This window comes from Calidithermus roseus (assembly GCF_003574095.1).
Taxonomy (GTDB): Bacteria; Deinococcota; Deinococci; order Deinococcales; family Thermaceae; genus Calidithermus; species Calidithermus roseus.
Genome location: NZ_QWLA01000007.1, coordinates 1 through 55,619, shown reverse-complemented (window position 1 = coordinate 55,619; position 55,619 = coordinate 1). Strand labels below are relative to the sequence as shown.

The following is a 55,619-nucleotide window of genomic DNA, read 5'->3' as shown; positions in this document are numbered from 1 at the left end:
CAAACCCCGTCCTGGACGAAAAAAACCCCACGAGCGTCAGTGCGTCAGTGCAATTCGGGGATAAGCGTTTGCAACCCACTCGAGACCCTGACCTCTCGGGTTGCCCCACCCACTGGCACCAGGTGCCCGAGTTACCCCCCAAGGGGTCACGGGTGCGAATGACCGACCCGAGCGGTTACGGCTGCCTCTACCGGTTCAAAGCGTGTGGCAGGTGGTGGCTGGTGAAATTCCTTCCACCCTTTGATGGCATGGTCTCACTCACCGACTCCCGGGGACGGGTGCGTGTGTTGTCTTCCCTCGAGGAAGCCGGGGCCTTGATCGCGCTACTCCCCAAAAGCACTGACGCACTGACGGTGACGGCAGAAAACCCGCCCCTGACGGCACAAACAAGCGTCAGCGTGCGCACTGACACCGCACTGACGCTCGAGGAAGAGGGGGGCGTGCTGGTCATATGAGCCGCCTGAGCACCAGCCAAGCTGCTGTGCTGCTACACCAGATCGAGCAGCCCGCTGAGGAGCCCATGCCCCGCTACCACGACCAGAAGCCCCCTCAGGCCGGTGGATGGCCCAGGGGCCACAGGTGGGGTGGTTGGACGGTGAAGATGTGCTGCTCAACCCCGAGGCCGCCTATGCTGCCCTCAACCGGCTGGCCTCCGAGGCCGGGGAACCCCTCCCAACCCTCATCCACACCAGCCGCTCTCTCATCTGTAATCCGATGACAGATGAAAGTTCCTTACGCAGCTCAGACACAAGGTTGTGTGAGACTCCCACCCGCCGGGCAATCTCCCGGTCGCTCCACCGGCCCCACTCGGGGTCTTCCAGCAGCCGCCGAACCCGGTAGCGCTTGTCGGCGTTGGTGAGGCGCAGGCCGTGGTCACGGTTGAACTGCAAGGCGTACAGCCACGCCTCGGCCTTGCTGGGCATTTTGACGATGGTGCAGTCCACCTCGAGCCGCCCCAGGCGTTTGTATGCCTCGTAGCGGTGGAAGCCGTCCACCAACCAGAACCGGCCCTCCGCCTCAGCAACAACTGCTGCCCTCAACCGGCTGGCCTCGAGATTTGAGGTGGGGCGATGAACCGTTGGCGAACCCTCATCCACCATGCCCCCCAACTTGTGGAGAAACTGCAACGGGTGAACCCCCCCAAACTTCGCCTTGTGGTAGATGGTCGGGTGGTCTACTGGGCCTTGCAGGTTCCCAAAGAAGACGACCTGGCCGCCCACGCGAGATGGCCGGGGATGAGCAGCCCCAGCCTCGAAGGGTGGTTGGTAGAGATGCTGACCCGGTTCGAGCACGGCTGGCCCCAGGCAGAGGAGGTGCAGCTTCTGGCCTTCTGGCCCCCAGACCGGCTCGAGCCCTTCGCTCGAGTGGCTCCCAAAAAGGCAGAGGCTGGCCGCTGAACCGTTACCCCCCATCTTCCTACCGCCCTGCACACCCTGCTCGAGGCTGATGGGTTGCAGGGCGTGGGGGAAACGACGAATAACGACGCATTTCGGCGCATAACGACGATAACTTGCAACTTTGGCGTTTTGCCGCCTGGCCCCTGCTCGACGAGGCTCATATCCTCGAGGTGACGCTGTACCGGGGAGCGGTCTGGCGGATAATGGTGGAATTTATGGCTTATTGCTTGACGTGTCAAGCAATAAGCCATACAATGCGGTAATGTAAGGGGGTGAGAGAGATAGAAAAGCAACTGCTAAGCGAGATTAGGCGGGTCATGGCAGAGAAGGGCATCAAGCAAGCCGATTACGCAAGGGCTGTGGGTATAAGCCGCCAAAGCGTAAACGACTACTTCAAAGGTAGGCGGGGACTGCTGACCGATACCGGGAAGGACTTGCTCGAGTACCTGGGGGTTGAGATTCGCCTTGTCCCTCGAAAGGAGCTCACTGATGGCAAGTAGAGAGAGGCCCTTAGAAAAGCGTCCCCACGGTTCGGGCACAAAGCCGGTGAAGCGGGGCAATCGGTGGTACATGCAAGTAACCCTGGGCCGCCGCCTGGATGGAAAACTAGACCGCCGGTGGGCAAGCGGGGCAACCCCGGAAGAGGCCCAGCAGAAAGCCAGAGAGCTCCAGGTTGCCGCCGCTCAAGGGATGCTCCCGACCTATGAACGCTTGACGGTGGGCGATTGGTTGCAGACCTGGCTACAGGCCAAAGCAACCAAAGCGGCTCCGACCTACACCCTCAAGCTCGAGGCCCATATCAAGCACATTAGGGAAAGCCTGGGGCGTGTGGAGCTTCGCAAGCTCAGGCCCGCGCATGTACACACCCTGGGTCAAAAGCTCGAGGCTAAGAGCCTTGCCCCCAGTTACCGCCGTGAGGTGCTCTGCACCCTCGAGGCCGCGCTTGAACGCGCTGTGGCCATGGAGCTAATCCCCCGCAACGTAGCCCGCCCGGTCAAGCTGGAATCCACCCCCCAGGTACGCAAGGTCAAAGCCTGGGACGCTCAGACGGTGAGCCGCTTCCTGGAGGTATCTAAACCCTACCGGCTTTACCCCCTCTTTTACCTGGGCTTTGCTACCGGGTTACGCCGGGAAGAGCTTTTGGGTTTGCGCTGGCAGGATGTGGACTTGCCTAATCGCACTCTACGGGTTGAGCAAACCCTGACCCCGGTCAAGGGTAGTGTGCACATTGGCCCGCCCAAGAGCCGGGCTAGTCGCCGGGTAGTGAGCTTTGGGCTGGATGTGGTGGCCGTACTCGAGGACTGGAGGGTCCGCCAAAGGGAAGAGGCCCGTATTCTGGGCGATCACTGGCAGGATACCGGCTTGGTGTTTACCTCGAGCACGGGGCAGCCTCTGCACCCCCGCAATGTGAACCGAGACATGGCCGCCATTATCAAGCGACATGAGCTACCTCCTTTGTCTCCCCACGGCATGAGGCATACGCACGCAACCCTGCTGGCCCAGAAAACCAAGCAGATTGAGCTTGTGTCCCGTCGGCTGGGTCATGCCCGCCCCAGCATCACCCTTGACCTTTACCGCCATGTGGCCGCCTGGGAACTGGAAGAGGTAGCCCTGCCCCTGAGCGAGTTACTGAGCCCTGCCCCCCGTACCCTGAACTGACGTATTGCATACAGATTGCACACAAAAACCCCTTTATGCACTCTTTGCATAAAGGGGTTTTCTCGTCCTGTACGTGGTGGGCGCGACTGGACTCGAACCAGCGACCCCTACCGTGTCAAGGTAGTGCTCTAGCCATCTGAGCTACGCGCCCATACACCCTAAACAGTTTACCCCAAGAAGTAAGGAGGGTTCGGCCTCGATCTCGGGGTTCCGCTCAAACCAGGGGCCCCGAACCTGGGTGGGGTTGGAGTCCCTCTTTTGGAGGCGCCGGCCGGATTCGAACCGGCGAATCGAGGTTTTGCAGACCTCTGCCTTACCACTTGGCTACGGCGCCTTGTCCTCCACAAGCTTGCCCCTGATCCATAAGGGGCTCAGGGACTAGCATCCGATACCCTAGCACAGGGATTACGGGGTGTCAACGAAAAGACTCCGGGTTGGAGCCGGGGGAACTCGAGCCGCCATCAAAAGCCGCCAGACTCCACCTTTTTCATGGAAAAGCCGTCGTATACTGCAACCGTGCGTGAACTTTTCGTCAAGACCCCAAGGGGGTATCGCTGGCCCTTTTCCAAGGGGTTGCTGACGGAGACCCTGATGAATGCCGGCATGGGGATGGAAGCCGCGATGTCGGTGTCTCACACCATCGAGGAGCGGCTGAAAGCCCGTAAGAAGGCGGAGATCTCCGCGGCAGCACTCAAACGCCTGGTGGTCAGCGAGGTCGAGCGGGCCTTTGGGGCTGAGCTGGCGACGAAGCTGCGCAAGCAAACCCACACCTTCGAGGACATCTTGGTCAAGGAGGGTTATCGGCGGCGGCCTTTCTCCAAGGGGGTGCTGGCGCGCAGCCTCGAGGACGCCGGTTTTGCGCTCAAAGAGGCCTATGCGCTGGCCAAGGCCCTGGAAACCGACATGCGCCAGGAAGGGCTCACCGAGATCACCGCGGAGGAATTGGAGCGCCGGGTGGTGCGCGAGGTGGAGCGCCGCTATGGCCGCTTGGCCCGCAAGCGCTACGTGGGGCGGCACAACCTGGCGGGCGAACTCTTCGTGGAAGAGGCTGAAGGGGAGCCCAGGGTGCCCTTTTCCAAGGGGGTGGTGGCTCAGTCCATGATGGAAGCGGGCCTGGCTCCCGACGCGGCTTACCGCCTGGCCCGCATCCTGGAGGGGCGCTTGCGCGAGGAAGGGAACGGGGTGGTAAGCCGCTCGAGGCTGCGCGAGATGGTGATGATGCTGCTCACCGACGAGGCCGGTGAGGACATCGCGCTGCGTTACCAGACCCTGCGTGCGATCAAGCGCACGGTCCGGCCCATTCATCTGCTCATTGGCGGGGTTACCGGAACGGGAAAGAGCCTGCTGGCTTCGGCCCTGAGCTACCGTCTGGGCATCACCCGCCTGATCTCTACCGACACCATTCGTGAGATTTTGCGGGCCACGGTGCCCGCCGACTTGGTGCCCACCCTGCACACCAGCAGCTTCGACGCCTGGAGTGCCCTGGCCCTGCCCAAACAGGCCCAGCCCGACGACTCGCTGATCCTGCAGGGCTTCCGCGACCAGGTGGCGCGGGTGGCGGTGGGGCTGCGGGCCATCCAGGAACGCGGGGCCCAGGAGCGCACCTCACTGGTGGTGGAGGGCGTTCACGTGGTTCCGGGCTACCTTTCGCACCCCTGGCAGAGCGAAGTGATTCAAATCCCGCTGATGCTGGTCGTGAGTGACGAGAACATTCACCGCGACCGCTTCATCCTGCGTGAGAAGGAGACCCAGGGCAAACGCCCGCGCACCGACTACCTGCGGCATTTTCACGAGATTCGCATGATCCAGAACCACCTCATCGAACTGGCTAGCAGCGCCCGCATCCCGGTGATTCCCGGTGAAGACCTGGATCAGGCCATCGAGAAGTGCCTCGAGGTCATCGTCCATCGCATGCAAGAAGCCTACCACCAGGCCATGCCGGAGATCCGCTGAAAGTGAGGGTGACTTGAAGACGACGCTTGGCTGGCTGGCCCTGTGGCTGTTGCTGACGGTGGGTCTAGCCCAGCCAGACGCCTACTCGCTGCGCTTCAAGCAGGCCTGGCGGCTGATTCACGAGCGCTACTGGGACAGCAGCTATCACGGCGTGGACTGGAACGCGGTAGGGGAGAAATACCGCGCACGGCTAGGCCAAATTGCCAGCTGGGACGAGCTGTACGCGCTCATCTCCGCTATGTACGACGAGATCGGCGATCAGCACACCGGCTTCCTGAGCCCTGAAGAGGCGCGGCGCTACCTGGCGGGAGCCCAGTGCTATCCGCTGCCCTTTGAGGCAGAAGGGGGCTCGAGTCCGCCCGCCTCCAGGTCGCCTTCGCCCGCCCCAGGCCCTGCCCAGCCTGAAAAACCCAGGCCCAGGCCGAAGGAACCGGCACCGGCCTTTCCTCCCTCCACGGTGGAGTACAAGGACCGCGTCGTGATTTTCCGGCTGAGCAACCTGGTGGATGGCGACGGTCCACGGATGTTGCGACAGGCCATCGAGCGGCACGACGCCCAGGCCATAGGCTACGTGCTCGACCTGCGGGGCAACCCCGGTGGCCTGGCGATCCGGATGGCCGAGGTCGCGGGCTATTTCATGCGCGGGGTGCCCTGGCGGTTGGTGACCAGAGGTTTCGGGGTTTCACCCCTACCTACCACCCCCCTCTTCGGCCAGCCCCTCACCCGCAAACCGCTGGTGGTCCTGATCGACGGAGAGGTCAACTCGGCAGCCGAGGGGTTGGCCGGAGCGCTCAAGAACGCCAGGCGGGCCTACCTCATCGGCACCCGCACCGCGGGAAATACCGAAATCCTCCTGCCGTACTGCTTCCCCGATGGCGCGGTGGCCCTGGTGGCCTCGGGGGTGTTGGCTCCCTTCAGTGGTCCGACCTGGGAAGGCCGGGGCGTGGAGCCCGATTGGGTGGTCGAGAAGGACCCGCTGGCGGCGGCCATGGAATACCTCAAGCGCCTGCGCTGATTGCCAATGGCCGAAGGCTGCCGTAGGCTCTGTTCGGCATGGTCGCGGTCGAGGATTTCTTCGTGGCATTGGCGCTGGCGGGGCTCGGGTTCGCCGCGGTGCGCTTCGCACGGCTCAATTGGGGCGTAGCCGGGGTCTGGCTCAACCTGCTGTGGTTCATCTACCAGACCTCCTTTGGCTCGGGCTGGGTGGGCTACCACCACGGGCTGGGGGTGGCTTTCGTGCTTGCGGTGGGTTGGGGGCAATACGGACTGGCCTGGGCGCTGGTACCCTGGCCCCTGCTGATCTATTTGCGCCTCGAGCTTGGCACCTACTGGCCCTACCTGCCCAACATGGCCGAGGGGATGCTGCTGGGAGGGGCAGCCTACTTGCTCACCGGCTGGGCGAAAAGGTCGCCGTAGAGGTCGCGGCGGCGCTCGGAGAGCACGGGAAACTGCTGGCGCAGCCGCGTGGGCAGGGCAGGGTCGAGTTCGACCACCAGCACCCCTTCGCTCTCGAGCCGCCCCAACACCTCGCCCAGCGGTCCCACGGCCAGGCTGGCGGCCCCGAAGGGGGGTTCGGCGTGGTTGACCGCCAGCAGGTAGGCCTGGTTCTCGGCAGCCCTGGCCCGCGTCAGCAACTCCCAGGCCGCGGCCCGCTCGGCGGGCCAGGCCGAGGGCACCAGGAACAGGTCCACGCCCTGCACGGCATAGCCCCGGTACAGCTCGGGGAAGCGCAGGTCGAAGCAGATGCTCAGCCCGGCAGTGAAGCCGCTGAGCTCGAGCGCTACCGGCTTCTCGCCGGGAACCATGGTGTGCGGCTCGTTGAAGGCGGGGATGAGGTGCAGCTTGGTGTAGACCGCTCGCTCTCCCTCGGGAGCGAGCACCCGCAGGCGGTTGGCGTGGCGTTCGCCCGCCTGCTCGAGCACCCCGCAGGCTATGGTCATCCCGCTGCGGCGGGCGAAGTCCTGGAGCTGGGCCAGCACCCAGGGGGTCCTGGGGGCATCGGTGTAGCGGTAGCCGGAGGGGAACAGCTCGGGCAGCAGGGCCAGATCGGCCCTCTGGGCATGGGCCTGCTCGAGCCAGCCCAGGGCGGCCTCGAGGGTCGCTTCCGGAGTCTCGCGGGTGGCCAGATGGACGAGTGCGCTTCTCAAGGCGTGCTCCTTTGCCTCAGGTATAGCAGATAGGGCAAGGCCAAACCCAGCGCCAGACCACCCATGTACCCCAGGAAGTGCCCGACGAAGAGCTGGGTGAGCGCCAGCAGCCCGCCCACCCAGGCATACAAGGGCAGCACGAAGGGCCGTTGCCCCTGCGGGTACTGTAGGATGGCTGCCCCCAGCATCACTCCCAGCCCCAGCCCTACCAGCAGGGGGCTCGAGCGCAGGAAGTAGCCCACCGCGAAAGCCGCCACGCCGAGCAGCGAGAGGGTTTGGGCGAAGCGGTGGGGTGACATGGGGCCTGCCTCAGGACTTGATGAACAGCTTGACCACCAGCTGCGAGAGGATCAGGCCTACCCCGCCCCAGGCGATCTGGGGCTCGCTCCCGGCGAAGCCCATCAGGGTGCAGAACACCCCTGCGGCCAGAAACCACAGCGCGTACTTGGGGTTGACCGTGAGACCCAGACCCAGCGCCACCAAAAAGCCCGAGGTGGCAGGGGAGAGGCTGCTGCCTACCAGCACCACGCCGATCAGCAGGGCCAACGTGATAACGAGGCCGACGATATAGGCTCCGGGAAAGGGTTCCTTGCTGGCTTTTTCCTTCGACTCCATGCCCTGTAGTCTACGCGATCCGGGTGAAGGGGGTGTGGGGGATGGGTGGCTCGTAGGAACCCCTTCCCGTCGGCATCAAGGTCGAGGGCCAAGGCGTCTTGCGTTTGGCTTTTTGCGTACGACGTAGGACGTACGACGTACGACCCACGCCCGGCGCCCGGCTATCGGCGTTCAGCATTCCGCATCTCAACCCAGCAGCACCTGCCTGAGCGCTTGCAGCGAGGGTTCGATGGTGATCACCTGGGTTTCCCGCTTCCACAGCGCCTCGAGCACCCCCTCTTTCGGCGCAGCGATGCCCAGGGCGCTGGATACGGCTTCGGGGAACTTGGCGGGGTGGGCGCAGGCCAGCGTGATGAGCGGAGTGCGGTCGCCGGTCTCGGCGCGGTAGCGGGCCTGGGCTTCCAGGCCCACCGAGGTGTGGGGGCAGGCCAGGTAGCCGTAGGCCTGGTGGGTCTGGCGCATACGCTCGAGGGTGGCTTCGTCCGAGACGGTGGTGCCCCAGAACCATGCCCGCATGCGCTCGGGACCGAGCAGGTGCAGCAGGCGCTCGAAGTTGCTGGGCGAGCCCACGTCCATGGCGTTGGAGACGGTGGCGATGGTGGGGTGGAACTCGTAGGCCTCTACCTTGCCCGCCAGGAAGTCGGGGAAGAAGTGGTTGGCGTTGTGGGCGGCGAGGAAGCGGTGCACGGGCTGGCCCATCAGCGCCGCCAGCACCCCGCCGGTGAGGTTGCCCAGGTTGCCGCTGGGAACGCAGAAGTTCACCCGCTTTGGCTCGAGGCCGTGCTGCGCGAGCTGCCGCACGGCCCAGAGGTAGTACAGCGCCTGCGGCAGCAGCCGCCCGATGTTGATGGAGTTGGCGCTGCTGAGGGGGAGGTGGGCCAGTTCGCCGTCAACGAAGGCTTCCTTGACCATGCGCTGGCAGTCGTCGAAGCTGCCTTTGACCGCCAGCGCCCGCACGCCGGGCCGCCGCACGATGAGCTGGCGCTCCTGCACATCGCTGACCTTGCCCAGCGGGTAGAGCAGCACCACCTCGATGTTGTCCTGGCCGGCGAAGCCGTCGGCTACCGCGCTGCCGGTGTCGCCGGAGGTGGCGACCAGGATGATGCGCCGCTCCCCGCGCTCACGCAGGAAGTGCTGCATCAGGCGGGCCATGGTGCGGGCCGCGAAGTCCTTGAAGGAGAGGGTGGGGCCGTGGAAGAGCTCGAGCACGAACAGGTCGTCGCTGAGGCGCACCAGGGGGCAGGGGAAGTCGAGGGCGTCGTGCAGGATGGCCTCGAGCGTGCTCAGGGGGATCTCGGGCTCGAGCCAGCGGCGCAGGACGCCGGCGGCGAGTTCGGGGAGGGAGCGGGCGTTCAGCCAGTTGGCGGGGTCAACGGTGGGGACTGTGTCGGGCACGTAGAGCCCGCCGTCGGGCGCCAGGCCCTTGAGCAGGGCGTCCTCGAAGCGCACAGGGGTCTTGTGGGGGTCGCGGGTGCTGTAGTAGTGGATCATCTTCAGGCTTCTTCCAGCGCCTCGACCCGAATATCGGGCAGGGGCAGGGCATTGGGGATAGGCAGGTGGCCGGGTTGTCCCGAGACCAGGCGGTAGAGATCGCCCAGCACGGCGCTGGCGGTGACGTGGCCGCCCGCTCCGGCTCCCGAGAACACCAGCTCGCCCACCTCCTGGGTGCGGCAGACCATCGCGTTGCGCACGCTGCCCATCAGGGCCAGAGGGTGGCTGGCGGGCAGGCGCACCGGACGCACCTTGCCCACCCACCGCCCGCCTTCGGGGAAGAGGCTTGCGACCAGCCGGATCACCTGGCCGTTGGCGCGGGCTTCGTCGAGCAATTCCGGGGTGAGGTGCTCGATGCCACGGGTGTTGGCCCGGACCTCCTCCCAGGCGAAGTCGGGGTCCACGGTGAGCCTCGAGAGCACCGTGAGCTTGTGGGCCGCGTCGAAACCACCCACGTCGAGCGTGGGGTCGGCCTCGGCGTAGCCCTTGTCCTGGGCTTCTTTGAGGGCCTGAGCGTAGGGGATGCCCGCCTCGAGGCGGCCTAGGATGTAATTGCAGGTGCCGTTGAGGATGCCGTGCAGCTCGAGCAGGCGGTTGCCCCACAGGCTCTGCAGCGCGCCAATCACCGGGGTCCCGGCCATCACGCTGGCCTCGTAGTACAAGAGGCCAGCCTCGGCATAGCCCCTCAGTTCGCCCCAGCGCTCGGCCAGCAGGGCCTTGTTGGCGGTGATCACCGGGGTGTCGGCCTCGAGGGCTCTCAGCACCAGCTCTCCCGCCAGCTTGGTGCCCCCCATTACCTCGATCAGCACGTCGGCCTCGGCTATGGCAGCGGGGTCGGTGGTCAGCAGGTGAGGGGGGATGCCGGGGCGGGGTTTGCCGGCGTCGCGCACCAGCACCGAAACCAGCTCAGGCCGGTAGCCGAAGGCCTCCAGGCGCCCCCGGTGAGCCCCCAACAACTCGACCAGGCAACCGCCCACGGTTCCGGCACCCAAGAGGGCTATGCGTACCGTCTCCACGGGGGGATTATATCGGTGTGGATGCCCAGGGTGCTCTGGAGAGCTACGCGCGCGAGCAGGGCCTGCTCACCGCCTGGGCCGCACTCGAGCTGCCCGAGGGCGTGCGGCGGCGTTACCGGGACTGGATTGAGCAGGGGGCCCACGCCGGGATGGGCTATCTGGGGCAGCGGCTGGAGGAGCGGCTCGAGCCCTCCCGCCGCTTCACCTGGGCGCGCAGCGTCCTGGTGCTGGCTGCCGCGCACGCCTATCCCGACCCTGGCCTCCCCGAGGGCGGCTTGCGGCTGGGGCGGGTGGCCCGCTACGCCTGGGTGCGCGATTACCACGGCCTCCTCCGCCCCCACCTGGCTGCGCTGGAAAGCCTGGCCCGGCAGGCGGGCGTCCGGGCCAAGGGCTATGTCGATCACGGGCCGCTGTCCGAGCGCAGCTACGCGGCCTTGGGTGGGCTGGGTTGGATCGGCAAGAACGGCATGTGGATGCGGATGGGGGAGGGTAGCTACCTCACCTTGGCCGTGCTGCTCACCGAGCTCGAGGCCCCGCCCGCGCCACCTCACCCCAACCGCTGCGGTCGCTGCACCCGTTGCCATAGCGCTTGCCCCACCCAGGCCCTGCCCGGTGACGGCACCCTGGACGCCCGGCGCTGCGTCAGCTACTGGACCATCGAGCACCGGGGGCTGATCCCGCAAGCGCTGTGGGCCGGCATCGGCGATTGGCTGCTGGGCTGCGACATCTGCCAGGAGGTGTGTCCCTGGAACCGCAAGGCCACGGCCTTCTGGCGGGGTTTTACCCCCGAGCCCGAGCTGGCCCACCCCGACCTCTGGGCTTTCCTGGTGCTCTCGAGCCGGGCTTTCGCCCGGCGCTTCGAGGGCACGGTTTACACGCGCCCAGGCCGCAGCGCGCTGGCCCGCAACGCGCTCATCGTGCTCTGCAACACAGGGGATGAGGCCCACCTGCCCTATATCCGCCGCGCACTGCAAGACGTCAACCCGGTGGTCCGGGCCACGGCAGCGGCGGCGATGGTGCGCTTGGGAAGGGCCGCTGAGGCCGAATCCGCCTTGCGCGACCCCGATCCAGCGGTAACTCGCTACGTGCGGGAAGCGCTGGAAAGGGCGCCGGCGGCTGGCGGCTGATAGCTGAACGCTGACAGCCAACCGCCCCCTCACCCCGGATAACGTCCCAGCCGGATCACCTCGGCCACGATAGGGGGCAGTTCCCAGGCGGTGAGGTCGAAGATGACCTGGCCGAAGTCGTAGGGCACCTTGAGGAAGCGGATGTTGAGCCGGCCCTCGAGGTCTTCCTCCAGGATCAGCACGTCGGCGCCCGGTTCACCGCCCAGGGTCAGGCCCACCGAGCCTGGATCGATCACCAGGCCGTCGCCCACGCGACGGTAGAAGGGGATGTGCCGCCCGGCAAACACGCCCCAGCGGGTGCGCAGCTTGCTGAACATCTCCAGGATGTCGCGCACGTTGGCCTCGGTGTCGAGCTTGGCCTCCGGGTCGTCGGGGAGGCCGTGCAGCGCGGTGAGACGACCGCCTTTGAGCTCGATGCGCTGGCGGGGGCGCAGGCCGCGCAGAAATTGCAGCTCCCGCTTGCTGAGCTGTTCGCTGGTCCAGGCCAGGATCGAGTCGGCGACGCCCTCGCGCTGCATGCCCATCATGGCGAAGGCCACCTTGAGGTCGGCAGAACCGGGGACGCAGGGGATGCCTTCTTTGTCGAGACGGCGCAACACCTGGCGGGGATGGGGTCCGTAACCCACCAGGTCCCCCACCGCCCACACTTGATCCACGCTTTCGTGGCGGGCCGCCTGCAAAGCGGCCTCGAGCGCGGGCAGGTTGGCGTGTATCTCTGCGAGGATGGCCAGGCGCATCGCCGTACATTCTTTCATGAATCGCTTTTGACGGCACGGTTATTCACGACACCGCCCGGGCCGAGGGTGCCACGCAACTCATGTGGAGCGCTCGGTATACTTCAAGCCGTGCGCTTCGTCGCTGCTGGCCTGGCCCTAGCTCTCACCCTTCCCCCTTTTCCTCTGGGTTTTTTAGCTCCTGTGCCCCTGGCTTTTTTCCTCTTCCAGGGAGGCTTCAGGGTGGGCTTTCTGGCGGGGCTGGGCTTCTGGGCTTTGCACCTGATCTGGCTGCCGCAGAGTTTTACCCTCAATTTCGGACCCTGGGGTGCGGTGCCCTTCATCCCCTTGATCCTGGCCAAGGCTGCGCTGTGGGGGCTTGTGTTTGGCCTCACCGTGCAGCGGCCCCTGGCCAGGGTGGGCGGCTGGCTGCTGCTGGACTACTGGACCACCCTGACCGAGGTCAAGTTCCCCTGGGGCTTCCTGGGCTACAGCATGATCGACGCGCCAGGACGGGTACTGGCCGCGCTGGGCGGGGTGTTCCTGCTCACCCTGATCGTGCTGCTGATGGCCTGGGCCATCGCCCGCAGGCAGTACTGGGCCCTGGCGGCCTGGGCTTTTTTCTGGGTCATGCCCCTGCCTGCTCAGCAGCCCGACCACCAGGCCCTGTTGGTGCAGGGTAACGTAGACCCGCTGCGCAAGCGGATGGGCCTGCCCGACGACGAGCTATACCTGCGCCTGACCCAGCAGGGCCTGGCCGAATACCCCGAGGCCCGGCTGGTGGTGTGGCCGGAAACGGCGGTCTATCAGTTCCCCCAAGAACTCGAGGCCGTCCTGGGCTCGCGCGAGCTGGTGGCCGGCTTCAACGATGGACCGGCCAACGAGATGCGCCTGTGGCGCGAAGGGGAAGTGGTCGCCACCCACCTCAAGACCCGCCTCACCCCCTTCGGTGAAGTCTACCCCTGGCGCAGGGCCCTGGATGGGGTCTACAACTTTTTCGCAGAGGCTTTCTTTGGGCCGGGCAGCCGCTTTGGAGATCGGGAGGTGGGGCAGCGCCCGGTGGCGCTCGAGCGCTATGGAGCCTACATCTGCTACGAGTCGGTGTTTCCTGCCGTGACCCGCGACTTGGTGGGCCAAGGCGCTCGGGTGCTGGTGCTGGGCACCAACGACGCCTGGTTCGGTCCTAGCTTCGGGGCCGAACAGCACTTTCAGATGGGCCGGATGCGGGCGGTGGAGACCGGGCGCTGGCTGCTCAGGGTGGGCAACGACGGGGTGACGGCCTCGGTTGACCCCTGGGGGCGGGTAGTCAACCGCCTGCAGCAGCATGTCGAAGGGGTTTTGCTCGCCCCTTACGCGCTGCGTGAGGGCCAGACCCTCTACGTTCGTCTGGGGGACTGGGTTATCGCGCTGGCGGCGGCGCTGCTGGCTGTTGGCTTGCGCATGCGGCCAGGAATGCGTATCATTTGAAGTCGCTGGGCCTGTGGGCCGAGCCAAATACGCCGGGATGGCGGAATCGGTAGACGCACTCGACTCAAAATCGAGCGGTTAACAGCCATGGGGGTTCGAGTCCCCCTCCCGGCACCACAATGAGCGCCGCTCAAACCGAAGCCCCTGGGCTTGATGGAGGAAGCTAGTGGAAATCTTGCATACCCTGTTCGTCATCGGCTACGTTCTGATAGCCGCCCTTTTGGTCTATCTGGTGCTCAACCAGGAGCCCAAAACCACCGGGGCAGGCGACCTGCTGGGCGGAAGCGGCGACCTGTTTAGCGCCAGGGGGGTTACCGGAGGGCTCTACCGGCTGACCGTGGTCTTGGGGGCAGTCTTTGTCCTGGGCGCGCTGATCCTGGGCATTTGGAGAATCTGATCGGGTGTAAATGCTTTGTGACTGGGGTGCCCACGGGCACCCCTTTTCTCCACCGAAAGGTGGATAAAACCCTCATTCTGCCAACTGAACCTGTGGCTGCATAGCCTTGACATACGGCAGTCAGGCCGATAGCGTTGAACCAAGTCCAATCCCTCGCGCCTCACTCAAGTTATGGTGCTTGGGTTTTTTGGATTGCTGTTTCGGAGGCTCAGATGAAAAGAATCCTGGTGCTAAGCATGCTGGCTCTGGCAGGGTTGGCCCTGGCCCAGCCCAAGGTGTTCAAGGGGGTGGAAGCGGGCAGGGCGGGGGGCAACTACCGCGTCACCGCCATCTCCGATCCCCGCACCTTCAACCCCTTCGTGGCGCGGGAAACCTCGTCCACGGACGTCATAGGGCTCTTCCTGCCCTACCTGACCGGCTACGATCCCTACGGTCTCAAACCCGAGGGTCACCTGGCCCAGTCCTGGGAAGTGCGCAACAACGGCCTGACCGTGATCTTCAAGCTGCGCCAGGGGGCCAAGTGGTCCGATGGGCAGCCCATCGACGCCGACGACGTGATCTTCAGCGCCACTGCCCACGCCGACCCCAAAGTCAACTCTAACGCGCGCAGCAGCTTCATCCTGGATGGCCAGCCCATCAAGTGGAGCAAGGTGGATCAGTACACCGTGCGGGCCGACTTCCCCAAGCCCTACGCCCCGGCCTTGATCCAAAGCTGGTACATCGCTCCTGAGCACATCTTCGGTGAGGCGTACAAAGCAGGCAAGATCCCTGAGTTGTGGACCCTCGAAACCCCTGTCAACCGCATCATCTCGGGCGGTCCCTTCATGCTCGAGTCCTATTCCAAGGGCGAGCGCGTGGTGCTCAGGCGCAACCCTAGCTACTGGGGCGTGGACGACAAGAACAACCCGGTGGCCTACCTCGAGCGCTACACCTTCACCACCGTCTCCGACCTCAACGCCGCGCTGGCTAAGTTCTTGGCGGGTGAGTCCGACCTGTACGCTGCCGCCAACGCCGATCAGGTAGCCCAGATCCTCGAGCGCATCCGCTCGGGCGGCCTCAAGGGCGAGATCTTCCCCAACGCCGACGTGACCACGGGCACCAACTTCATCGTCTTCAACTGGAACCACAAGGATTCCGACAAGGCCAAGCTCTTCCGCCAGGTGAAGTTCCGCCGGGCCATGGCCCACTTGATGGACAAGAAGTCCATGATCGAAGTAGCCCTGGGCGGCCTGGGCCAGCCCCAGTGGAGCCCCATCTCCATTCCTGTAAAGCAGTTCTTCACCGACGACGTAGCCAAGTACGATTACAGCCCGCAGAAAGCCGCTGCGCTGCTGGCCGAGTTGGGCTTCCGCAAGAAGAACGCCCAGGGCTTCTTGGTGGATGCCACGGGCAAGGTGCTGGAGTTCAACCTCGTCACCAACCAGGGCAACAACATTCGCGAGAAGATTGCCCAGATCTTCGCCGAAGACGCCCGGAAAATCGGCATCAGGGTCAACTATCGTCCCATTGACTTCAACGAACTCGTGCGCCAGCTCACCCAGCCCGCTGCCGACGGCACCCGCGACTTCGACGCCATCCTCATCGGCCTGACCGGTGGCATCGAGCCCGCCTTCAGCCGCAACGTCTGGCAGCTCAACGGCAGCCTGCACGCCTGGAACCTGGGCGTAGGCGGCCAGGCCCCCAAGCAGGTCGAGTCCTTTGAAGTGCTCATCGATAAGCTGATGACCCAGGGGGCCACCACTCTCGACCCGGCCAAGCGCCGTGAGATCTACGTGCAGTTCCAGAAGGTGGTGGCGGAGAATGTGCCGCTGATCTACACGGTGGCTCCGGCTTACAACCCGGCCCGCAACGCCCGCATCGGCGGCCTGTTCCCCAAGGGACAGATCAACTCCATCGTGGGCCAGTTCCCCTACATCGAGACGGTGTTCGCCAAGGAGTAACCCTCCTTTGGCGCGGGGGGCGGCACGTGCCGCCCCCCAAACCCTAGAGCCATGTGGAACTACATAGCCCGCCGTCTTTTGCAACTCATCCCTACCTTCGTAGGGGCTACGATCCTGGCTTTCGTGATCATTCAGATCGCCCCAGGGGACGCGATTACCCGTTTTGAACTCGACCCCACGGTGGACCGTGAGCAGATCGAGCGGCTGCGGCAGCAGTTCGGCCTCGACCAGCCCATTCCCGCACAGTACGCCAAGTGGCTCAGCGGGGTGTTCTTCCACGGATACCTGGGGCTCTCGCTGGACTACCGCTCGGACGTGTGGAGCGTCATCCGGCAGCCCATCCTCAACTCGATGGTGTTGGTTGGGCTCTCCACGCTGCTGATCTACCTCGTGGCCATCCCCATCGGGGTCTACTCCGCCGTGCGCAAGTACTCCCTGGGAGACCGCGCCCTGACCTTCCTGGCCTTCTTCGGCCTGGCCATCCCCAACTTTTTCTTCGCGCTCATCATGCTCTACTTCGCCATCTGGGTCAACGACCACGCGGGGATGAGGCTTCTGCCCGTCGGGGGCATGACCGATCAGTTCTTGGGCGGAGTGCCCCGGCAGGAGGCCCCCTGGATCGCCCGCACGCTTGACGTGCTGTGGCACTCGATCCTGCCGGTCATCGTGGTGGCTACCTCGGGCATGGCCGGCCTGGTGCGCATCATGAGGGGGCAGATGCTCGAGGTGCTCTCGCAGGACTACGTGCGCACTGCGCGGGCCAAGGGAGTGGCCGAGAGCATGGTGGTCTACAAGCACGCCCTGCGCAACGCGGTGATCCCCCTGGTGGCCGGGATCGGGGGGCTGCTGCCTGGGCTCATCGGTGGGGCGGGACTGGTGGAGGTGGTGATGGCCTGGCCCGGCATCACGCCCGCCTTCTTGCAAGCGGTCTCGGCCATCGACATCTACGTGATCATGGGGCTCATCACCATCAGCACCTTTCTGCTCATCGTCGGCAACCTGCTCTCCGATTTGCTCTTGGCCTGGGTGGACCCCAGGATTCGCTATAACTAGGGGCGGCCATGACGCGCAAGATCGAAGCTAGATCGCAAGGAGCGCTTCAGAGCCGCAGCTTCTTCCAGGAGGCCTGGATCCGCTTTCGCCGCCATCCCTTAGCCCGCTTGGGCGGCGGGGTACTGCTGGTGCTGTACCTGGGCGCGCTGTTCGCCGACTTCCTGGCGCCCTACCCGGAGACCAAGAGTTTTCGCGACCTCACGTTTTCCCCGCCTACGCCGGTTCACTGGCGCGATGAGAACGGGCGATTGACCCGCCCTTACGTCTGCGCCGTCGAGCGTAAGCGCAACCTCGAGACCTTCAAGCTCGAGTTCACCCAAAACTGCGCCCAGAAGTACACCATCTACTTCTTTGTCCAGGGGGAGCCTTACAGGTTCTTAGGTTTCATCCCCGCCAACTTGCGCCTGATGGGCGGGGAGTGGTTGCAAAATGAGCAGGCTCACCTGTTCTTGTGGGGCACCGATGACTTTGGTCGCGACCTGTGGGGGCGCATCTGGTACGGAGCGCGGGTGAGCCTTACTATAGGCATCTTCGCCACTGCGCTGGCCCTGTTGATCGGGGTGTTCATGGGCAGCCTCTCGGGCTTTTTCGCCGGGAAACCCCTGACGCTGAGCATCGGGCTATTCAATCCCGCCTACCGGGAGTTCGTCTCCAGGAACCCCTTGCCCAGTCTGTTCAAGACCCTGCTGTGGCTGGCTTTGTGGGGAGGGCTGGCCTGGCTGGTGTGGGTCATGCTCAGCGGCTTCTGGGCCACGACCCGCGGCTTTGAGGCCGTCGTCTTCGGGGTGTTGGGGGTCGGCATTCTCCTGGCCATCGCCTACGCCGTTCTGTTCCCGCTGATCAAGATCGACCTCGACACCATCATCATGCGCACGACCGAGATCCTGGCGGCCATCCCCGACTTGTTCTTGCTCATCACCCTCTCGGTGCTCATCCCCCAGGGCATCCCCCCGGCCATGCGTTTTTACCTGGTGGTCTGTATCCTCTCCTTCGTCAACTGGGGTGGCCTGGCGCGGGTCATGCGCGGGCAGATCCTCCAGCTTCGGGAAATGGAGTATGCTCAGGCCGCTCAGGCCATGGGGGCCTCGGATAGTCGGGTGATTACCCGGCATATCCTGCCCGGAACCTTCACTTTCTTGATCGTCAGCGTGACCCTGGCTATCCCCGGCTTCATCCTGGCCGAGTCGGGCCTGTCGTTCATTGGGCTGGGCATTCAGGAGCCGGCCTCCTCCTGGGGCCTGTTGCTCTCCAAAGCTCAGGCTCAAGGCATCACCGCCTTCGTGGACCGCCCCTGGCTGCTGATTCCTGGCCTGTTCATCTTCATCGCCATCCTCTCCTTCAACTTCATGGGCGATGGTTTACGAGATGCGCTCGATCCCAGGGCCAAACGCTAGCACCTTGACGATTACCCCTCTGCCTTGCGGTGGAGGGGTAATCGGATGTCTGGTGGATGCTACGACTGGAAAAAGCCTTGTTTATGGCCTCCAGGCTTTATTTTTGCTCCACCATGGCGTATAACCTATGCAGAGTTTTGCGGTAGAATGCCGCTGTTATACTCAAGGAGTTCGGATGGACGAAAAAAGGCTGCTCGAGGTCAAGGACCTGAAGGTCCACTTCTTCACCGATGACGGCGTGGTCAAAGCCGTAGATGGCGTTTCCTTCCACATCGACAAGGGCGAGACCCTGGCCGTGGTGGGCGAGTCGGGTTCGGGCAAGAGCGTGACCAGCCTGGCCATCATGCGCCTGATTCCCAACCCGCCTGGGCGCATCGTGGGTGGGGAGATGCTGTTTCGGGGAAAGGACGGGCAGGTCAAGGACCTGGTTAAACAGGACGAGGCCTCCATGCGCAAGATCCGTGGCAACGACATCGCCATGATCTTTCAGGAGCCTATGACCTCTTTGAACCCCGTATATACCGTAGGCGACCAGATCGCTGAAGCCATCATGCTGCACCAGGGTAAGAGCAGGAAGGAAGCCCTCGAGCTCTCTGCCGAGATGCTCGACCTGGTGGGCATCCCCGAGCCCAGGAAGCGCCTGTCTAACTACCCCCATCAGATGTCGGGCGGGATGCGCCAGCGGGTCATGATCGCCATGGCCCTCTCCTGCAACCCCTCGCTCCTCATCGCCGACGAGCCCACCACCGCGCTCGACGTGACCATCCAGGCGCAGATCCTCGAGTTGATGTACAAGCTGCAGGAAGAGATCGGCATGAGCATCCTGTTCATCACCCACAACCTGGGCGTGGTGGCCGAGATGGCCGACCGGGTGGTGGTGATGTACGCGGGGCGGGCGGTGGAAGAAGCCGATGTGACGGCTACTTTCAAGCGCTCCAAGCACCCTTACACCATGGGCCTGCTCAACTCAGTCCCCCGCTTGGACTTGGCCGCCGAGCACCGCCAGCGCCTGGAAGCCATCCCCGGTAACGTGCCCAACCCCCTGCACCTGCCTGCGGGCTGCGCCTTTCATCCCCGCTGCAAGTACTTCCAGGAGGGCCGTTGCAACACCGATATCCCGGAGTTGCAGGACACCGGCGGCGGGCATATGGTGCGCTGCGTGCGCTGGGCCGAGATTCAGTCTGAACTGGAGGTGAAGGCATGAGCATGCCGACCCCCACTGCCGTCGCCACCAGCCTGGTAGAGGTGCAAAACCTAAAGAAGTGGTTCCCCATCCGCGGCGGCATCCTGAGCCGGGTGGTGGCCAACGTCAAGGCCGTCAACGACGTGAGCTTTGATGTGAAGCGGGGGGAGGTGCTGGGTCTGGTAGGTGAGTCGGGCTCGGGCAAGACCACCGTGGGTCGCACCGTCCTGCGCCTGATTGAACCCACCTCTGGCACGATCAGGTTCGACGGCCACGACATCACCCACCTGCCCAAACCCCAACTGCGGGCCTATCGCCGGAAGATGCAGATCATCTTCCAGGACCCCTTCGCCTCCTTGAACCCCCGCATGACGGTGGGGGACATCATCGCTGAACCGCTGGTGATCCACAACCTCGAGGGCTCCGCCCAGGCCCGCACCGAGCGGGTGGCCGAACTCTTGCAGATGGTAGGCCTCAACCCCGACCACATCCGCCGCTATCCCCACGAGTTCTCCGGGGGGCAGCGCCAGCGCATCGGCATCGCCCGCGCTCTGGCAGTGCGCCCCGAGTTCATCGTGGCCGACGAGCCGGTCTCGGCGCTGGACGTGTCGATCCAGGCTCAGGTGGTCAACCTCCTGCAAGACCTCAAGGAGCAACTGGGCCTGACCATACTCTTCATCGCCCACGACCTGGCGGTGGTGGAGTACATCTCCGACCGCATCGCGGTGATGTATCTGGGCAAGGTGATGGAGCTGGCCTCCTCCAAAGACCTCTACCGCTCACCCAAGCACCCCTACACCGAGGCCCTGCTCTCGGCCATCCCCGTGCCCGACCCCACCGTCAAGCGCGAGCGCATTGTGCTGCAGGGCGATATCCCCAGCCCCATCAATCCTCCATCAGGCTGCGTGTTCCGCACCCGCTGCCGCTACGCCATCAAGGAGTGCGCCGAGGTGGTGCCCGAGCTGCGCGAGGTGGCCCCTGGCCACTTCAAGGCCTGCATTCGCGACGACATCCTGTAAAAGTCGATGGTCTACACAAGACACTGTAGGGGCGGGCTCGAGCCCGCCCCCGCGTTTTTGGGCTGAAGCTCGGAAGTGTTCTCATCGGGCCTTACTGCCGGGGTGTTTTACTTAGCTCATGCAAAAGCAACTATTGGCCGCGCTAACGCTGGCCCTGGGGATCTCCGTCGCGCAGGAAGCCACCATCTACCGCACCTTCGCCGAGGTGCGCCAGCCGGTGACGCTGCCGGCGGGTAGCTGGACCTGGGAACCTTCGCAGGTCGTGTTGCGCAGCCTGATCGCGGGAACCCTCGAGCTCGGCGGCGTGGAGGAGCTTTCCCGCCTGGTGCAGGTGCTGCCTCAGACCAGCCCGCTCTCGGCCTACAGGGGCGCAAAGGTGCAGTTTTACTGGGAGGGTCAGTGGCGCGAGGCCACCGTGGTAGACCCCGACCGTCCGATCTTCGAATACGAGGGTCGCTACCTCACCACCCTGCCTGGCCTCATCGCCTACCCCGATCCCGCCGGGTTGCGGCCTACGCCGGCGGCCCGCGTCACCTTCAGCTACCGGGGTAGCGGCCCGGCCTCTCTGAGCTACCTCAGCCGAGGGCTCACCTGGAAGCTTTACTACACCCTCGAGGGAGCCAACCTCACCGGCTGGGCTGCCCTGGAGAACAACCTGGGGCAGGTGCTGGAGTTCAAACGGGTCGAACTCGTCGCCGGCAGCGTGCCGGTGCTCGAGGGCGGCTTCGACCAGCCGGTCCCCCCCGCCCAGGCGCTCGAGTCCCGCGCAGCAGCGCTGGAGAAGGCCGGGGCGGAGTTCGTGGGCGAAGCCGGGGGCACTTACCGCTACCGGCTGCCTGGCGCACTCACCCTTCAGCCCGGCCAGACCGAACTGCCCTTCCTTCAGGCCGGGGTGCAGCCTACCTACACTTGGCGCTGGCAGTCGGGCTTTACCAGCGCGCCTGAGATCCGCTTCGAGCGTGGCTACCGCTTCGCGGCCCCTGAGAACCTCGCAGGCGGGTTGGTCAGCGTTCGCGACCAGGATGTGTTCGTGGGGCAAGCCTTTCTGCCCGAGACCGCCAAGGGTGGCTTGGTAGCCCTCTGGCTGGGCCCCGATCCCGAGGGCAGGGCCGAGCGCAGAATCGAGGTGCTGGCCCAGAACCGCTTCCGGGTGAGCACCACCGTCAAGAACTCCAAGCAATACGGCCTCGAGGTGGAGTTGAGCGAGTCCTTCCCCCAGCCCTTTACCCTCGAGATCAGCGGCGCTGAACGTACCCCCGAGGGCTACCGGGTCAGGTTCACCCTGGCCCCAGGGGCCAGCCGGGTGCTGACCTATACGGTCACCTTGCCGCGATGAGGCGGAAGCAATAAGGGGCGCAGGGTGACGGGAGGCTCGTGGCGTCTGGTCCACCCCTCCCCAGCCCTCCCCGCCAGCAGGGAGGGGGCCTTATCCCCACTCGCGTCTTGCGTTTCGCGTCGACGTACGACCTTTGCCTTAGATTGATACCGTGCAACCCGACATCCTCTACCAACTGCGCTTCATCTCCAACCTCGGTGAGGGCCCGCAGGGCAGGCCGCTGTTCGTGCTCACCGACATCGAGCGCTCCGAAGGCGACAAGGAACCGCCCAGATATCGCCCCCGCTTGGCGCTGTGGGACGGCGGCCTGAGGATCCTGACCCAGGGGGAAGCCCGCAACCCGCAGTGGAAGGGCGAGTATTACTACTTCACCCGCAAGGTGGACAAGGCCAATCAACTCTTCCGGCTTCCCGTGAACGGGGGAGAGGCTGAGCAGATCACCTGGCTCAAGGCGGGCGTAAACAGCTACAAGCTGAGCCCGGACGGCTCGAGGATCGCCCTGCTGAGCCCAGGCGACCGTGAGCCACCCAAGGCCGACCAGCCCAGGAGTTTCGAGTCCTGGCCCTTCAAATTCGAGCAGCGGGGGCTTTTGGAGGACACCCCGGCGGCTTTGTGGCTGTGGGAGCAGGGCAGCCTGCGGCAACTGCATCAGCCGCCGCTGGAGATCACCGAGCTGGCCTGGAGTCCCGATGGTCAAAGGCTCTACTTCGTGTCCTCGAGCAGCCTTCCCGAGCGCCTGGAAGGCAAGCAGCGGGTCTACACCCTCGACCTGCAAGGGCGGGTGCAGGAGTGGTTTGGTGGGGAGGGGCCGATCAGCGGTCTCGAGCCCACTCCCGACGGCGGGGGCCTGGTCTACCTTACCCACGCCTATGAGCGTGGCCTCGCCACCGATGCCCGCCTGACCTACCGGCCCCTGGAAGGCGAGCCCAGGACGCTGGCCCAGGGCAATTTCACCAACAGCATCAACTCCGATTGCCGCTATGGCACCTATGCCCAAACCCCCAGGTTTGGCCCCGACGGCCTGATCTATCTCGTGGAGACCAAGGAGGGCCACGCCCGGCTGCGCAGAGTGTCGCTCGAAGGGGAGGTCAGCAAGGTTCATGGCGTCGGGGAAAGCGTGCTGGCCTTTGCCTTCTGCGGGCGCGAGCTGTACACCCTCACCGAGACCGCCACCCTCCCTCCGCGCCTGAGCCGTCCTGGCGAGGTGCTGTTCGACCCCAACGCCGAAGTGCCGCTCTCCTTGGGCCATCCCGAGCCGGTGGTTTACCGTGCCCCCGAGGGTCACTCGGTGCCCGGCTGGGTGCTCCTGCCCCAGGGCCAAGGCCCCCACCCCCTGATCCTCTACATTCACGGTGGCCCCCACACCGCCTTTGGCAGCGCGGTGATGTTGGCCCACCACCTCTTCCGCGAGGCGGGGTTTGCCGTGGCCTACTGCAACCCCAGGGGCTCGAGCAGCTATGGCGAGGCCTTCGCCGACCTCGGCTTCCAATGGGGGGAGATCGACCAGGCCGACCTGCTGGGCTTCCTGGATACGGTGCTGGAGCGCTTTCCCCAGCTCGACCGCACTCGAGTGGGGGTGGCGGGCGGCAGCTATGGCGGCTACATGACCAACTGGCTCACCGCCCGTGCGCCCGAGCGCTTCAAGGCCGCCGTCACCGACCGCGGCATCTGCAACTGGACCAGCTTCTTCGGCGCTTCCGACATCGGGCCGCGCTTCGTGCAGCTACAGCTTGGCGCCAGCGTGTGGGAGCGGCCCGAGCTGCTGTGGGCCAAGAGCCCCCTGAGCCTGGTGCACAACGTGAAAGCCCCCACCCTGGTGGTGCACTCCGAGCAGGACCACCGCTGCCCCATCGACCAGGGCGAGACCTGGTACACCGCCCTTTTGCACCGGGGCATTCCTACTCGCTTCTTCCGCTGCCCCGAAGAGGGCCACGAGCTTTCCCGCTCAGGCCGTCCCGACCGCCGGGTCGCGCGCCTCGAGGCCTACTTGGATTGGTGGAAGCGCTACTTGTGAGCGCTGCGCTGGTCGTAAGCGAAACACCGAAAGCCGATGATCGCGAGCCACCAGCCCTCCGCCCCGACCCTCGACCTCGCTACTCTTCCTCTTCGGGCTCGAGGTTCTTGAGCAGGTCCTCGAGGCTGGCCTTGCCCTCTTCCAGGTCCTGGGCGATTTTCTGGATTGCCAGGCGCACCACTTCCGACTTGGAGACCAGGCGTTCAGGGTTGGAGAGTTCATAGGCAGCCTTGGTCAGCAGCGCGTCTTGCTCGTCGCTGATGACCACCTGGAGCCTTTTTTTCTCTTTCTTCGCCATCGTGCTCCTGCCTGTACCCACTCAGCGCTCCGAGCCTCGCACCCACGACCTTACCGCATGGTGATGAAGTTGCTCTGAGGGCTTTCGTGGGTACTTAGCTCATCACGCGGCAGTGTAGCACAGTGCAGTAATGCTTGACAACGCGAAAAATACTCCATACACTCATGTTGAGCATCATGTGTAAGATGCTGCTAAATACGTAAAGCTCTAGGAATAGGGTGATCTATAGATATGGAACAGGCCATGTGGGTGCGGGGCGGAACACCGCTGAGCGGCGAGCTTCGGGTTTATCCGGCCAAGAACTCGGCGCTCAAGCTCATGGCGGCCAGCCTCCTGAGCGCCGATCCGATAACGCTGTTGGAAGTCCCGCGCTTGCGGGATGTCGATGTCATGCTCGAGCTTTTGTCCCACCTGGGTACCCGCTATGCCTGGGAGGGTCGGACCCTGCACCTCCACACCCCCGAGATCACCAACACCGTGGCTCCTTATGAACTCGTCAGCAAGATGCGGGCCAGCTTCAACCTGCTGGGAGCGCTGGTGGCCCGCGCTGGCGAGGGCACTGTTCCCCTGCCCGGTGGCTGCACTTTTGGGCCGCGCCCGGTAGACCAGCACCTCAAGGCCCTGCGGGCCCTTGGGGCCGAGGTCACCGAGGATTCCGGCTACTTTACCGCCCGCCGGGTGCGCCCCCTGTCGGGCCGGGTGGTCTTCGACATGCCCACCCTCGGCGGAACCGAGCAGGCCCTGTTGGCGACGGCCCTCGGCGGTGAGGCCACCCTGATCCTGACTGCCCAGGAACCCGAAATCGAGGACCTCTGCCGCTTCCTGGCCGCCATGGGGGCGGAGGTTCGGGGCATCGGCAGCAGCATCCTCCACATCAAGGGGGCGAAGCGGCTCAATGGGGTGAGCTACCGGATCATCCCCGATCGCGTCGAGGCGGCCACCTTCTTGCTGGCTGCGGCTGCCACCCGTGGCCGCATCACCCTCACCGACGTGGAGCCCCTGCACCTCGACGCCCTACTGGACAAACTGACCCAGGCCGGGCACCGCCTCGAGGTCGGCCCCGACTGGATTCACCTCGAGGCCACCCCCGATCCCAAGCCCTTCAACATCGAAGCCCGCGAGTACCCCGGCTTCGTCACCGACATGCAGCCGTTGGCGGTGGGCTACCTGGCCGCGGCGCAGGGTAACGCGCTGGTCTCCGACCGTGTCTACCCCGACCGCTTTACCAACGTCCCCGAACTGCTGCGCATGGGTGGCGACCTGACCCTCAAGGACCGGGTGCTTTCGATCAACGGCAAGAAGCTGCACGGAGCCACGGTCAAGGCCACCGACATCCGCGCCGGGGCCGGCCTGGTGATCGCGGCGCTGGCCGCCGAGGGCGAGAGCCGTATCGAGGGGGTGCAGTACCTCGAGCGCGGCTACGAGCAGCTCCCCGAGCGCCTGCGCAGCCTGGGGGCCCACGTGGGCCTGGTCACCGACGAGCCCGTGCTGGCGGTCGCAGCCGATTGAATCAGCCGATTTGAAGCGAGAAAGAGCGCCTGGAAACCCAGGCGCTCTTCAATGGTCAATCAAAGCTACTTGGATTTAGCGGCAGCGGGTTTGAGGTCGCCCAGGCTGCGCTTGATCAACCATTGCTGAGCCAGGGTGATCAGCATCGAGAGGATCCAGTAGATCGAGACGCCCGAGGGGAAGCTGAAGATGATGAACACGAACACCAGGTTCATGATCATGCCCTGGCGCAGCGCGTCGGGGTTCCCGGCAGCCGAGAGGTAAGTCGAGGCGATGGTGGTGAGCACGTAGAGGATCGGCAGGATGTAAAAAGGGTCGGGCAGAGCCAGATCGGGGATCCAGAGCACACCCTGGCCGAATTCGTAGTTGGCGATGACCTTCCACAGCACGAATAGGATGGGAAGTTGGAGGAATAGGGGGAAGCACCCGGCGAAGGGGTTGATCTTGTGCTCCTGGTACAGCTTCATGGTCGCTTCGGTGCGCTTCTCCGGGTTGTCCTTGAACTTCTTGTTGATCTCTTGAATCAGCGGCTGGATCTTGTTCATTTCGGCCATGCTCTTGTACTGCTGGTGCATCAGCGGCCACAGGAGCAAGCGCACTAGGAGGGTCAGCAGCACGATGGCAAAGAACCAGCTCCCCGTCCAGCGGTGGCCCTGCTCCATCACCCACAGCAAAGCCAGCGAGAGCTGACCCCAGATGTCAGGACGGAACAGGCCGGGCAGCTCGAGGTATTTCTCCACGTGCAGCCGCACCATCTCGTTGGCGCCGCCGTAAGCCCGGAAGGAGGTGGGCTGACCGGGAGGGATGGTGACCTCGAGGGTGGCCGAGTCGCCGCTGGGCGAGCGGGCCAGCTTGGCCTGGTCGAAGCCCTGGACGGGCTGAACGACCATGGCGTAGCCCTTGGTGGGGGAGTGCTGCCAGGCCACGTAAACCGGCTTGCCGCTGCCGGTTTCGCTGGGCTGGGTGTTGCCGGGGGTGAGCCACTTGGTGAGTGGGCGGTCGCTGCCCCCAATCCCGCTCCAGCTCAGCACCCTGGGGCTGCCCGACTCCACGCTGACCTCGAGGGAGAGAAACAGCGGGTCGATGACGTAGGCCAGCTTGCCATCGCCTTGGGTGAAGGTTGCGATGAGCTTGCCCCCCTTCCTGCCGTCGGGCTCCTGATTGAACTCAGCCTGGGGGGCGTTGAAGCCGGAGAGGGTTCCCGGCAGGGGCACGCCCGAACGGACGAGGTTGAACTTGCCGCTGTAGTTGCCCTTGAAGTCAGTGCCGCGCACCTGCTTGGGGTACCAGCCGACGATCTGTCCCTGGGCGTTGAAGGCGACATCGGCGAGGTTGGTCACGGCGACCTTCTCTTGCTTGCCATCGCCGTTGACGTCGGCTTCGCGCCACTGGGCTTTGAGGGCGAGAGCGGGGGAGAGGGTGAAGAGCAAACCTAGGGTCAATCCCAGGGCCAGCTTGGCCAGCCTGGGGCGGCTACTGTGGTTCATCGTTCCTCCGTTAGGGTGGGCCAGAAATTGATGCGGGGGCGTTGCTGCGGCACGGGGTCGAGGCCACCGGGGTGCAGGGGGTGGCACTTGAGCAACCGCCGTACCGTGAGGTAGCTCCCCCAAAAAGCCCCGTGGCGCTCGAGGGCCTCCAGAGCGTAGCAGCTACAGCTCGGGTAAAAACGGCAGGTAGGCGGCTTCAGGGGCGAGATGAAGCGCCGGTAAAACCGCACCAGACCGATTAGCAGGGGCTTCACACGATCTCCGTTCCTGCGGCCCCCTATCCCCAGCGGCCTGCTCAGCCATGGGGTAGGGTAGTTGACCCGCACGCGCGTCATTGTATCAGCCCGGATTTCTTCAGGGTGAAAGCCAGGTCGCGGTATAGCTCGGCATAGCCGGCGGTCGCGGCTTCGGGTTGAGCCACGACCATCAAGTCGCAGGGTGGGAGCAGCATGTGGCGCAGGATTTCCCGCATGCGACGGCGGATTTTATTGCGCACGACGGCTTTTCCCACTTTCTTCGAAACCACCAGCCCCACCTTGACGGGGCCGGTGCGGTTGGGCAGCCAGCGCACAGAAACCAGGCGACCCCTGGCTGCACGTCCCTTCTTGAGGCGGGCGAAGGCCCACTCCCCCTTGAGGGATTCCAGCCGCGAACCGCTAGCGCGGGCGGCCTTATTCACCATTTCGGGCTGCACGGCATCGGCTCCTGAGCCCGGTGGCTCGAGGCTCCGGAGAGGTGGAGTGCGGCGACGTGGCTTGGGGGGCGTCATAAAGAACAGCCTCCTGCTGACCCAAGGCGCGCAGGAGGCTCAGAAGAGCTTCACGCCTTAACCCGAAACGGACAGCCGGGCACGGCCTTTAGCCCGCCGGCGAGCGATAACCTTGCGGCCATTTTTGGTCTTCATACGCACGCGGAATCCGTGGGTCTTGGCCCGCTTGCGCTTATTGGGTTGCCAGGTGCGCTTCATTGCAAGTCCTCCAAACCCGGTGCTAAACCGGCAGCCCAAGAAGTCTATCACAAGAACTGAGCCAGCGCAAAGCCCTGGGGTTTACGAAATTGGGAGCTTGTGCTAAGGTTATGTCTTGCGGGTTCGATCCCCGCTTGAGAACAAGGCCCCATCGTCTAGCGGCCTAGGACGCCGCCCTCTCACGGCGGTAACAGGGGTTCGAATCCCCTTGGGGTCACCAAACCAAAGCCCGGCCTCGAGGCCGGGCTTAATGGGCGCTTAGCTCAGCTGGTAGAGCACATCCCTTACAAGGATGGGGTCGGGGGTTCGAGTCCCTCAGCGCCCACCAACGAAAACCCCCGGCATGAACCGGGGGTTTACCCATGAAGTACCCATATACCCATAATCGTCAACTGACGGTCTCGGCCATGCCCTCCTCGGGCTCGGGGGCCTGAGGCAGGCGGCGGGCCCGGACTGCGGCCTCGAGGTCCTTCAGCGCCACTTTGTTGTAGAAGCGTCACGCTGCGCTGGCCGTGTTATCCCCTCGCCATAGCCCGCTCCAGCCGCCTTACCCCCTCGAGCAGCCCTTCCTCGGGGTAGTGGGCGAAGCACAGCCGCAGGGCGTTGCGGAAAGAGCCGCTGGGTGAGAAACGCATCCCTGGTTGGAAGGCCACCCCTTCCTCACGGGCCTGCTGGAGCAGCCGGGAGGCATCTTGCTCGGGGGGAAGCTCCAGCCAGACGAAGTAGCCTCCTTGAGGAGGTTGGATCTGCACGGGCAGCCGGGCTGCTTTCAGTGCCTCGAGCAAAGCCGCTAGCCGCCTGCTGTAAACCCCCCGCAACTGCTGGAGGTGAGTCTCCTGCAACCCCATGGCCATGGCCTGGGCCACGACCCGGCCCACGAAGGGGTTTAGTCCGCCCCCGCTCTGCACTACCCCACCTCGCTCCAGGCGCTCCAGCAGGCTGGGGGCAGCCTGGACCCAGCCCAGCCGCAGGCCGGGGGCCAGGATCTTGGAGAATGACCCCAGGCTGATCACCCGTTCGCTGGCCAGTGTCCCCAGCGGTGGCGGGGGCGGGGAGCCGTAGCTGAGGAGGTGGTAGACCTCGTCGGCTACCACCCACAAGCCGTGTTCCTCGGCCAGTTGCAGCAGCTTTTGCCGCTCCTGGTGGGAGAGGCTGGCCCCGGTGGGGTTGTGGAAGGTGGGTACGGTGTAGTAAAGCACCGGGCGGTGGGTGTGGAGGGCGGCCTCGAGGGCTTCAAAGTCTCCCCGCGGAACCCCCACCACCCGCAGGTTGCGCTCACGGAAGATGCTCAGGGCCAAAAAGTAGGTGGGGTCCTCCACCAGCACGCTCTGGCCGGGCTGGGTCAGGGCGGCGCAGAGCAGGTCCAACGCCTGGGAGATGCCCCCACTGATGAACAGCCGCTGTGGCTCCACCAGGGTACCGTAGTGGCGGGTGAGGAAATGGGCCAGCTCCCGGCGTAGCTCGGGATCACCCCCCTCAGCTCCGTACTGCAGGAAATGGGGCTCGCTCTGGGCGAAGAGGGCCTGGCTGGCCTGGCGAAGGGCCTCGAGGGGGAGGAGCTCGAGGCCGGGGTGGCCTACCCCTAAGTCGATAAACCCCTGGGGGATGCGAGTCTGGGTGGCGCTCAGCATGGTTCAAGGGTGCAGCAGCCGCTGCAAAAAGCTCCGGGTTCGCTCCTGGCGGGGCGAGGTGAAGACCTCTTCGGGCCGCCCTTCCTCCACCACTTCCCCCTGGTCCATGAAGACCACCCGGTCGGCCACCTCGCGGGCGAAGGCCATCTCGTGGGTTACCACCAGCATGGTCATGCCGCTTTTGGCCAAGTCGCGCATCACCCCCAGCACCTCGCCCACCATCTCCGGGTCGAGGGCGCTGGTGGGCTCGTCGAAGAGCATCACCTTGGGCTCCATGGCCAAGGCCCTGGCGATGGCCACGCGCTGCTGCTGCCCGCCGGAGAGCTGGGCCGGGTACTTGTGGGCCTGGTCGGCGATGCCCACACGCTCTAGCAGGGCCAGGGCCTTGCGCCTGGCTTCCTCCGGTCCCAGGCCCCGTACCCGCAGAGGAGCCAGGGTCACGTTCTGCAACACGCTCATGTGGGGGAAGAGGTTGAACTGCTGGAAGACCATGCCCACCTCACGCCGCACCGTGCTGAGGTTCTTGGCCTCCTTCAAAGACACCCCGTCCACCACCACCTCACCCTGCTGGAACTCCTCCAGGCCGTTGAGGCAGCGGATCAAAGTGCTTTTGCCGCTCCCGGAGGGGCCGATGATGACCAGCTTCTCTCCCGGTAGCACCTCCAGGTGGATGCCCCTGAGTACTTGGTGCTTACCGAACCACTTCTCCAGGCCGCGGATGCGGATGATGGGTTCCATCAGCCCTCCTTGTGACGCAGGGCCAGCAGGGAGATGAACTCGTAGATCAGGTTGGCGGCCAGGTAGGGGGTGATCTCGCCGGGGTCAATGGCGGGGAGCACCTCCACCACATCGGCTCCTTTGAACTCCAGTCCCTTTAGCCCCCGCACCAGGGCCATAATCTCCCTGGAGGTGAAACCCTCCACCTCGGGGGTGCCGGTCCCCGGAGCGTAGGCCGGGTCCACCGCGTCGATATCCAGGCTGATGAAGCACGCTCGCTGCCCCACGCGCTCGTGAATGCGCTTGAGCGTCTCCTCCAGGCCGATGCGCTGCACCTCGTACATGGGGATCAGCTCGTAGCCCAGCGCTCGGCTTCCCTCGTAGTCCTCGGGGCCGTAGTTGGAGCCGCGGATGCCCACCTGTATGGAGTGGGCGGGGTCTACCAACCCTTCCTCCACTGCTCGGCGGAAGGGGGTGCCGTGGTTGTACTTTCGCCCGAAGTACTGATCCAGGGTGTCGAGGTGGGCATCGATGTGCACGAGGGCTAAGGGGCCATAGACTTGGGCCAGCCCCCTCAACTCCCCCAGCGTCACCGAGTGGTCGCCCCCCATGGCCAGGGGGATCACCCCGGCCCGGCCAATGCGCTCGAACTCGGCTTGGATACGGGTGTAGGTGTCCTCGAGGTAGCCGGGAACCACCGGCACGTCCCCGTAGTCCACCCCCGAGAGGTAATCGAAGATCTTCACGTCCCAATAGGGGTTCCAAGGTCGCAGCATGATGGAGGTGCGTCGGATGCTCTCCGGACCGAAGCGGGCTCCGGGGCGGTGGGTAGTGGCGTCGTCGAAGGGAATGCCCAGCACCACGAAGTCCACCTCCTCCAACGTGCGCAGGTGGGGGAGGCGCATGAAGGTGCGTACCCCAGCGAAGCGGGGGGACTCGAGCGAGCTTGCGGGTTGATGCTTCATGGAGAAACCTCGTTCTAAGGAGCAGGACACAGGACCCAGATCACCACCGTGGGCGTGGGGCCGGGGTTGCGCCAGGTGTGGGGATCGCGCCCCGAGAAGGTCAGGCTGTCGCCCGGCCCCAGCCGGTACTCCTCCTCCGCCACCCACACCGTGAGCTGGCCTTTCAGCACGGTGATGAAGTCGGTGTTGGCAGGAAAGCGGTAAGGCTCTTCGCCTCCGTGCCCACCGGGGGCGATCTCGGTGCGCAGCACCATGACCTCACCGTCCAGCCCCCGCGAGAGGATGTGGTCTTGCACTCCCACCCCGCCGAAGTGGGCAGCCACGGCCTCATCCTTGCGCACCAGGCGGGTCTTGGGGGCTTCGAAGAGGACGCCGGGCTGGATACCCAAGGCCGCGCAGACCTTGAGCAGTGAGGCCACGCTCGCTGCCGCCGCCTCGCGCTCGAGGCGGCTCAGGAAGGATTTGTCCAGGCCGCTGCGCTTTGCGAGTTGCTCTAAGGTGAGGCCCTGGGCCTTGCGGATGTGGCGCAGCCGGGCCCCAATGCCCGTCTCGGTGGGGGAAGAGGCACGGTTCATCAGTGAGGGATGTTCCAGCGGCGCTCGAGCCCGCGCGAAACCCATGACAGCAGCAGGGTCATCCCTAGGTACAGCAGGGAGACTGCCAGATACATCTCAAAGGGTTTGAAGGTGCGGCTGGCCACCAACTGCCCGGCGCGGGTGAGTTCCACTACCGCGATGGCCGAGAGCAGCGAGGAGTTCTTCAGCAGGCTGATGCCCTCGTTGACCAGCGGTGGGATCACCCGCGTGAAGGCCTGGGGCAAGATCACGTAGCGCAGAGTCTGGCTGGGGCTCAGGCCCAAAGATAGGGCGGCTTCGCGCTGGCCTTTGGGGATGCTCTGGATGCCCGAACGCAAAATCTCGGCCACGTAGGCGCTGGAGTTGATGCTGAAGGCCAGTACCCCGGCGGCGAACTCGTTGATTTGCTGCTGGATGAGTTGGGGCAGCCCGAAGAAGATTAAGAAGATCTGCACCAGCAAGGGCGTGCCCCGCAGCAACTCGATATAACCGAGGGTAAGGGCGGAAAGCCAGCGCAAAGGGGACATCCGAGCCAGGGTCACCAGCGTTCCCAGGAGGATGCCAAAGAGAAGGGAAAGCGCCGTGACCTCTACGGTGATCCAGGCCCCCTGTAGCAAGAAGGGCAGGTTGTCGCGAACGAGCCCGAAGTCCATGGATTATTTGAACCAGCGGGCGACGAGCTCCTCGAGTTTGCCGCTGCGCTCGAGCTTCTCCATGGCCACGTCTACTGCCTGGCGCAAGTCGACACACTCCTTGCGGAAGGCCAGCCCGGTATCCACCGAATTCAACTCGGCCACCACCTGCAAGTCGGGGTACTGCTGGATGAAGGCCCGGCCCACCGAGCGGTGCACGATGAGGGCGTCGGCCTGACGGGTCTGCACGGCCAGGGCGGCTTCGGTGTAGAGGTTGTAGGACTTGACGATGGCCCCCTTTACCCCCTGGGCGATCTTCTCCTGGGCACTGCCGATCTGTACCGCCACCCGCTTGCCTGCGAGGTCTTCGAGCTTGCGGATGCCAGGGGTGTCCTTGCGGGTGATGATCACGTTAGGCCCAGAGATGTAGGGACGGGAGAAGTCCACCGACTTCTTGCGCTCTTCGGTGATGGTCAGGCCTGCCGCCACCACGTCGATTTTCTTGGCCAGCAGGGCCGGGATGAGCCCGTCGAAGCTTTGGGTAACCCAATTGACCTTGATCCCCAGTTCCCTAGCCAGCAGGTTCACCAGGTCGATGTCGAAACCGACGATCTTGTTGGCGCTATCCAGGAACTCGAAGGGGGGGTAGTCGGGGCTGGTGCCCACGTTCAGGCCTCGAGCCTTCACCTCCGCCAGACAGCTCTGGGCCAAAGCTCCAGGCAGAGCCAGCAAAACCAACAAAACCGCCATCCCCAACTTGCGCATATGGCCTCCTTCTCGCTAAAGCGAGTGGCCCTACACTAGCATGACTTTGCATATTGCGCAACAAAAGTTGCATAGAATATTAAGGCTCATCTGAGCAGGTTTTGTTCGATCTTTTACGAGGCTAATTGCTTTAGCGGCACAGGGGAACCGGGCAGCTTTTTGTCTATGGCCGGGTGCTTCCAGTGAAGCAATTCCACACCAGCCAAGGGTTCGAGTCCCTCAGCGCCCATCACGCTCGAGACAGCGAGAACCGGGGTCTGATGTCCCCGGTTCTCGCTTTTGAATCCGGCTGCTTCAGGGCACCCGCACCCGCCACCAGCCGTGGATGTCGCTGCCCCTCAGGTCGGGGCTTACCGCGCCCTGGCCGTGGAAGAAGTCGTTGTAGCTGGTGAGGCCGCCGGGGCCATACACCCCCATGACGACCGTGACCACGCTGCCCGGCTGCTCCTCGGCAGCCGCTTGAATCCAGGCTGCCCGGACGGGCAGGGTGATGGTGGTGAAGCCGAAGTTCCGGCCCAGCATGTAATCGGCGAAGCGTCCACCGAAGTTGGGCCAGTCGTAGGCGTTGGTCTCGAAGCCCAGCAGCAGGTGCAAGCCGTTGAAGGCGGGCCCCCAGCGCTGCCACCACTTCTTGCCGTCGTGGGTATCCTTGAGCACCTGGCACGACAACAGGGCCAGCCACTCGAGGTCGCCATCCCCCCACTGGCCGCTGGCGTCGGTGTAGGTAAGTGAGCTGTCGTTGTGGGTGGTGTCTTCGAAGGTGAAGCCCCCGCCCCAGCCGTGGCCGATGTAGAAGGTCAGGTCCACGTTGTCCACGTAGGTGGTGTCCAGGCCCGTCGGGGGGTTGAGGAAGTCCTTTTCCCAGGCGGCGGTGCCGCTCCAGTTGAAGCGCAAGGTGATGCCGCCTTCGGAGAGGATGCGGTTGCGGAAACCGCTTTGGTTAGCCGCTCCCAGGTCGGAGACCGCGCGCTCGATGCCCACGTCCACCACGCCGCCTACCTGCGGCAGCACCTCACCCGTGAGTGCCGGAGTGACCTGCACGGTCTTGCTGGCCATGACCACGAGGCCGTTGGCGTCGGTTACCTCGACGGTGAGCTTCTCCATGAGGCTGGAGATCTTCTCGCGGCTCACCACGCGGTAGGTGATCTCGGGGCCATACTCGCCCTGGGTAACGAGGTCGAGGTCCGTGGTGGAGGAGGTCCAGCGGTAGCTGTAGGGTGGGGTGCCTCCGCTCACGCTGGCCTGGCCCACTACCGTAGCTCCATCGGCGTTCACCGTCAGGCTGACCTTGGGCGCGTTGGAGATGGCGGGCACGAGGATCTGCAACAGGTTCACCTGCTGATTGCCGATCGTTACCGTGCCCCCGTAGATGTAGTGGGGGTAAAGGGCCTGGACGCTGCTTTGCGCCAGTGGGGGGGCGTAGTACGCCAACCCCAGATTTTCCAGGGCCAGCGCGGTGATATCGGGGTTCTTCGCCCGGTAAATCTCAGCCGCTCGCCTGTCGGCTTCGCTTGGGGAGATGAGGCTCGTGCTTGGCCCTTTTCTGAGGGCTCGGGCGGCTACGTTCAGGGAGGTCGTCTTGCCTTCTGCGTTGAAGATCACCTGGGCTTTGGCTCCAGGGCCCAGCAGGGGTAAACCCTCGAGCTTGAAGCTGTAGCTCACTCGAGTGTCCAGCCTGGCGTTGGCCTGAAGGTTGCCGGTGGCATCCACCGCTTCAAAGGTGGCGTGGTCTGCTGAGGAACTGGCCCCGGTGAGATAGTTGGAGATCGCGCTGAAGGCCCCTTGCACCTTGCTCAGCGCCTGGCCGGTATCCATTACCGGCAGCTTCTGGATCGCGTCGAAATCGAAGCCTTCCCCAGCTGTTCCGGCGGTGCCGTCCTCGCCTGCACTGCCGCCGGAGGCCGGCTTGGTGGGCACTTTGAAGAAGTTGTCTTCGTCAACGAAACGAAGAGCCCCGTCGGTCTGCCTGGGGTTATTGGGCAGGCCCAGCACGTTGGCGATCTGCTGGGCAGCATCGCTCGGGATGCCCCCACCCCCTGGAGTGACCTCGTAAATGGGCAATTGGTCCGGGTTGACCGGAGGGGTGGCGCAGCCGATGAGAGCCAATACCAGCACCAGTACGAACGGGAGATTTTTCGGGAATCTCATATCCGAACCCCCTTCTAGCCGGCTATGAGGAAGTCACAAATGGAGAGCGCATCGCTGCAAATGATGGCTGGCTTCGCTCATTCTATATCGAGTTCCGGATTCTACCTGCTTCCGAGCCGCCGGGCCCATTCAGGGCCGTAGAAACAGGCTTTTATTCGAGGGTCGTACTAAAAGCCTAAGCAACATACCTCACTCGAGCGCGGGGTGGGCCCATACAATAATCGGGGGAGGGAATAAATCCCCTGAAGCTATGGCACGCGCTAGCTACACCCTGGAGGACGTCGCCCGTGAGGCAGGGGTTTCGCCCAGCACGGTGTCGCGGGTGATCAACGGCAGCGCCAGGGTGCGTCCGGGCAAGCTCAAGGCGGTATTGGAGGCCATAGACCGTTTGGGTTATCAGCCCAACCTCATGGCCAAGGGATTGGCCCAGGGCAAATCCCTGACCATCGGGGTGATGGTGCAGGAGATCTCGAGCCCCTTCTATGGCGAGATCATCAAAGGAATCGAGCAGGGTCTCGAGGGCACGCTCTACCACCCGGTGTTCTCCACCGGGCACTGGCAGGTCGAGCAGGAGATGGAAGCGCTGCGGGTGCTCAGCGCGCGGCAGATCGACGCCCTGATCGTGCTGGACGGCCTGGCGCCCGAAGAATACTTTCTGGGGCTGGCCAGGAAGATGCCGCTGGTGCTCTTTGGCCGCCGCATCGAGGGCCTGGAGCGCAACACCTTGCTGGTGGACAACCTCCAGGGGGCTTACCGGGGAACCCGCCACCTCATCGAACTCGGCCACACCCGTATCGTTCACATCGCCGGCCCAGCCCATCACCCCGACGCCAGGAGCCGCCTCGAGGGCTACCGCAAGGCCCTGGAGGACGCTGGAATCCCCTTCGATCCGGAGCTGGTGGTGGAGGGCGATTACATGGAGACCTCCGGGGTTCTCGCCGTGGAGAGCCTGCTTTCGCGGCGGGTGCAATTCAGCGCGATCTTTGCCGCCAACGATCAGATGGCCATGGGGGTGATGCTGGCCCTGTACCGCCGGGGGATTCGCGTGCCTGAGGACATTTCACTGGTAGGCTTCGACGACTTGCCGGGCTCGAGCTACATGACCCCGCCCCTCACCACCGTGCGCCAGCCGACCCTCGAGCTAGGCCGCGAAGCGGCCAGAGCGGCCTTGATGATGCTCACGGGCCAGCCCTACGAGCCGCCTGTGCTCAGCACAAGCCTGATAGTGCGTGAGTCCACGGCGATGCTGCGCGTGGGCCGGATGGCCGGATGGGGAAGGTAAGAAGTCAGTCCGGCAGTTCCACAAATGCGCTAATATTCTAGCGAAGGTGAAGGAGCGGCTATGGGCTCGGTGCGCAAAAGTGCCTGGATGATCGCCGCTGTGGGGCTCGGGCTGCACCTGCTGGCGCAAACGGGAGCCCTGCGCCTGGCTTTCCCCGAAGCCTGGCTGATGATCGCGCTGGCGACCCTTACCTCAGTGCTGGGCTACCGCTGGGTCGTGCCGTTGGTTGCAGGGGCCAGCCTCCTGGATGCGCTGCTGGGTGCCCGTCGCTTCCTGCTCGAGCTGGTTGCGCTCTATGGCATCTCCAGCTTGCTCGCGGCCTGGTTCGGGGCTCGGCTGCGGCGCGCTTACGCCGAGCGAAAGCGAAGCTCGCGCCTGATCAGCCTGCTGGTGCGCGGGCAAAAGGAGTTCTATGGCCTGAGCACTCGCAGCGCCGTGCTGGAGGCGTTACCGACCATCCTGGAGGAGTATGGCCAGGGCCACGTGAGCGTGTGGGAGCCAGAGGCAGAGGGCGGGGGGTTCAGGCGGGTCGCGGCCTCGCGGAGCTTCCCTCAGGACTGCCACGTGATCGCCGGAGACGGGATCGTGGGGCAGGCCTTCGGGGAGAAGCGCCCCGTCTACCTGTCCGATGTGCGCTCCAACCCGAGGTACCTGCCCGCCTCTGCCTCGGGTAGCTGGCCCCTGTGCGAACTGGCGTTGCCGCTGCTGGAGCAGGGCGAAGCCATAGGGGTGCTCAACCTCGAGTACCCCGAGCCCCTGGGCCAAGAGAGCCGGCAAGCCCTCATGCACTTTGCCCAGGGGGTGAGCCGCCACCTCGATCACCTCTCCGAGCGCAGCACGCTGGCTTTGCTGGCGGAGCTCAACCGCGCGGTGTACTCCGCTCAGGATCTGGCCGGGCTGGGCGAGCGAGCCCTGGCCTTGCTGGGGCAGGTGTTCGAGCTCGATGGCGGATCCCTGGTGCAGCAAGACGGCAGCCGGCTGCGGGCACTGGCTTTTTGGGGTGACCTGGCTCCCCAGGAGAGGGCACTGCTCGAGGAGGGCATCCCCTTTGGCCAGGGCCTGGCCTGGGAGGTTCTGCGCACAGGGCAGCCCCTCTTCAGTGACCACTACGCCTCCGAGGCACGGGCCCTGCCCGTGCTCAAGGCCTCGGGAGTCCAGGCCCTGCTGCTGCACCCCGTCGCCCTGCCCGGAGCCCAGCGGGTGCGCTTCCTTCTGGGCTTCCAGACCCGCCGGCGGCGTCGCTGGCGGCAAAGCGAAAAGGAGATGCTGGCGCGGGCTTGCCGGGTGGTGGGGCTGGCCCTGGAGGGCGTGCTCGAGCGCCAGCGCATCAAAACCCTTCTGAGCTTGCAGCAGTCGGTGCTGGAGCTCTCCCCCGAGGCGGCCTATGGGCAAATTCTCCAGACCGCGGTGGCCATGGTGCCCGGAGCCGAGGCCGGAAGCCTGTTGGTGTGGAAGGATGGGGCTTTTGAGTTTCGAGCCACGCAAGGCTACGACCTCGAAGGCCTTCGCGGGGTTCGTTTCAGCCTGGAGCAGCAGCGGGCCTGGCACGACGACCCGGCAGGCTGGCAGCGGGGCCTCCCTCGCATTCGCTCCAGCGCCCTCACCGAGGCCAGCCTCGAGACGGGCTTGCCGGAGGACAAGAAGGAGCAAGCGCGCCTGGAGGAGATCAAAGCCAACCTCCACCTGCCCATTCGCTACGCTGAGGAGGTGTTGGCTTTGCTCAACCTCGACAACCTGCACGACCCCTCGGCCTTCGATCACGATTCCTTGCATGCCGCTCAGCTTTTCGCCCCGGTGGTGGCCACGCTCCTGCACGACCTGCGCTACCGCCAGCGTCTCGAGGAAGCCGCCCTTACCGACGTGCTCACCGGCCTGTCCAACCGCCGGGCCTTCGACCTTCGCCTGGCCGAGGAACTCGAGCGCGCCCGGCGTTACGCCTACCCCCTGTCCTTGCTGGTGATGGACCTCTCGGGCTTCAAAGCCATCAACGACCGGCTGGGCCACAAGCAGGGAGACCAGGCTTTGCAGGCGGTGGCCAGCACCCTCAAAAAGCAGCGGCGCAACGGCGACAGCCTCTACCGCTGGGGCGGCGACGAGTTCGCCGCCATCTTGCCCCACGCCGACCTCGAGGGGGCCATTGCGGCGGCTACCCGCTACCACCGCGCCATCGGCGCGCTGGAGATCGGGGGGATGAGGCTGGGCGTCAACATCGGCGCGGCCTGTTTTCCCAAAGAGGCTCAGGACGCTGAAGCCCTGCTGCACCTGGCCGATGAACGCATGTACCAGGCCAAGTCGCGCAAGGTGCCCCTCGCGATGGATTAAGCGCCCAGCAACTGGCGCGCCGTGCGCACCCGGGTGCGCACGGCCTGGGTTTCCTGGCGGTCCTGGGCCAGCCGCCTGCGGGCCAGGCGCAGGTGGCGGTCCTGGGCCTGGGGGGCTACCCCGCCCAGCACCTGGCGGCGCTCGAGGAAGCGCCGGGGCTCGAGGGCGGCCTGCAACTCGGGGGCGCTGTAACCCAGGTGGGTTTGCAGGTCCTCGGGGGTGGCCTGGGCCAGGGTGCGTCCCTGTGCGCTCAGATGGGCCAGCAGGTCCTTGACCCGGCGGTAGGCCTCGCCCAGCGGCCAGTACCCTCCGGCCACCAGCACGTCCACCAGCTCGGAGGCCAGCACCGAGCGGTCCTCCAGGCCTCGCAGCAGGCCCTCGGGCCGGAACTCGCTTTCCTCCAGAGCCACCCGAATCAGCTCCAGCCCGCCCTCGGCCATCTCGCACAGCCGGTCCAGCGGTTCGACTACCCCGGTGGAGTGGTCGTTGAGGTCGCCGAAGGCGGTGGAGTGGTTGAGCTGGGTCATCAGGCTGGCCCCGCTGATGAGTTCGGCCACGAGGACCCGGGCGTGCTCGAGGATCACCGGGTTGTACTTTTGCGGCATGATCGACGAGCCCTGCGCCACGCGCTCCCCCACCCGGAAAGCCCCGCTCTCGGCCCAGGCCAGCAGGTCGCGGATCAGCCGCGAGAGGCTGGTGCCCAGCCCGGCCAGGGCCTGGGCGAGCTCGAGGGCCCAGTCTCCGGCGGCAATAGCGTCGTAGGTGTTCTCGATCACCCCGCCGAAGCCCAGCCAGCGGGCCATGGCCTCACGGTCCACGGGGTAGGGGCTTCCGGCCAGCGAACTCGCCCCAAGCGGGGAGCGATCGGTGGTCTCGAGCGCGGCCCGTAGACGGCGGAAATCCCGGCTCAGCAGGTTCTCGAAGGCCGCCAGGTAGTGCCCCAGCGAGCTCGGCTGGGCGGGCTGGTGGTGGGTGAAAGCGGTCATCAGGGTGTCCCGGTGGACTTCCGCCAGCATCAGCAGGCGCTGGCGCAGCCGCAGCAGGTCGCCCATCACCGCCAGGGCCTGGTCGCGGGTGTAGGCTCTGAAGACGGTGAGGTCGAGGTCGTTGCGCGAAAGCCCGCGGCGCAGTGCCCCGGCCACCTCGGCCCCCGCCATTTCGTTGAGCTGGAGGTCGATGGCGAAGAACACGTCCTCCACCAGCCCGCTGAAGCCGGGCAGGGGAAGGGGCCGCAGCAGCCGCAGGGCCTGCACCGCCTCGGCGGCGAAGGGCACTCCCAAAGCCGACAGACCTTTGGCATAAGCGCTCAGGGCGTCGAGGAAATGAGGCACCAGCCGCTCTCTGGCGAAGCGGTAATGGCGCATCAGCACGCGGCGTCGGTAGGTGGTATTCCAGCGAGACATAACATTTAGTCGGTGTTCAGCCAAAACTCAGCCGGGTTTCAGGCGATTGAGGCACACTTTAAAGTGTGAGGGTCACGCCACAACCCCCTCACCTCCCTTAGACCGCCGGAGCGGCACTCCGGCGGATTTTTTATCTGGCCTCGGCCCGACACCTGCCCAGTTTAGCCAATCGCGGGCTCGAGGTGGGGTAACTTAAGTCCGGTGCGCCTGCGCGTTCGCCATACCACCGAGTACCGCTACCCCGAGGAGGCCCAGGACTCCTTCAACGAGCTGTGGCTGACTCCGGTGGACGATCATCGCCAGTGCCTGTTGGAACACCGCCTGTTCATCGAGCCCCTCGCCGCCGTGCGCAGTCGCCAGGATTACTTCCACAACCGCGTCCACGACTTTCACCTCACCACCCCTCACAAAAGCCTCAAGGTCGAGGTCTTCGCCCGCGTGACCACCTTTGCCACTCCCGAACCCCTCAGCGTGAGCGTGAGCAGCCTCGAGCCCCTGCGCGATCGCTTCTTCGAGTTTTTAGCCCCCACTGCCCGCGTGCCCCTGCACCTCGAGTGGGGCCAGATGCTGGGCTTCCGCAAGCCCCACGGCGCGGAGAGCCTGCACGACTACCTGCTCGAGATGACCCGCCACCTCTTCGAGTCGTTCACCTACGACACCGAGGCCACCCAGGTCGACACCCCCCTGCGGCGCTTCGTGGAAGGGCGCAGGGGCGTCTGCCAGGACTACGCCCAGGCCATGCTGGCCCTGTGCCGCAGCTACGGCATCCCCGCCCGCTACGTCTCGGGCTACCTGGCGACCGGCGTCGGAGCCGAGGGCAGCCACGCCTGGGTCGAAGCCTTCGTGCCGGGCTCGGGCTGGGTCGGCTACGACCCCACCAACAACAGCCTCGTCGGCGAGCAGTACATCAAAAACGCCCACGGACGCGACTACGACGACTGCCCGCCCCTCAAGGGATTGCGTCGGGGCGGGGGCCGCGAAGAGCTCAGGGTCTTCGTCAGCGTGGAGGAAGAGCCGGGCAAGGCGCTGGCGAGGATGTAGCAAATCGGCTTGCCTTCGGCGCTTGGCTAGTTGAACATCTATAGCGTCACACATTCACGTAGTGTTGAATAGAGGGCGTGGAATCAGACAGCGACCTGATACGGCAGGTAGCCCAGGGAGAAGAAAGCGCCCTCGAGGAGCTGTACCGGCGTTACGGGGGCAAGGTCTATGCCCTGTTGCTGCGCATGCTGGGCGGGCGCGAGGAGGCGGAAGAAGTTTTGCAAGACAGTTTCGTACAGCTTTACAAGGAAGCCCGGCGCTACGATCCGCAGCGCGGCAGCGTGAGCACCTTTGTGTTCACCATCGCACGCAACCTGGCCCTCTCGAGGCTGCGCGCGCGCAGAGTTCGGCCTCAGAAGGCCCTGGAGCACGACCTGCACGATCCCGAGCAGGAGATGGGCCTGTGGCACGAGCATGACCCCACCGACCGGGTTCTGGTGGAGCGGGCCTTAGCCCGGCTGTCGCCCGAGGACCGCAGGCTGCTCGAGGAGTCGTTTTATTGGGGCTACAGCCATAGCGAACTTTCCGAACGCCACCAGATGCCGCTGGGAACCGTGAAAACGAAGCTGCGCCGGGCCTTGCTGCAACTGCGGGAGTTTCTCGAGGGCAAGGTGCGCGAGGGGGGCGAGTGATGGAGTTTCGCGACCTGCTTCCCGATTACCTGCTGGGACAGCTCGATTCCGAGGAGGCCAGGCGGCTCGAGGCCCAGCTCGAGCGCTCGCCCGAGCTGCAGGCCGAACTCAATTCCCTCCGCGCAGCGCTGTTCAGGCTACCCGAGCAGCTAGCCCCCATAACCCCGCCGCCCAGGGTCTGGTCGCGCATCCAGAAGCGGCTTCGAGGGCGCAGGCTGCTGCCCTGGTCTCAGATTGCTGCCGTGGCCGCTAGCCTGGCATTGGTCTTCGCTGGGATTGGGCTTTACCAGCTTCAAAGCCTCCGCGCTCTCCAGGCCGAGCAGGCCAAGATCGCGCGCTGGTTGGCGATTCCCGAGGGCAAGTGGCGGGCCATCAAGAACGCCCAGGGCGAGGGGATCGGCACCATGATCTGGCTCGAGGACGGTAGCTGCCTGATCGTGATGAAAGACCCCGCCCCCAGGGACAGGGTCTACCAGGCCTGGGGCCGCAAGGACGGCCAGCCGGTCTCGCTGGGCATCTTCCGGGGGAGGGTCTACGAGACCCGCTACGAGGGCTTCGAGCGCATGGGGGTGAGCCTCGAGCCCCCCGGCGGCAGCCCCCAGCCCACCCAGCCGCTGGGGAGCGTGCCGGTGTCTTGAGCAAGGGGTTTTTCCCCACGAGCCGCAGGCCAAATTTCAGCCCCGCTTCAGTCAGGCCATGCCACAATAACGGCAGTATGCCCAAAGTGCTCCTCATCGAGGACGATCCTGGGGTGCGGGAGGCCTTGCGGATGGGTCTCGAGCTCGAAGGATATGAGGTGCTCGAGGCGGCCACCGGGGCCGAGGGCCTGCGCAAGTTGGGCCAGGAGCCCGAGGTTGTTGTGCTGGACGTGCTGTTGCCGGGGGGCGATGGCTTCGGGGTGCTCCGGGAAATTCGCCAGCAGAGCACGGTGCCGGTCTTGATGCTCACCGCGCTGGACGAGGTGGAGTACCGGGTCAGGGGCCTGCGGGGTGGGGCCGACGACTACCTGGTCAAGCCCTACGCTCTCTCGGAACTGGTAGCCCGCCTCGAGGCCCTGCTGCGCCGGGCTTCCCGGAAGCAGGAAATGCTGTGCTACGCTGACGTGACCCTTTTTCCCAGCCGCATGGAGGCTCGCCGGGGGGAGCGCCTGCTCGAGCTTTCCCCCAAGGCTTTCCTGCTGCTGAAGACCTTCCTCGAGCACCCCGAGCGCCTGCTGCCCAAGGAGAGCCTGATGCAGCGGGTGTGGGGGGAGGAAGTCGAGCCCAACACCCTCGAGGTACACCTCTCGGCCCTGCGTCGGGCGCTGGGCGAGCCGCCTTTGCTGCACACCCTGCGGGGCCACGGGTATATCCTGCGCAAATGAGCCGTCTGAGCCTGCACACGAGGCTTTTGGTGTGGCTGTTCGTGGCCCTGGCGGTGCTGCTGGTGCCGCTGTGGGTGTTCACCGTGCGCGAGGCCCAGGCCACCGCGCTCTCGGCGCTCGAGCGCGCCCTGCTGGCGCGCATGGGCTTCCTAGCGGCCACCCTCAACGTCACACCGCAATCGCTCAGCCAGATCACCAACGACTTCGGCGGAGTGGGCTTTTTGCTCGACTCCAGCGGCACCCGCCCCATCTGGACCGACCAGGGCGACAACCGCCTGCCCGAGGGGGTCTACGAGGCCTTGCGCGAGGGTCGTACCTTCCGCCGGCTCATCGAAAACCGGCTGTGGATCGCCCAGCCCGGCGAACTGGGGGCTTTCGGCGTGGCGGTGCCGCTGGAGGAGGTGGCCGAGCTGCCGGCTCGCTTCTTCCGGCTCTACCTGAGCGTGGGGCTGGTGCTGTTGCTGCTGGCGTGGCTGGTGGGGGCGGTAGGGCTCTCGCGTTCGCTGCGCCCGGTGGGCTCGCTGGCCCGCGAGCTCTCCCTGCGCAGCCCCGACTTCCTGCAACCCCTGCCCGAGCCGCGCCTGCTCGAGCTGCGCCCGGCGGTGGATTCGCTGAACCGCCTGATGGAGGCGCTTTCCCAGGCTTTCGAGCGCATGAAGGAACAGGAGCAGGCCGCCAAGCGCTTCGCCTACGGAGCCTCGCACGAACTGCGCAACCCGCTGGCCGCCCTCAGGGGCTACCTCGAGGTCCTCCAGCGGCGGCCTGGAGAGACCCGTGCCCTGGAAGGGGCCCTGCGTGAGGTCCGGCGCATGGAGAGCCTGCTGGGGGGGCTGCTGACCCTGGCCCGCCTCGAGGGCCGCAGCCAGGCTCAGGCCGAGCCGGTAGACCTGGCACTCCTCCTGCGCGAACGCTATGGGCTCGACGTCGAAGGGGAGGCCACCGTCAGCGCCGAGGTGGCCCTGCTCACCCTGGCCCTGGACAACCTGTACCAGAACGCCCGCCAGCACGGGGGGTTGCCCCTCGAGGCCCGCCTGGTGCCCCAGGAGGGCGGGGTCTGGCTCTACCTCGACGACTGCGGCCCGGGCTTTCCCGAAGCCCTTTTGCCCAGGGTCTTCGAGCCCTTCGTCAAGGGTGAGGGCAGGGGGACCGGGCTGGGGCTGGCCCTGGTGGAGGCGGTGGCTCGGGTCCACGGAGGCCGGGTGATGGCCGAGAACCGGCCCGAAGGCGGGGCCAGGGTGGGGGTCTGGCTTCCCGGCCTTAAGGCAGAGTTAAGGGGAATTGCGTAGCCTTAGGGCATGAAGGCACGGCACTGGATTCTCGCGGGCCTGCTGCTGTGGCTGGGAGGCTCTGGGGGGGCTGCCGATGGGCTGCCAACCTACTACGACGCCGTGGCCCCGATCCTCAATACCCACTGCGTGGGGTGCCACACCGAGGGGGGAATTGCGCCCTTTCCCCTTGACAGTGCCGAGTGGGCGGTGAAGATGGCTCCAGCCATCGCTTCGGCGGTGGCCGAGGGGCGTATGCCGCCCTGGCCACCGGGGGAGGCCTCGCCCAAAATGCGGGGCGAACGCCGCCTGAGCCCGGAAGCCATCGCCACGCTGGTGAGCTGGGCGAAAGCGGGGGCGCCGCTGGGGGAGGCAAAGAACCCCACGCTCACGCCGAACAAGTCTGTTGCCCGCACGCCCGACCTGGTGGCCGCCATGCCCAGGGCCTACACCCCGGATTCTAGGCTCTACGACGACTACCGTTGCTTCCTGCTGGACACCGGGCTCGAGCGCGATACCTTCGTGCAGGGCTACCGGATACAGCCCGGCCAGAGCCAGCTCGTGCACCACGTGATCCTCTTCGTCATCGGCCCTGAGGCGGTGCAGCGGGCCAGAGCCCAGGACGGGGCGGACGGGCGGCCCGGCTGGCAGTGCTTCGGCGGGCCCAGCCTGGGGGCGGGCACCGGGAGCCTGGGCAACGCGCTGGGCTTCTGGGTTCCCGGCACCCAGGGCACCGATTACCCCCCCGGGACCGGCAAGGAGATCAAGGCGGGCTCGAGGATCGTCATGCAGGTGCATTACAACCTCAGCGCCCCCGCTCACCCCGACCAGACCCGCCTCGAGCTCTTCTTCGCCGACCCAGCCAGCCAGCCCAAGTCCATCCGCCGCATGATTCTGGCCGCTCCCGTCGAGGTGCGCTGCCCGCCGGGGGTCTCGGGGGAGGCTTGCGGGCGTGCCTTTGCCCTCGAGCGCAGCGAGCTCAAGCGGGTGGCCGACGGCATCCACCTGCTGTGCGGCACCACGCTGGAGGATTATTTGCGCCGCGACATCGGCGACGGCAGCCACCAGGAGACCCATTGCGACTTCAGCGTGCGCGAGGACGGAGTGGCTTTGGGCGTGCTGGCCCACATGCACCTGCGCGGCAAGGCGTTGCGCATCAGCCTCAACCCCGGTACTCCCGGCGAGAAGGTGCTGCTGGACATTCCCCGCTGGGATTTCCATTGGCAGGGCGAGTACTGGTTCGAAGAGCCCATCGCCCTCAGGCAGGGCGACCGGGTACGCATAAGCTGCGTCTACGACAACGCCGAAGCCATCCCCGGCCCCGACGGGCGGCCCCTCGAGCCGCGCTACCTCACCTGGGGCGAGGGCACCACCGACGAGATGTGCCTGGGAGGGATCTCCTGGGTGAAGTGAGGGCCCGAACCCCATGAGACGGCTCCTGTCCCTTCTGCTGCTGCTCACTCCGGCGATGGCTCAGCTCTCCGACGCCGAGGTGCTGGGGCGTTGCCAGGAGGTCTTCACCCAGTTACGCCCGGTGGGCTTCTACCTCGAGCCCCTTGGCAGCTCGCGCCCTCAGGGCTGGCTGATCCGGGTGCTGCTGGGCACCAGGGAACCCGGTGCGGTGCAGCCCCTCAGCCGCCTGACCTTGGACAACCGCCTGGCCCTGGTCCCGGTCGGCCTGGAGGATCTGGCCCAGCTCATCGAACGCCCCGCCCTGACCGCCCTGCGCCTCATCAACCAGGGCCGCAGGCGCATGGAGCAGATCGGCAGGCGGCTACAACTGGCCAACTGGATGGTGCCCGAGGCCCAGGCTTACCGCTGCTTTTTGCTGGTGGATGGCCGGGTGATGGGCTTTTTGCGCCTGAGCCGCAGCCTCGAGCCCCTCCCCGAACCGCGCTGGCTGGCCGACTTCCGCCGCTCGCCCTACCGCTGGCCCAGTGAGGAGGCTCAAGGCAATCCGTAGGAAGGGGTGGGCTTCGGCTTCAGGGGTAGGTGACAGGAAGGCTTGTGGCGTTTGAGGTCGAGGGTCTAGGGCGAAGTAATGCAAAACGCGTAGGGCATTTTGCTCTTAGCCATCGACCATCAACCATTGACCCTCGACCTGATCGACCAGCTCCGCCCGCATTACCGTGACGGCCTGCCCCTGGATGAACACGCGGTCGCTGGTCAGCGTCACCCGCAACTCGCCGCCCCGTGCTGAGGCCTGGTAAGCCATGAACTCCTTCTTGCCCAGCTTGGGAGCCCAGTAGACCGGCAGGGCGCAGTGGGCCGAACCCGTGACCGGGTCCTCGGGAATGCCGATGCCGGGGGCGAAGTAGCGGGAGACGAAGTCGTAGCGAGGATCATCGGAGCGGGCGGTGACGATGAGGCGGCCTGGGGGAACCTGGGCCAGCAGGCTGAGGTTGGGCCTGAGCTTGCGCACCACCTCGGCGGACTCGAGCTCGACGAAGAAGCGCACCGGGGTCTTGCCGGTGAATACGGGCTTTGCGCCGATGGCCTCGAGCAGCGTCGGGGGCAACTCGGCGGGCATCACCGGCTCAGTGGGGAAGTTCATCTCGATCCAGTTCCCCGCGCGGGTAGCGGTCAGCAGGCCGCTGAGGGTGTGGAACTCCAGCATGGGGGCGCGGCTGTGCCCCTCCTCCCACAGCACGTGGGCGCTGGCTAAGGTGGCGTGCCCGCACAGGGCGATTTCGGCTTCGGGGGTGAACCAGCGCAATCGGTAGCCGCTGGATTCACGGTGCAGGAAAGCGGTTTCGGAGAGGTTCATCTCGCGGGCCACCGCCTGCATCCAAACAGCAGGGCGGGGCGCCTCGAGTACGCATACCGCGGCGGGATTTCCCGAGAAGGGCCGGTTGGTAAAAGCGTCGACCTGGATGATTCGCAGACCCATAGCTCAACCCCCGATAGCATACCCGGCTGGGTAGACTGGGCACGTGCATTTGATCGTCGGTCCTCCGGCCTCGGGGCGAACTGAGCTGCTGTTGGAGAAAGCCCGTACGGCGCTGAAGGCCCGTAAGCGGGTCTGGTGGCTTTGCCTGCCCCACCAGCGGGCCTACGTCTACCGCCGGGTGGCGGCAGAGGGAGCCGTGTTGGGGCTGGAGGTGCTGTCCTTCCAGCAGGCCTACTACCGCCTCCTGGCTGCCAGCTATGGCCTGCGGCCCATCCTCACCGGTCCGGCGCGGGTCGCGCTGGTGGGGGAGGCGCTGCAGAGCGAGTCGCAGTCGCTGCCCAACCCCGGCGAGGCCCGCCTGTTCGCGCGAGCGGTGGCCGAGGCCAAGCGCTACGGCGTTGGCCCCGAGCAAATTCCCACCCCAGACCCCGAAAGCCGGCGCTTCAAGCGCGTCTTCCAGCGCTACGAGGAACTCAAGGAGGCCTGGGGGCGCTGGGACTACGACGACTTCCGCGACGCGGCAGTGCGGCTCGTCGAGGCCGCCAATTTCGAACCTCCTGCCGACTTAGTGCTGGTAGACGGTTTCCGCGAGCTGTTGCCCCTGGCGTTACGCTTCCTGGAGGGCCTGGGGCGGGTGAGCGAGGTCTGGGTCACGCTGCCAGAGGCTCCGCCGGGGTATCGTCCGCACCAGGTGCTCTCCCATACGGCGGGCCCGCCCCCTCGTCCCCAGGTTTACCGCGCCCCCAACCCCGTGGCCGAGGCCCGCTGGGTGTTGCGCTCGCTTAAGCGTGACCTGGCCCAGGGGGTAGCTCCTGTCGATCTGGCGGTGGTCGCGCCCGAGTCCCGCCTGGCCGCACTGCTGAGCCTGGCCGACGAGTACGGCGTGCCCCTGGTGGACTACACCCCCCGCACCGCCGCCGACACTCCCGAGGGCCGCCTGCTGCTGGATTTGCTCGAGCTGCCCGACTATCCCACCCCCACCCGCTTGCTGGCCATTCCCGACCTCGCTCCCCTGGGCCGCGCCGCCCTCGACGCCGGTCTAGCCGGGCTGGCCCCCATCCAGCGCCTGGCCCAGCAGATGGGGCTGCACGCGCAGCTTTCGGCCTGGCTCGAGCGGCTCGAGCCCACCGGCGACCTCGAAGCCTGGGCCCGAAGCCTGATGGACTCCATCCCCGAGGTGCGGGCCGGGCCCCGCCGCGACCTGCTGCTGGAGCGGGCCAAGGAGGCGGGTCGCATCGCCTACGGCCCCGATTTCCGCCGCTGGTGGGCGGCTTTGCTCAGCGAGACCTACGAGCCCGTGCGCCCGCCGGGCGGGGTTCCCCTGCTCACGCCGACTTTGGCCTCTGGGGTGCGCTTCGCCAGGCTCTACCTGACCTACGCCGTCGAGGGCGCTTACGGAGCGGGCGAGCGGGAGGACTATTTCATCCCCGAGGAAGAGCGGCTGGCGCTGGAGGAGCTTTACGCCCGCATCGGCCTGCCCCGGCGCTTCCTGGGCCGCGACCGGCTGATCCTGCACGAACTCGCCACCCGCGCCCAGAGCGTGACCATCACCTATCCCGAAGCCGACCAGGGCGGCCCCCTCGAGCCCGAAGCCGTCCTGATCCCCAATCCCCAGCAGGTGCCCCGCATCCCTGCAATCCCTATCGGCAGCCGCCTGGAACTGCCCCAAAGCGCAGCCTACCGCCCCCTCTCCGGCCCGATCACCCTGGGTTCGGCCAGCGTGGAGGACCTGCGCCGCTATGACGAGTGCGGCTTCAGGTTCTGGGCCGAGCGCCTTGGGGGCGGCCTCCAGCAGCGCCAGGAGCCCACGGGCTGGCGGGCCCTGGTGCGCGAGCTGCGGGCGCTGAAGCGCCTCAACGAGGCTCGCCTCGAGGCCCTCTCCAAACGCTTCCCCGAGGCCGAAGACTGGCTAAGGGCTCACCAGGAACTGCTCTTTTCACTTCACCTGGGCTTCACCTGGCCCGAGAACGCCCTACCACACGCCCGCGTGGACGCGGCGGTGAACCGGGGCGGGGAGTACAGCTTCTACACCTTCGCTCCTCCCGATACCCACGACCCCGGCGAGTTCATGCAGGGCCGCTGGGGGGAACTGTGGCTGGCAGGGTATCTGCTCGAGCACAGCCCCCGCCAGGTCAAGGGCGTGCGGCTTTGGGTCTGGCCCGTGCTGGGCTCCCCGCTGGCCCTCCACGACAGGCCCATCACCCAGATCACCGGCCCCATCCGCTGGCGCAACGAGAAGGTGCGGGCCGCGCTCGAGCGCTACCGGCGGGGCGAGGTCGAGCCCAACCCCGGTTTCATCTGCCTGGGCTGTTCGGTGCGGGACGTGTGCCGGGAGGGGAAGGTGGGGTGAAGGCGCCTTGAGGCGTATAGAATGGGCACGTATGCCCAAGCAGCCAATCGCTGAAGCCTTTGGCTTCCCTATTGATAACGTCAGCGAAGAGGCAGATCGGTACCGTAAGCTCAGACTGTGTCCTTTTAACAACCGAATTCCAAATTGTACAAAAGACAAGGCGCAGGATCCTCTAGGTGTTTGTAGCATCATTGATGGGGATAAACTAGCCATCACCTGTCCTGTGCGATTTCGACAGGATTGGTTGATTGCTGAGGACGCTGCCCGCTTTTTCTTCCCGGAAGAAGCGAGCTGGACCTCTCTTGCCGAAATCCGCCTTGAAGATGGTGAAGGAAAATCCGCTGGGAACATCGACCTTGTCTTGGTGAGCTATGACAGTCGTGGCCGCATCCTGGATTTTGGCTCGGTGGAGGTTCAGGGTGTGTACATCAGCGGTAATATTCGCCGCCCTTTCGAGGAATTCATTGCTGATCCTATCGGCTATCGGACCCGGGGATATGAAGGCAAGAATTACCCGCGGGCGGATTACCTCTCCTCATCACGCAAGCGACTGGCTCCGCAGATCATTTACAAAGGTGGAATCTTTCATTCGTGGAATAAGAAAATTGCAGTTGCCTTACACACAGCCTTTTTTGAGACGCTGCCTCTTCTTAAGGAAGTCTCCAAAGAGGAAGCTGAAGTCGCTTGGTTTCTCTATGACCTAGCACTGGATGGGGAGTCAAATCGTTATAGGCTAACCCGTCACCGAACGGTCTATACCAAGTTTGAGGACGCTCTGGTGCAAATCACGCGTACCAATGCAGGTCCTGTCCAATCCTTTGTGGCGCTTCTGCAGGAAAAGCTGGACGAAAAGCTAGGAGAATCAGCCCCTGACGCTCCCACCTTAAAAGACATGATAGAGGGGAAATCATGAGTCTGGCGCGTCGGACACCGCTATTCGATGTAGAACCAGCAGTGGTGAATGTTGCCACGGTACGCCAACTCAGTCCGTTGCGCTATCCAGGTGGCAAGACCTGGTTCGTACCTTACCTGAAGCGATGGTTGGCGAGCCTGCCCTTTCGACCTGCGGAGTTCATCGAGCCTTTTGCTGGAGGAGCCAGTGCTGGTCTGACCGTGCTGTATGAAAACCTTGCTGACAGAGTCATTTTGGTCGAGAAGGATCGAGATGTCGTCGCGGTGTGGAAGGCGATTTTTGAGGGGGATGCGGTAGCACTGGCAGAGGAGATTTCGAGATTTGACCTGAATCTAAATAATGTGCGTGCTGCCCTCTCTCGCGAACCGAACACACTTGAGGAGCGTGCTTTTCAGACCATCCTCAGAAACCGGATTAACCGTGGTGGTATTCTGGCGCCTGGAGCTGGTATGGTCAAGGAGGGGGAGAATGGGCGCGGTATACGCTCGAGATGGTATCCTCAGACCCTGAAACGTCGAATACTTTGCTTGGCACCTCTTCGAGACCGGGTGACTGTTGTGGAAGGAGACGGCTTACTAGAACTCGAGCAGCGGTTGGGGCGCTCCAGGGCCGTGGCCTTTATAGACCCTCCGTATACCGCTGGTCGGAAGCGCGCGGGGAGCCGCCTTTATGTCCATTCGGAACTGGATCATCCCCACTTGTTTCACCTCGCTTCCAGGTTCGCAGGTGATTTTCTAATGACCTATGATGATGATTCCATGGTAGAGCACATGGCTTTACGCAGCGGCTTTCAAATCAGGAGAGTGCCCATGAAAAACACCCATCACAGCGTAATGTACGAGCTAATAGTGGGTAAGAACCTGGGTTGGTTGGATTAGCTCGAAACCTGTTGGGCCCTCAGGTACTCCTCCACGTGCGCCTGGAAGGCCTTCACCAGCGCGCTTACCCTCGGCCCCACCTGCCCGTTGCCCACCGGCCGGTCGTCGATGCGGGTCACGGGCATGACCCCTCGAGTCGAGCTGGTGATGAAGGCCTCGTCGGCGGCGTAAAGCTCCTCGAGCGTGAAAGCCCGCTGCTCGATGGGCATGAGCTTCGCAGCCAGGCGCAGGGCGTGGAGGCGGGTGATGCCGGGCAGCACGCCGTCCTTGGCCGTGATGAGCACCCCATCCTTGATGAAGCCCAGGCTCGAGCGCGCTCCCTCCGAGACCCACTTACCGTCGTGGTAGATCACCTCGGCGGCTCCCTCGGCCTTCATGCGCGGCCCCAGCTTGACGGCGGTGAGGTAGGCGATGGTCTTGGCCTCGGGGATCTCGCGCACGTGGCGGTGGGTGATGACCTTCACGCCCTGCCGGTAGAGGGCAGGGGAATACTCCCGCAGCGCGATGGGGGCGATGATCAGGTTGGGCTCGCCAGGAGTGAAGATGTCCTCGGAGTAGCCGCCGGTCAGCACGAGTTGAATTCCGGCGCTGAGAAGCTCGTTGACCTGAATCAGCTCCCGGATGAAGCCCTCGAGCTCGGCGCGGGAGTAGGGCACCTCGAGGTCGATGGCCCGGCTGGAGTTCTCGAAGCGCTCGAGGTGGTCCTCGATGAACACGGGAATGCCGCGCAGCACCCGGAAAAATTCAAACGCGCCGTAGCCTCGCCGCAGCCCCAGGTCGCTGATGTGAATTTTCGCGTCGGCGTCGCGCACCAACTGTCCGTTGAGGTTCACGTATTCCATCGCCACAGCCTCTAGTGTGCGTAGTTTAGCGCATCGCGCCCCTCAGCCCTCGAGGTTCCTGAGCCGTGCGGCGATCTGGGCCTTGTCCAGCTCACCCCGGCCCACGGCGAGCGCCAGCTCGTAGGCGGCGTCCTCGCTCAGGGTGCAGGGGGAGCTGTTGAGCTCGAGGAAGGTCAGGGCGGCCAGCAGCCCGGTGCGCTTGTTCCCGTCGACGAAGGTATGACCGGTGGCGATGTGGAAGAGGTAGGCTGCCGCCTGCTCGTGGAGCGTGGGGTGCAGCAACTGTCCCCCGAACTCGGCCTGGGCTTGCAGGACGGCGGACTCCAGCCGCCCAGGGTCCAGACACCCCGGCTCGCCTCCGTGCATCTCCAACGCCAGGTCGTGCAGGAGCATGACCTCGGCCACGCTCAGCCAGCGGGTGGGCTTCATTCGTCCCCACGGTCATACTCGGCCAGCCGGCGCAGGGTGTTGCCGTACCGCCCAACCACCGCCCGCAGGGCCCGCTCGAACTTGGGGTCGAGGGCTTTGACGGGGCGGATCAGGATGCCGTCCTCGGTGGCCTCGACCTCTACAGTATCGCCGGAGTGGAGCCCCAGCCGCTCGAGCAGATCGGGTGGCAGGGTCACGGCGGTGCTGTTGCCCAGGCTCAGCAGGGTGCGCTTCACGCCGGAATTATAACGCTGTTTATACCTGGCCCTGAACAGGTAAGATTCGAGCGAAAATGGGCATGAAGGTCCGTGTTGCCTCCGCCGGAACCGGCAAGACCGCCAGCCTGGTGCTGCGCTACCTCGAGCTCATCGCCTCGGGCACGCCCCTGCGCCGCATCGCGGGCGTCACCTTCACCCGCAAGGCCGCCGACGAACTGCGGGTGCGGGTGGGGCAGGCCATCGAGGAGGTGCTGGCCGGGGGGCAGCACCTGGGCTTCGTGGCCGATCCCAGCGACCGCGCGCGCTTCGAGGAGGCCCGGCTCGAGCTCGGCGGGGCCACCCTCACCACCATCCACGGCTTCATGGCCCAGGCCCTGCGGCTGTGTGCGCCCCTGCTGGGCTTAGACCCCGACTTCAGCCTGATGGGCGACTGGGAAGCCAAGGCGCTGTTTGAGGAGGAGTGGCGCTCGTTGTTGTACCTGGCCGCCGATCCCGAGCACCCCTTGCACTCCCTGGCCACGCCCGACCTCGAGGGGCCCTTGCTCTACCTCTTCGACAAGCGCTCGCTGGCCGAGACCTTCCAGCCCGCGCCGGGCGAGGCCAACGAGCGCTTGGTAAAGGTGTACCAGGCGGTGTTCGCCGCCTACGAGAAGCGGCTGGGGTCCAACCTGCTCTCGCCCTCGGAGATCGAGCGCCGGGCCATCGGGATGCTGGGCAACCGCAAGGCGGTGGAGCGGCTCTTAGAGCGTTACCGCGTGATGCTGGTGGACGAGTTCCAGGACGTCAACCCCTTGCAGGGCGAATTCTTCCGCGTGCTGCGCGATGCGGGGATGCCCATGGAAGTGGTGGGGGACCCCAAGCAGTCCATCTACGCCTTCCGCGACGCCGACGTGGAGGTCTTCCGCCGGGCCCGGCGGGAGGGGCTCGAGCTCGAGCCCCTCTCCACCACCTACCGGCACTCCGGCGTCCTGGTGCGCTTCCTCAACCGCCTCACCGCTGAGTTCGCCAAGCGCGGGCTGGGCTTCGGGCCGGAGGAGGCCCCCAGCGTGAGGGGGGTGCGGGGCGAGGTGGGCAAGCTCGAGCTGCACTGGGTCGAAGGCGACGTGCCCATGGACGAGCTGCGCCGCTTCGAGGCCCAGGTGCTCGCCGAGCGGCTGCGGGCGCTGTCGAGCCAGGTTCCCCTCTCCCAGATGGCGGTGCTGGTCCGCTCGCGCACCAGCATCCCCTTCCTCGAGGAGGCCCTGGAGCGCGAAGGGCTCGACTACGTGCTCTTGCAGGGGCGCGGCTACTACGAGCGGCAGGAGATCCGCGACCTCTACCACGCGCTGCGCGTCGGCTTCGACCCCTCAGGGCTCTCGCTGGCGGCCTGGCTGCGCAGCCCCTTCGGGCAGATGGGCCTGGCCGAGCTCGAGCGCGTCCTCACCTCCGAGGTGCCGCTCTTCACCCTCGAGCTCTCCTTTCCCGAGGTGTGGGAGCGGCTGGAGCGCATCCGGCGCGTGGTGCGCCAGTCAGCCCCGCTGGATGCGCTCAAATTCCTGGTGCGCGAGCCCTTCATCGCCGGGCAGTCCTACCTCGACTTCCTCGACTCCCGCGCCCGCGAGAACGTCGACGCCCTGCTCTTCGAGGTGGCCCGCCGCCCACCGCGCGACCTCGAGGTGCTCTTAGAGCGCCTGCAGATGCTCTCACGCCAGGCCGAGGCCGGGGACGTGCCCCAGAGCGGGGAGGGCATCCAGCTCCTCACCGTCCACGCGGCCAAGGGGCTCGAGTGGCCGCTGGTGGCGGTCTTCGACCTCGGGCGCATGAACAGCCACCGTGCCCAGCCGCTCTACCTGGGCGAGGGCGCTCAGGTGGCCCTGCCGGATACCGAGTGCTTCGAGGCCTTCCGCCAGCAGGCGAGGGCCCGCGAGGAGGAGGAGAGCTACCGGCTCTTGTACGTCGCCGCCAGCCGCGCCCGCGACGTGCTGGTAATGACCGGCAGCGTCAAGGAGGGCAAGCCCACCGGCTGGGCCCAGGCCCTGGTCGAGATCGGCTTCGGTCCCGACGCCCCCGCCTACCAGCGGCCCGACTACTTTCACCACACCTGGCGCTACCGCCCCGTAGCCGAGGTGCGCCCCCTGGTCGTCACGACTCCTCCCGAAATCCCCGAGTGGCTCGAGGCCCGCTTCCACCCCAACCC

General features: G+C 65.4%; 55 protein-coding genes and 5 tRNA genes. 34 read left to right on the top strand and 26 right to left on the bottom strand.

The genetic code is table 11. The annotated features are described in order from the left end of the window. The first annotated feature begins 152 nt into the window (after positions 1-152). Positions 153-455 carry a hypothetical protein gene (locus Mrose_RS03370; RefSeq protein WP_147371559.1) on the top strand — a complete coding sequence of 101 codons (303 nt, stop codon included), beginning with the start codon at positions 153-155 and terminating at the stop codon, positions 453-455. Between the two features lie 171 nt (positions 456-626). On the opposite strand, the gene Mrose_RS03365 is transcribed toward Mrose_RS03370, so the two are convergent. Beyond that, a complete protein-coding gene (locus Mrose_RS03365) occupies positions 627-995 on the bottom strand; it encodes a ParB N-terminal domain-containing protein (RefSeq protein ID WP_220452275.1) in 369 nt (122 codons plus the stop codon). A 75-nt stretch (positions 996-1,070) separates the two neighbouring features. On the opposite strand from Mrose_RS03365, the gene Mrose_RS03360 reads away from it, so the two are divergent. The 3 genes from Mrose_RS03360 (at position 1,071) to Mrose_RS03350 (ending at position 3,056) form a co-directional block, all read left to right on the top strand. Beyond that, the gene (locus Mrose_RS03360) at positions 1,071-1,397 is read left to right on the top strand and encodes a hypothetical protein (protein ID WP_119276029.1); all 327 of its coding nucleotides are present in this window, start codon (positions 1,071-1,073) and stop codon (positions 1,395-1,397) included. A gap of 272 nt (positions 1,398-1,669) precedes the next feature. Continuing rightward, positions 1,670-1,897 carry a helix-turn-helix domain-containing protein gene (locus Mrose_RS03355; RefSeq protein ID WP_245969504.1) on the top strand — a complete coding sequence of 76 codons (228 nt, stop codon included), beginning with the start codon at positions 1,670-1,672 and terminating at the stop codon, positions 1,895-1,897. A 70-nt stretch (positions 1,898-1,967) separates the two neighbouring features. Then, positions 1,968-3,056 carry a tyrosine-type recombinase/integrase gene (locus Mrose_RS03350; RefSeq protein ID WP_182482654.1) on the top strand — a complete coding sequence of 363 codons (1,089 nt, stop codon included), beginning with the start codon at positions 1,968-1,970 and terminating at the stop codon, positions 3,054-3,056. A 74-nt stretch (positions 3,057-3,130) separates the two neighbouring features. Here the strand turns inward: Mrose_RS03350 and Mrose_RS03345 are convergent. Further along, positions 3,131-3,207, bottom strand: a tRNA-Val gene (locus Mrose_RS03345). Positions 3,208-3,315: 108 nt separating this feature from the next. Beyond that, positions 3,316-3,390, bottom strand: a tRNA-Cys gene (locus Mrose_RS03340). Between the two features lie 182 nt (positions 3,391-3,572). On the opposite strand from Mrose_RS03340, the gene Mrose_RS03335 reads away from it, so the two are divergent. Genes Mrose_RS03335 through Mrose_RS03325 form a run of 3 tightly spaced genes read left to right on the top strand, consistent with a single transcriptional unit; the run spans position 3,573 to position 6,425 of the window. Then, entirely contained in the window at positions 3,573-5,009 is a 1,437-nt protein-coding gene (locus Mrose_RS03335) for a 2-phosphoglycerate kinase (RefSeq protein WP_119276013.1), read from the top strand. A gap of 13 nt (positions 5,010-5,022) precedes the next feature. After that, positions 5,023-6,024, top strand: a complete 1,002-nt coding sequence (locus Mrose_RS03330; protein WP_119276012.1) for a S41 family peptidase — start codon at positions 5,023-5,025, stop codon at positions 6,022-6,024. A gap of 38 nt (positions 6,025-6,062) precedes the next feature. Further along, on the top strand, positions 6,063-6,425 hold the full coding sequence (locus tag Mrose_RS03325) for a hypothetical protein (RefSeq protein ID WP_119276011.1): 363 nt from the start codon (positions 6,063-6,065) through the stop codon (positions 6,423-6,425). On the opposite strand, the gene Mrose_RS03320 is transcribed toward Mrose_RS03325, so the two are convergent. The 5 genes from Mrose_RS03320 to Mrose_RS03300 form a co-directional block, all read right to left on the bottom strand. Then, the gene (locus Mrose_RS03320) at positions 6,389-7,156 is read right to left on the bottom strand and encodes a nitrilase-related carbon-nitrogen hydrolase (protein ID WP_119276010.1); all 768 of its coding nucleotides are present in this window, start codon (positions 7,154-7,156) and stop codon (positions 6,389-6,391) included. The two genes, Mrose_RS03325 and Mrose_RS03320, sit on opposite strands and share 37 nt — an antisense overlap. After that, complete coding sequence (locus Mrose_RS03315) at positions 7,153-7,455, bottom strand: hypothetical protein (protein WP_119276009.1); 303 nt, start codon at positions 7,453-7,455, stop codon at positions 7,153-7,155. The genes Mrose_RS03320 and Mrose_RS03315 overlap by 4 nt, the downstream gene beginning before the upstream one ends. A 10-nt stretch (positions 7,456-7,465) precedes the next feature. Further along, the gene (locus Mrose_RS03310; protein WP_119276008.1) at positions 7,466-7,771 is read right to left on the bottom strand and encodes a hypothetical protein; all 306 of its coding nucleotides are present in this window, start codon (positions 7,769-7,771) and stop codon (positions 7,466-7,468) included. Between the two features lie 186 nt (positions 7,772-7,957). Next, a complete protein-coding gene (gene thrC, locus Mrose_RS03305; RefSeq protein ID WP_119276007.1) occupies positions 7,958-9,262 on the bottom strand; it encodes a threonine synthase in 1,305 nt (434 codons plus the stop codon). A 2-nt stretch (positions 9,263-9,264) separates the two neighbouring features. Further along, on the bottom strand, positions 9,265-10,278 hold the full coding sequence (locus tag Mrose_RS03300) for a homoserine dehydrogenase (RefSeq protein ID WP_119276006.1): 1,014 nt from the start codon (positions 10,276-10,278) through the stop codon (positions 9,265-9,267). A gap of 17 nt (positions 10,279-10,295) precedes the next feature. Here Mrose_RS03300 and queG point away from each other — a divergent pair, with 17 nt between their 5' ends. Continuing rightward, positions 10,296-11,405: a tRNA epoxyqueuosine(34) reductase QueG gene (gene queG / locus Mrose_RS03295; RefSeq protein ID WP_119276005.1), complete on the top strand. Its 1,110-nt coding sequence runs from the start codon at positions 10,296-10,298 to the stop codon at positions 11,403-11,405. 29 nt (positions 11,406-11,434) lie between these two features. Here queG and Mrose_RS03290 read toward each other — a convergent pair whose 3' ends face one another. Continuing rightward, entirely contained in the window at positions 11,435-12,142 is a 708-nt protein-coding gene (locus tag Mrose_RS03290) for a metallophosphoesterase family protein (protein WP_119276004.1), read from the bottom strand. A 108-nt stretch (positions 12,143-12,250) separates the two neighbouring features. Here Mrose_RS03290 and lnt point away from each other — a divergent pair, with 108 nt between their 5' ends. The 10 genes from lnt (at position 12,251) to Mrose_RS03240 (ending at position 23,921) form a co-directional block, all read left to right on the top strand. After that, entirely contained in the window at positions 12,251-13,585 is a 1,335-nt protein-coding gene (gene lnt, locus Mrose_RS03285) for an apolipoprotein N-acyltransferase (protein WP_119276003.1), read from the top strand. Between the two features lie 31 nt (positions 13,586-13,616). After that, a tRNA-Leu gene (locus Mrose_RS03280) sits at positions 13,617-13,702 on the top strand. 49 nt (positions 13,703-13,751) lie between these two features. Next, on the top strand, positions 13,752-13,982 hold the full coding sequence (secG, locus tag Mrose_RS03275; RefSeq protein WP_119276002.1) for a preprotein translocase subunit SecG: 231 nt from the start codon (positions 13,752-13,754) through the stop codon (positions 13,980-13,982). A gap of 212 nt (positions 13,983-14,194) precedes the next feature. Beyond that, complete coding sequence (locus tag Mrose_RS03270; protein WP_119276001.1) at positions 14,195-15,922, top strand: ABC transporter substrate-binding protein; 1,728 nt, start codon at positions 14,195-14,197, stop codon at positions 15,920-15,922. A gap of 51 nt (positions 15,923-15,973) precedes the next feature. Continuing rightward, positions 15,974-16,975: an ABC transporter permease gene (locus tag Mrose_RS03265; RefSeq protein ID WP_119276000.1), complete on the top strand. Its 1,002-nt coding sequence runs from the start codon at positions 15,974-15,976 to the stop codon at positions 16,973-16,975. An 8-nt stretch (positions 16,976-16,983) separates the two neighbouring features. Next, complete coding sequence (locus tag Mrose_RS03260) at positions 16,984-18,369, top strand: ABC transporter permease (protein WP_119275999.1); 1,386 nt, start codon at positions 16,984-16,986, stop codon at positions 18,367-18,369. A 175-nt stretch (positions 18,370-18,544) separates the two neighbouring features. Then, the gene (locus Mrose_RS03255) at positions 18,545-19,573 is read left to right on the top strand and encodes an ABC transporter ATP-binding protein (RefSeq protein ID WP_119275998.1); all 1,029 of its coding nucleotides are present in this window, start codon (positions 18,545-18,547) and stop codon (positions 19,571-19,573) included. After that, positions 19,570-20,571 carry an ABC transporter ATP-binding protein gene (locus tag Mrose_RS03250; RefSeq protein WP_245969501.1) on the top strand — a complete coding sequence of 334 codons (1,002 nt, stop codon included), beginning with the start codon at positions 19,570-19,572 and terminating at the stop codon, positions 20,569-20,571. The genes Mrose_RS03255 and Mrose_RS03250 overlap by 4 nt, the downstream gene beginning before the upstream one ends. A gap of 118 nt (positions 20,572-20,689) precedes the next feature. Continuing rightward, entirely contained in the window at positions 20,690-21,907 is a 1,218-nt protein-coding gene (locus Mrose_RS03245) for a DUF4139 domain-containing protein (protein WP_119275996.1), read from the top strand. Positions 21,908-22,058: 151 nt separating this feature from the next. Continuing rightward, entirely contained in the window at positions 22,059-23,921 is a 1,863-nt protein-coding gene (locus Mrose_RS03240; RefSeq protein ID WP_119275995.1) for a S9 family peptidase, read from the top strand. A gap of 79 nt (positions 23,922-24,000) precedes the next feature. Here Mrose_RS03240 and Mrose_RS03235 read toward each other — a convergent pair whose 3' ends face one another. Next, complete coding sequence (locus Mrose_RS03235; protein ID WP_119275994.1) at positions 24,001-24,219, bottom strand: transcriptional regulator; 219 nt, start codon at positions 24,217-24,219, stop codon at positions 24,001-24,003. Positions 24,220-24,450: 231 nt separating this feature from the next. Between Mrose_RS03235 and murA the strand changes: the two genes are divergently transcribed. Then, on the top strand, positions 24,451-25,728 hold the full coding sequence (gene murA / locus Mrose_RS03230; protein WP_119275993.1) for a UDP-N-acetylglucosamine 1-carboxyvinyltransferase: 1,278 nt from the start codon (positions 24,451-24,453) through the stop codon (positions 25,726-25,728). Positions 25,729-25,793: 65 nt separating this feature from the next. On the opposite strand, the gene Mrose_RS03225 is transcribed toward murA, so the two are convergent. The 4 genes from Mrose_RS03225 to rpmH all read right to left on the bottom strand — a co-directional run bounded on the left by Mrose_RS03225 (position 25,794) and on the right by rpmH (position 28,182). Then, the gene (locus Mrose_RS03225) at positions 25,794-27,215 is read right to left on the bottom strand and encodes a YidC/Oxa1 family membrane protein insertase (RefSeq protein WP_119275992.1); all 1,422 of its coding nucleotides are present in this window, start codon (positions 27,213-27,215) and stop codon (positions 25,794-25,796) included. Next, positions 27,212-27,469, bottom strand: a complete 258-nt coding sequence (gene yidD, locus Mrose_RS03220; protein WP_040778979.1) for a membrane protein insertion efficiency factor YidD — start codon at positions 27,467-27,469, stop codon at positions 27,212-27,214. The genes Mrose_RS03225 and yidD overlap by 4 nt, the downstream gene beginning before the upstream one ends. 77 nt (positions 27,470-27,546) lie before the next feature. Continuing rightward, positions 27,547-27,909 carry a ribonuclease P protein component gene (gene rnpA / locus Mrose_RS03215; protein WP_245969499.1) on the bottom strand — a complete coding sequence of 121 codons (363 nt, stop codon included), beginning with the start codon at positions 27,907-27,909 and terminating at the stop codon, positions 27,547-27,549. Between the two features lie 132 nt (positions 27,910-28,041). Then, positions 28,042-28,182: a 50S ribosomal protein L34 gene (gene rpmH / locus Mrose_RS03210; RefSeq protein WP_027892348.1), complete on the bottom strand. Its 141-nt coding sequence runs from the start codon at positions 28,180-28,182 to the stop codon at positions 28,042-28,044. A 144-nt stretch (positions 28,183-28,326) separates the two neighbouring features. Here rpmH and Mrose_RS03205 point away from each other — a divergent pair. Then, positions 28,327-28,402: transfer RNA gene (locus Mrose_RS03205), tRNA-Glu, on the top strand. Between the two features lie 32 nt (positions 28,403-28,434). Next, positions 28,435-28,510: transfer RNA gene (locus Mrose_RS03200), tRNA-Val, on the top strand. Positions 28,511-28,697: 187 nt separating this feature from the next. Here the strand turns inward: Mrose_RS03200 and Mrose_RS03195 are convergent. From Mrose_RS03195 to Mrose_RS03165, 7 genes are all read right to left on the bottom strand, one after another. After that, a complete protein-coding gene (locus tag Mrose_RS03195; protein ID WP_119275991.1) occupies positions 28,698-29,813 on the bottom strand; it encodes an aminotransferase-like domain-containing protein in 1,116 nt (371 codons plus the stop codon). Positions 29,814-29,816: 3 nt separating this feature from the next. Next, the gene (locus tag Mrose_RS03190) at positions 29,817-30,551 is read right to left on the bottom strand and encodes an amino acid ABC transporter ATP-binding protein (protein ID WP_119275990.1); all 735 of its coding nucleotides are present in this window, start codon (positions 30,549-30,551) and stop codon (positions 29,817-29,819) included. After that, positions 30,551-31,495 (bottom strand): agmatinase, encoded by a 945-nt coding sequence (gene speB, locus Mrose_RS03185; protein WP_119275989.1) that lies wholly within the window; start codon positions 31,493-31,495, stop codon positions 30,551-30,553. The genes Mrose_RS03190 and speB overlap by 1 nt, the downstream gene beginning before the upstream one ends. A 14-nt stretch (positions 31,496-31,509) precedes the next feature. Beyond that, entirely contained in the window at positions 31,510-32,070 is a 561-nt protein-coding gene (locus tag Mrose_RS03180) for a helix-turn-helix domain-containing protein (RefSeq protein WP_119275988.1), read from the bottom strand. Then, entirely contained in the window at positions 32,070-32,723 is a 654-nt protein-coding gene (locus Mrose_RS03175) for an amino acid ABC transporter permease (RefSeq protein WP_119275987.1), read from the bottom strand. Before Mrose_RS03175 ends, Mrose_RS03180 begins: the two co-directional genes overlap by 1 nt. A gap of 3 nt (positions 32,724-32,726) precedes the next feature. Further along, on the bottom strand, positions 32,727-33,467 hold the full coding sequence (locus tag Mrose_RS03170; RefSeq protein ID WP_119275986.1) for a basic amino acid ABC transporter substrate-binding protein: 741 nt from the start codon (positions 33,465-33,467) through the stop codon (positions 32,727-32,729). Positions 33,468-33,761: 294 nt separating this feature from the next. After that, positions 33,762-35,615, bottom strand: a complete 1,854-nt coding sequence (locus tag Mrose_RS03165; RefSeq protein WP_147371557.1) for a DUF6345 domain-containing protein — start codon at positions 35,613-35,615, stop codon at positions 33,762-33,764. A 250-nt stretch (positions 35,616-35,865) separates the two neighbouring features. Here Mrose_RS03165 and Mrose_RS03160 point away from each other — a divergent pair, with 250 nt between their 5' ends. Together Mrose_RS03160 and Mrose_RS03155 are read left to right on the top strand one after the other, a co-directional pair. Beyond that, positions 35,866-36,897, top strand: a complete 1,032-nt coding sequence (locus tag Mrose_RS03160) for a LacI family DNA-binding transcriptional regulator (RefSeq protein WP_119275984.1) — start codon at positions 35,866-35,868, stop codon at positions 36,895-36,897. A gap of 69 nt (positions 36,898-36,966) precedes the next feature. Beyond that, positions 36,967-39,219, top strand: a complete 2,253-nt coding sequence (locus Mrose_RS03155) for a diguanylate cyclase domain-containing protein (protein WP_182482653.1) — start codon at positions 36,967-36,969, stop codon at positions 39,217-39,219. Here the strand turns inward: Mrose_RS03155 and Mrose_RS03150 are convergent. Then, complete coding sequence (locus Mrose_RS03150; protein WP_119275982.1) at positions 39,216-40,622, bottom strand: lyase family protein; 1,407 nt, start codon at positions 40,620-40,622, stop codon at positions 39,216-39,218. The genes Mrose_RS03155 and Mrose_RS03150 overlap by 4 nt on opposite strands. A gap of 201 nt (positions 40,623-40,823) precedes the next feature. Between Mrose_RS03150 and Mrose_RS03145 the strand changes: the two genes are divergently transcribed. From Mrose_RS03145 to Mrose_RS03115, 7 genes are all read left to right on the top strand, one after another. Further along, entirely contained in the window at positions 40,824-41,663 is an 840-nt protein-coding gene (locus Mrose_RS03145; RefSeq protein ID WP_119275981.1) for a transglutaminase family protein, read from the top strand. 77 nt (positions 41,664-41,740) lie between these two features. Beyond that, complete coding sequence (locus Mrose_RS03140; RefSeq protein WP_119275980.1) at positions 41,741-42,295, top strand: RNA polymerase sigma factor; 555 nt, start codon at positions 41,741-41,743, stop codon at positions 42,293-42,295. Then, complete coding sequence (locus Mrose_RS03135; RefSeq protein ID WP_182482652.1) at positions 42,295-42,933, top strand: anti-sigma factor; 639 nt, start codon at positions 42,295-42,297, stop codon at positions 42,931-42,933. Before Mrose_RS03140 ends, Mrose_RS03135 begins: the two co-directional genes overlap by 1 nt. Positions 42,934-43,010: 77 nt before the next feature. Then, positions 43,011-43,658, top strand: a complete 648-nt coding sequence (locus Mrose_RS03130; RefSeq protein ID WP_119275978.1) for a response regulator transcription factor — start codon at positions 43,011-43,013, stop codon at positions 43,656-43,658. Next, positions 43,655-44,944: a sensor histidine kinase gene (locus tag Mrose_RS03125; protein ID WP_119275977.1), complete on the top strand. Its 1,290-nt coding sequence runs from the start codon at positions 43,655-43,657 to the stop codon at positions 44,942-44,944. Before Mrose_RS03130 ends, Mrose_RS03125 begins: the two co-directional genes overlap by 4 nt. Positions 44,945-44,953: 9 nt before the next feature. After that, positions 44,954-46,336 (top strand): monooxygenase, encoded by a 1,383-nt coding sequence (locus tag Mrose_RS03120; protein ID WP_119275976.1) that lies wholly within the window; start codon positions 44,954-44,956, stop codon positions 46,334-46,336. A gap of 13 nt (positions 46,337-46,349) precedes the next feature. After that, positions 46,350-46,886 (top strand): hypothetical protein, encoded by a 537-nt coding sequence (locus Mrose_RS03115; RefSeq protein WP_147371556.1) that lies wholly within the window; start codon positions 46,350-46,352, stop codon positions 46,884-46,886. Positions 46,887-46,991: 105 nt separating this feature from the next. On the opposite strand, the gene Mrose_RS03110 is transcribed toward Mrose_RS03115, so the two are convergent. Beyond that, positions 46,992-47,813: a PhzF family phenazine biosynthesis protein gene (locus Mrose_RS03110; protein WP_119275974.1), complete on the bottom strand. Its 822-nt coding sequence runs from the start codon at positions 47,811-47,813 to the stop codon at positions 46,992-46,994. Positions 47,814-47,856: 43 nt separating this feature from the next. Between Mrose_RS03110 and Mrose_RS03105 the strand changes: the two genes are divergently transcribed. From Mrose_RS03105 to Mrose_RS03095, 3 genes are read left to right on the top strand one after another with little or no spacing between them, the layout of a single operon-like run. Beyond that, positions 47,857-50,163, top strand: a complete 2,307-nt coding sequence (locus Mrose_RS03105) for a PD-(D/E)XK nuclease family protein (RefSeq protein WP_119275973.1) — start codon at positions 47,857-47,859, stop codon at positions 50,161-50,163. A gap of 31 nt (positions 50,164-50,194) precedes the next feature. Further along, positions 50,195-51,076: a NotI family restriction endonuclease gene (locus Mrose_RS03100; protein ID WP_119275972.1), complete on the top strand. Its 882-nt coding sequence runs from the start codon at positions 50,195-50,197 to the stop codon at positions 51,074-51,076. Further along, positions 51,073-51,954, top strand: a complete 882-nt coding sequence (locus Mrose_RS03095; protein ID WP_119275971.1) for a DNA adenine methylase — start codon at positions 51,073-51,075, stop codon at positions 51,952-51,954. Before Mrose_RS03100 ends, Mrose_RS03095 begins: the two co-directional genes overlap by 4 nt. On the opposite strand, the gene Mrose_RS03090 is transcribed toward Mrose_RS03095, so the two are convergent. From Mrose_RS03090 to Mrose_RS03080, 3 genes are read right to left on the bottom strand one after another with little or no spacing between them, the layout of a single operon-like run. After that, positions 51,951-52,796: an aminotransferase class IV gene (locus Mrose_RS03090; protein ID WP_119275970.1), complete on the bottom strand. Its 846-nt coding sequence runs from the start codon at positions 52,794-52,796 to the stop codon at positions 51,951-51,953. The two genes, Mrose_RS03095 and Mrose_RS03090, sit on opposite strands and share 4 nt — an antisense overlap. Before the next feature lie 42 nt (positions 52,797-52,838). After that, positions 52,839-53,225, bottom strand: coding sequence for a type II toxin-antitoxin system death-on-curing family toxin (locus tag Mrose_RS03085; RefSeq protein WP_119275969.1), 387 nt, complete (start codon positions 53,223-53,225; stop codon positions 52,839-52,841). After that, the gene (locus Mrose_RS03080) at positions 53,222-53,461 is read right to left on the bottom strand and encodes an AbrB/MazE/SpoVT family DNA-binding domain-containing protein (RefSeq protein ID WP_220452274.1); all 240 of its coding nucleotides are present in this window, start codon (positions 53,459-53,461) and stop codon (positions 53,222-53,224) included. Before Mrose_RS03080 ends, Mrose_RS03085 begins: the two co-directional genes overlap by 4 nt. A 62-nt stretch (positions 53,462-53,523) precedes the next feature. Here Mrose_RS03080 and Mrose_RS03075 point away from each other — a divergent pair. Then, positions 53,524-55,619: UvrD-helicase domain-containing protein (locus tag Mrose_RS03075; protein WP_147371555.1), on the top strand; the 2,096-nt coding region annotated here is incomplete at its 3' end.

Bases quoted from the DNA above. Each gene is read 5' to 3' on its own strand.
- Mrose_RS03360 (WP_119276029.1), top strand. From the start codon at position 1,071: ATGAACCGTTGGCGAACCCTCATCCACCATGCCCCCCAACTTGTGGAG.
- Mrose_RS03350 (WP_182482654.1), top strand. From the start codon at position 1,968: ATGCAAGTAACCCTGGGCCGCCGCCTGGATGGAAAACTAGACCGCCGG.
- Mrose_RS03325 (WP_119276011.1), top strand. From the start codon at position 6,063: ATGGTCGCGGTCGAGGATTTCTTCGTGGCATTGGCGCTGGCGGGGCTC.
- Mrose_RS03315 (WP_119276009.1), bottom strand. From the start codon at position 7,455: ATGTCACCCCACCGCTTCGCCCAAACCCTCTCGCTGCTCGGCGTGGCG.
- Mrose_RS03310 (WP_119276008.1), bottom strand. From the start codon at position 7,771: ATGGAGTCGAAGGAAAAAGCCAGCAAGGAACCCTTTCCCGGAGCCTAT.
- thrC (WP_119276007.1), bottom strand. From the start codon at position 9,262: ATGATCCACTACTACAGCACCCGCGACCCCCACAAGACCCCTGTGCGC.
- Mrose_RS03290 (WP_119276004.1), bottom strand. From the start codon at position 12,142: ATGCGCCTGGCCATCCTCGCAGAGATACACGCCAACCTGCCCGCGCTC.
- Mrose_RS03270 (WP_119276001.1), top strand. From the start codon at position 14,195: ATGAAAAGAATCCTGGTGCTAAGCATGCTGGCTCTGGCAGGGTTGGCC.
- Mrose_RS03265 (WP_119276000.1), top strand. From the start codon at position 15,974: ATGTGGAACTACATAGCCCGCCGTCTTTTGCAACTCATCCCTACCTTC.
- Mrose_RS03260 (WP_119275999.1), top strand. From the start codon at position 16,984: ATGACGCGCAAGATCGAAGCTAGATCGCAAGGAGCGCTTCAGAGCCGC.
- Mrose_RS03255 (WP_119275998.1), top strand. From the start codon at position 18,545: ATGGACGAAAAAAGGCTGCTCGAGGTCAAGGACCTGAAGGTCCACTTC.
- Mrose_RS03250 (WP_245969501.1), top strand. From the start codon at position 19,570: ATGAGCATGCCGACCCCCACTGCCGTCGCCACCAGCCTGGTAGAGGTG.
- Mrose_RS03245 (WP_119275996.1), top strand. From the start codon at position 20,690: ATGCAAAAGCAACTATTGGCCGCGCTAACGCTGGCCCTGGGGATCTCC.
- Mrose_RS03235 (WP_119275994.1), bottom strand. From the start codon at position 24,219: ATGGCGAAGAAAGAGAAAAAAAGGCTCCAGGTGGTCATCAGCGACGAG.
- murA (WP_119275993.1), top strand. From the start codon at position 24,451: ATGGAACAGGCCATGTGGGTGCGGGGCGGAACACCGCTGAGCGGCGAG.
- Mrose_RS03225 (WP_119275992.1), bottom strand. From the start codon at position 27,215: ATGAACCACAGTAGCCGCCCCAGGCTGGCCAAGCTGGCCCTGGGATTG.
- rpmH (WP_027892348.1), bottom strand. From the start codon at position 28,182: ATGAAGCGCACCTGGCAACCCAATAAGCGCAAGCGGGCCAAGACCCAC.
- Mrose_RS03195 (WP_119275991.1), bottom strand. From the start codon at position 29,813: ATGCTGAGCGCCACCCAGACTCGCATCCCCCAGGGGTTTATCGACTTA.
- Mrose_RS03190 (WP_119275990.1), bottom strand. From the start codon at position 30,551: ATGGAACCCATCATCCGCATCCGCGGCCTGGAGAAGTGGTTCGGTAAG.
- speB (WP_119275989.1), bottom strand. From the start codon at position 31,495: ATGAAGCATCAACCCGCAAGCTCGCTCGAGTCCCCCCGCTTCGCTGGG.
- Mrose_RS03180 (WP_119275988.1), bottom strand. From the start codon at position 32,070: ATGAACCGTGCCTCTTCCCCCACCGAGACGGGCATTGGGGCCCGGCTG.
- Mrose_RS03175 (WP_119275987.1), bottom strand. From the start codon at position 32,723: ATGGACTTCGGGCTCGTTCGCGACAACCTGCCCTTCTTGCTACAGGGG.
- Mrose_RS03170 (WP_119275986.1), bottom strand. From the start codon at position 33,467: ATGCGCAAGTTGGGGATGGCGGTTTTGTTGGTTTTGCTGGCTCTGCCT.
- Mrose_RS03165 (WP_147371557.1), bottom strand. From the start codon at position 35,615: ATGAGATTCCCGAAAAATCTCCCGTTCGTACTGGTGCTGGTATTGGCT.
- Mrose_RS03160 (WP_119275984.1), top strand. From the start codon at position 35,866: ATGGCACGCGCTAGCTACACCCTGGAGGACGTCGCCCGTGAGGCAGGG.
- Mrose_RS03150 (WP_119275982.1), bottom strand. From the start codon at position 40,622: ATGTCTCGCTGGAATACCACCTACCGACGCCGCGTGCTGATGCGCCAT.
- Mrose_RS03135 (WP_182482652.1), top strand. From the start codon at position 42,295: ATGGAGTTTCGCGACCTGCTTCCCGATTACCTGCTGGGACAGCTCGAT.
- Mrose_RS03130 (WP_119275978.1), top strand. From the start codon at position 43,011: ATGCCCAAAGTGCTCCTCATCGAGGACGATCCTGGGGTGCGGGAGGCC.
- Mrose_RS03125 (WP_119275977.1), top strand. From the start codon at position 43,655: ATGAGCCGTCTGAGCCTGCACACGAGGCTTTTGGTGTGGCTGTTCGTG.
- Mrose_RS03120 (WP_119275976.1), top strand. From the start codon at position 44,954: ATGAAGGCACGGCACTGGATTCTCGCGGGCCTGCTGCTGTGGCTGGGA.
- Mrose_RS03115 (WP_147371556.1), top strand. From the start codon at position 46,350: ATGAGACGGCTCCTGTCCCTTCTGCTGCTGCTCACTCCGGCGATGGCT.
- Mrose_RS03110 (WP_119275974.1), bottom strand. From the start codon at position 47,813: ATGGGTCTGCGAATCATCCAGGTCGACGCTTTTACCAACCGGCCCTTC.
- Mrose_RS03100 (WP_119275972.1), top strand. From the start codon at position 50,195: ATGCCCAAGCAGCCAATCGCTGAAGCCTTTGGCTTCCCTATTGATAAC.
- Mrose_RS03095 (WP_119275971.1), top strand. From the start codon at position 51,073: ATGAGTCTGGCGCGTCGGACACCGCTATTCGATGTAGAACCAGCAGTG.
- Mrose_RS03090 (WP_119275970.1), bottom strand. From the start codon at position 52,796: ATGGAATACGTGAACCTCAACGGACAGTTGGTGCGCGACGCCGACGCG.
- Mrose_RS03085 (WP_119275969.1), bottom strand. From the start codon at position 53,225: ATGAAGCCCACCCGCTGGCTGAGCGTGGCCGAGGTCATGCTCCTGCAC.